The following is a 57,671-nucleotide window of genomic DNA, read 5'->3' on the forward strand; positions in this document are numbered from 1 at the left end:
GGAAAGCTACCCTACCCATGGGGGATTTAACCCGGTAGGTCATAAAGGTTTCCACGCCGTTGGCACCATCTCGCACAAAGACCACTGCGGCGGCAGGTTTAGCCGGGGCTTGGTCACAGGCACCCTGGTCAAGCCAGGCGCGGGCGCAGTCCTGCTGACTGGGAGGAATCGGGTGGGTTTTAGCTACCGGCACGCGCGGGACGGCCCCCGTTCCCGCGGAGTAGGGGCGCGAGGCGGAGGCAGGAGCTACCTGCTTAAGGGCACCTGTGTACATGGACTGGTTAGGCATATTCCACGATAATTTCGACTTCAACCGGTGAATCGAGCGGGAGTACTGGCACGCCGACAGCTGAACGGGCGTGCACACCGGCATCACCGAATATGTCGCCTAGCAGCAGAGAAGCGCCATTGATGACAGCAGGCTGAGCGGTGAAAGAGGGGTCAGAAGAGACGAAACCAAGGACCTTCACCACCCGGGTCACGCGGTCAAGGTCACCGATCACAGACTTCACTGCGGCCAAAGCGTTGAGTGCAGAGAGGCTAGCAAGTTTCTGGGCGGTCTCAGGGTCAACGAACCCTTCCTGACCCTTATCGGCTACCTTGCCAGTAGCCGGAAGCTGGCCTTGCACGAAGGGAAGTTGGCCCGATGTGTAAACATAGTTGCCACTGGTTACAGCGGGAACGTAAGCGGCCACGGGAGCTGCCAGTTCGGGGAGCTCAAAACCAAGCTCTTTAATGCGGTCTTCAATCTTTGACACGGTAAGCCCTTTCTCACAGGGTGTCCGGGGGCATAAAACCGGGCTACAGGCCTTATGGCCCGAACCCGGTTCTGGTGCGATGTTTAGTTAGTTGCCTTCTTGCGCTTAAAGTAGGCGATCGGATTGCCCTGAGTGGGGGCAACCATGTTCCCTGCCGGGGTTGCACCGCTGGGTGCGGCACCGGGCAGAACTGCCACAAGCTCCCAGCCGTCTTCACCCCAGTTATCGAGGATCTGCTTGGTTGCGTGAATCATCAGGGGCACTGTTGCGTATTCCCATTTTTCCATAGCACCAAGCCTAGACCACCCGGGCCTAAAAGACGAAGAGGCCGGGCCTCAAGAGTAGGTTTTGAAACAGCCAAAGCCTTCGGTGTGCCTACTGTGCACTACAAAGTGGAGCCGGGACAGCGTCTTGTGGGGTGCTAAAAGGGAGCTCCGCACGGAGGCAAGCCGGTAGATTTTGAGGGACTTTTCCGGGCTAGTCCCCCGGCCCTGTGGTGCGCTTTGGCCGGGGAGCCGATAAACTGGTTAAATGGCTTCCTCTAAGAACGTTCGTACACGGCGCCGCACTCCGGGCGATTTCATTCAGTTTATTGCACTGAGCATTATCTCCGGCTTCGTAGTTGCTCTGATTCTGATACCACCAACTACCGCGATGAGCGCAACTATCAACGCATCCATGAACTGGTTTAAAGCTCTGCCTGTCAGCATGAGCAACGGGCCGCTCTCGAAGCCCTCTGTTATTTACGCAAGCGATGGCAAGACCGAACTTGCTTCTTACTATGCTCAGAACCGCACAGAGGTTTCTCTGGATAAAATTTCACAGCATATGAAAGATGCCATTCTTTCCTCAGAGGACCGTAAGTTCTACGAGCACGGGGCTGTCTCACCCCTGGGTATTGCACGCGCTGTAGTTAACAACGTGATTAACCCCGGTAACCGCCAGGGTGCATCTACCCTGACCCAGCAGTACGTCAATAACCTGCTGATTGATGCTGCCGAGCAGTCTGGGGAAGAAGCGGGCACTCTGGGTGCCAACAAGGACTACCTAGACAAAATCAAGGAAATGAAGCTGGCCATTTCCATGGAACAGAACCTGAGCAAGGACCAGATCCTTGAAGGGTACCTGAACATCATTAACCTGGGTGGCTCTAACTACGGCGTGGAAGCCGCCGCCTACTACTACTGGGGTATTTCGGCCTCTGAGCTGGATATCTCCCAGTCAGCCATTCTTGCCGGTATGGTGGTCTCTCCCAACATGTACCGCCCCGATAAGAATCCCGAACTTGCCAAAAAGCGTCGGGACATCGTACTGGGCACCATGCTCCGTGACGGCAAAATCACTGAGGATGAATACTCTGAGGCGCTCAACGAGGACGTCAACCTCGATATTCACACCACCCCCTCAGGCTGTTCTACGGCTGGAGATTTCGCCCATTTCTGTATTTACGCTGTTACGGATTTCTTGAATGATGAAACCTACGGCGCAACCGAAGATGACCGTAAGAATGCCCTCTACCGGGGCGGTTACAAGATCATTACCACCGTTGATGTTAAGGCCCAGAAGGAAGCCAAGGCCCAGGTAGAAGCTACCCAACCTTCCACCAACAACCCCGATAAGGTATCAGCGGCTCTGGTTTCTGTAGAGCCCGGTAGTGGAAAGATTCTTGCCATGGCGCAGAACTCCGGCTACGGTGACTCCGTCGAAACCAATTTCGAGGACAACTACTACAACTTCAACGTTGATATTGCCCACGGCGGTACTGCAGGTTTCCAGCCCGGTTCAACCTTCAAACCCGTGTTTCTTGCCCAGTGGATCAAGGACGGTAAGGGCGTTAACGCCACCATTGACGGCACCTCCCTGAACTACCCCAAGTCCTTCCGCTGGCCGGCCTCCTGCCAGCCCAACGGGTACATTCTTTCCGAGGATGCCGAGGGGTTCTCCTTCAGCAACGCAGAAGGGGGCCTACGAACCTGGAACACAGTGGCCTACGGCATTAAGAACTCTATTAACTCCTTCACTGCCAAGATGGTATCGACCACCGATGCCTGCGCCATTAACGACCTGCGAGCCAAGCTCCGCATCACCGACGGGGCCGGCAACCCCCCCTACGAGATCACCCGCCCTTCCTACATGCTAGGTGGCTGGGAAAAGGGTACTACGCCCCTCACCATGGCTTCGGCCTACGCTACCTTTGCCAGCGGTGGCACCTACTGTGAGCCCCGCTCCCTCACCAAGGTCTCCAAGAACGGCAAAGAGGTCAAAGGCTATAAATCTACCTGTGAGCGTGTGCTCGATGAAGACGTTGCCAATGGCGTTAACTACGTCCTTGAACAGGTGCTAGTCAGTGGCTCCGGCTACCAGCGCGGCATCGGGCTAGCCGGTGCCTCTGCAGCTAAGACCGGTACCACCAACGACTCCACCCAGACCTGGATGATTGGTTACACCCGTGGCATTGCCACCGCCTCCTGGGTAGGTAACGTCGATCAGGGCTCACGCCCCCTCAACGGCCTATCCATCAACGGGCAGCGACTTAGCTACGTGGACGGTGCCACCTACGCCGGTGCTCAGTGGCAACGCTATATGCGCGCTGTAGCTAAGAACTACAAGACTGACGCTTTCACTACACCTTCGGCTAAGGTGCTTGGCACCAACCAGTAAGGAATGATGTGAATTCTCTGAATTCTGCTCATGTGGCGGCTTCGGCTGGCACTCTGGCACGATCCGCAGCAGCGGTTCTTGGCGCAGGTGCTCTAGCTGGGGCCGCCACGGCCGCTTATGCCCACTTTATTGAGCTCAATAACTTCACGATTCGCACCGAGACTCTACCGGTACTTCCCGCCGGTAGCCCCGACTTTAAGGTTCTGCATATTTCGGATATGCACATGATTCCCGGCCAGCGGCCTAAGCGGGATTTCATGCATTCGCTGGCCGAGCTGAAACCGGACCTGGTTATTAATACCGGGGATAACCTCTCCCATATCAGTGGGCTACCCGCCCTGCTCGATGCGCTGGACCCACTCCTGGACTTCCCCGGAGTCTACGTTCCCGGCTCCAACTGCTATTTCGCGCCGGTCGCCAAAAACCCGGCCCGCTACCTGTGGAAAAAGAACACCGGGGACGAAGCCAGCCAAGAAACCCGGGCACCCCTACCGACCCAGGACATGCACGATGCTTTCGATGCTCGCGGCTGGTTGGGGCTCATTAACCGCTATGACACGCTCACTCTCAAGGGTCTGCGCTTGGAGTTCTCCGGGGTCGATGACCCTCACCTGGACTATGACCGGCACCCCGGGTTCTCCCCCACCGCCTTTGAGCGGCAACCGGCACCAAGCCTGCGCCTTGGTATCTGTCACGCCCCCTATCTGCGTACCCTCAATCGTTTTGTAGCGGACGGCGCCCAAGCAATTTTTGCCGGACACACCCACGGCGGGCAGGTCTGCCTACCCGGTGGCCGGGCACTGGTTTCTAACTGCGACCTGCCCCCGGAACGCGCCAAGGGAGTCTCCCTGCAAGGTAATATTCCGGTACAGATTTCTGCCGGACTGGGTACCTCCCGGTTTGCCCAGGTGCGGCTCTTCTGCCCGCCAGAGGCCGTACTGGTCACTTTGACCACTCCCTAAGTACGCACACTAACGGTTCTCTTCCTCACCCACAGACCGGAAGAAAAGGTAAACATGTCATTGCGCCTCTTGCGGGTTAAGCCTCTACCCACACCTGAGCCAGCGCCTTTTGTTGACACAAACGAACACGACCTTACACTCTGGCGTTACTCAGGCCCTATCCGGGGGCGCTGGTTTGCCGGTCTGCTGGTGGCTATCACCAGTGCTATTGTGGCAATCTCGATACCGCAGGTCTTGGGGTGGATTGTTGATTCGCTCCTCACCGATCAGCCCACCGTACAGGCTATCTGGGTCGGTGGTGGCATAGTCTTAGCCTTAGGTCTGCTCCAGTCGGGGCTTTTCCTCTTACGCCGCCAGCTGGTCGTTGAGCCGGCTTCGGAGGTGGAGAATACCATGCGGGTCAGAATCTTTGACCGGCTCTTGCGTTCACCCGTTACTTTCCACGACCGCTGGCCATCGGGCCAGCTACTGACCCGTACCATGTCCGATTTGGGCACGGTGCGTCGCTGGACGGCCTTCGGCCTGATTCAGCTCATCACCACCGCTATCCAGGTACTGGTGGGAACGCTCTATATGTTTGCCGGTTCCTGGCAGCTAGCCCTCATTTTCCTAGCCAGTCTTCCAGTTACTGTTTTCTTTATCTGGCGGTTTGTACGTACTTTCCGCCAGCTCACCCGTGCTTCCCAGGAGAAGGCAGGTGACCTAGCAACCTCTGTTGAAGAATCTGTGCAGGGTATTCGTGTGCTCAAAGCCTTAGGAAGGGGCGATCATGCCTTAGCTGGCTTTGCGGCCAGCTCTGCAGAACTCAAAGACCTTGAAATCCGGCGCGGTCGGGCTACGGGAGCCATGCGTATGCAAACAGCTATGACCAGCGGCCTATCACTGGCGCTTGCTTTGATTGTTGGTCTTCAGCTTGTCGCGGCAGGCTCATTGAGTGTTGGTAGGCTAACAGGGTATTTTGCTACGGTAGCCATGCTGACGGGGCAGGTGGAGCGCAGCGGTATGTTGCTTTCCATGTACCTGGCTGCCAAGGTTTCCATGGACCGCCACCGCGCTGTCATGGTCGGTGCACCCGGTGAAGAGGTGGAACTTGTGGCTGGCTCACCCCTTAGCCCCTCAACAGCTCAGGCCGCAGCCCTTCGGTTTGACCGGGTGGACTTTAGCTACGGCCCGGCTGAGCGCCCGGTCCTAAGGGGCTTCAGCCTGGATATTGGCCCCGGCGAGATTATTGCCCTGGTCGGTTCCACCGGCTCCGGTAAATCGACCGTCTTACACTTGCTCCAGCGGTTGTACCAACCCAATTCCGGGGCCCTTTACCTGGACGGTCACGATATTGCTTCCCTCCCCCTGCCGGAGCTTCGTTCCTCCGTAGCTATCGCTTTTGAGGAACCCGTTCTCTTTTCCACCAGCGTCCGTGAGAACGTCCTCCTGGGGGTTCAAGACCAGGGCCTCACCGAGGCAGAACTGACCCGACGGCTAGAGAATGCCCTTAAGGTTGCTGCCGCAGATTTTGTTGCCCACCTGCCGGAGGGGGCAGAAACGGTGATCGGTGAAGAGGGGATGAGTCTTTCAGGCGGTCAACGTCAGCGGCTCTCCCTTGCCCGCGCTATTGCGACCAATCCAGCGGTGCTCCTGCTCGATGATCCGCTCTCGGCACTCGATGTCACCACCGAAGAACGCGTCATTGACCAGCTCAAACAAGAGCTCACCAAAACCACCACCCTGCTCACCGCGCACCGGCCCTCAACGGTGGCGCTGGCCGACCGGGTAGTGCTACTCCAGGACGGGCAGGTTGCCGCAGTAGGAAGTCACACCGAGCTACTGGCCCGAGCTGACTACCGGGAGCTCATGGCACCCGAAGCCCCAGCACAGGAGGGCCTGGCATGAACCCTGTACCGCCCCGCGAAGACCGGGTAGAACTCAGCGCAGAAGAAGCAGGCCTGGTACGCCGCCGTTCCCTGAACCTGCTGGTAGAAATCCTAAGACCCGTGCGCGGCCACCTGCTGTTAACCCTGATACTGGTGGTCATCGCCATGGGGCTCAATACGGCCATGCCCTGGCTCATCTCACAGGCAATTAACACCACCATAGAACCGCTCAGGGGTGGGGATCCGGGGCCAGCTACCCGGGTCGTCCTGCTCTACGCGGGAGCCGGTCTTATCTCGGGTATCTGCCTTTACACCAACATTCTGCTGACCTATAAAATCTCGCAGAACGCGCTCTTTGAACTGCGGCAACGCATGTTTGCGCACTCGCAGAAACTCTCGGTGAGCTTTCACGAAACCTACACCTCCGGGCGAGTTATCTCCCGCCTGACCAGTGACCTCGACACGCTCCGGCAGTTCTTGGATTCTGGGCTCTCGGAACTTGCCTCCATGCTCCTCAGTATTGTGTTCACGGTACTAGCGCTCTGCCTGATGGACTGGCGGGCCGGTGTGGCCCTGGCCTGTATCGGCCTTCCGGTTGCCCTACTTACCCTCTGGTTCCGCCGCAATTCGACTCTGGCCTACCGGGCCCAGCGTGTGGCATCAGCGCGAATCATTAGCCGTTTTTCGGAGACCTTTACCGGCATCCGCGCAGTCAAAGCCTTCCGGGCAGAGGCGACCGCCCGCGAACAGTATGGGCAGGCCGCCGAAGAGTACCGGATGCGGGTTATGCAGTCCGTTAAGCTCCACGGCATCTACATGCCCACCCTGCAGGCTCTGGGCAATACCTTTGTTGCCACGGTCCTGGTGATTGGTGGCTACTCCATTTTGGGCGGCTCCATGCAGGCCGGCACACTCCTGGCTCTAGTGATCTATGCCAACCGGGTCTTTGAACCGATCTTTATGCTCTCTGATTTCTACAACCTCTTCCAGTCGGCAGTTTCTGCCCTTGAAAAGGTGTCCGGCTTTCTGGCGGAAGAACCTGATGTTGCCGAACCCGAGCACCCGGCTCAAAGAAGCAGGCCGGCCCAGGGGTATTTGGTCTTTGATGAGGCCGAATTTGAGTACCTACCCGGCAGACCTGCTCTCCACCGACTTAACCTAGAGGTAGCTGCGGGCCAGCACCTTGCGCTGGTAGGAGCGACCGGCGCCGGTAAATCTACCCTGGCAAAGCTGGTAGCTCGCTTTTACGACGTCACCCAGGGCTCTATCCGCTTGGACGGCCTAGACCTGCGAGAGCTCAGCGACCATCAGCTCCGCCGCGAGGTTGTGATGGTCACCCAGGAGGCCTACCTGTTTGAGGGCACCGTTGCCGATAACATTCGGCTGGGCAACCCGCAGGCCACCGACGAGCAGGTTCATGAGGCCGCCCGTAGGGTGGGGGCCTACGATTTCATCACCGCCCTACCCCAGGGTTTTAACACCCACCTGGCCAAGCGCGGTGGTCGTGTCTCCGCCGGGCAAGGCCAGCTCATTTCCTTTGCCCGCGCCTTCCTGGCTGATCCCGCCGTGCTCATTCTTGATGAGGCAACAGCCTCCCTTGATATCCCCACCGAGCGGCTGGTTCAGCACGGCCTTGGTACCCTGCTGGCGGGGCGCACCTCCCTAGTCATAGCCCACCGGCTCTCCACGGTGCTCACCGCCGACCGGATCCTGGTGATGGATGACGGGCGGGTGGTTGAGGACGGCTCCCCCAGCACCCTGGTAGCTCGCGGCGGGCGGTTTGCTCGGATGGTTGAAGCCTGGGAACAGAACCAAGGAATTGACCAAGAAACCTAAGTAGAGCGCAACCCAGTAGGCGATTTTGAGGCTGTGTTAAGCAAGAGAAACCTTCCCTTATCCGCCCCAAGGCACTGTTGGCGCAGTTCTTACCCCCGCTCTATTTCAAGCAGACAAGACCCATCGTTTGCGGGCTACACCACAGGCCGATAGATTGAGGATGTGCACGGCTGGTCATCGGCGCCCAGCACTGCTCTTCAAATGTCTGCGCCGCCCCAGCCAAGGAAAATCACCGATGAGTGTCGCTTCTGCAAGCCAAGCCCTCTCCCGATCTGCCACAGATTCAATCGCCGCTTTCGCAGCTGAGCTAAGGGATATCACCCACTCCGACTTCTTCTCCAATTCGTCGCTCGACCGGCTGGCTATGGCTCACGATGCCTCCCACTACCTGCTGGTGCCCGGTGCGGTAGTCCGCCCGCAGTCAGCCACCGATATGGGTAAGATTTTCGCGGCCGCTGACCGGCACAACCTACCACTGACCTTCCGTTCTGGCGGAACCTCCCTCTCGGGTCAGGCCGGTACCGAGGGCCTGCTCATAGATACCCGCCGCCATTTCCGCGGCATCGAGGTACTCGACGGCGGTCAGCGCGTTCGGGTTCAGCCGGGCGCCACCGTGCAGGCAGTCAATACCGCCCTCGCGCCCTACGGCCGCAAGCTGGGCCCCGACCCGGCCTCCATCAGCGCCTGCACCATCGGTGGTGTGGTTGCCAACAACTCATCTGGTATGTCATCGGGCACGGAATTCAACACCTACAAGACCCTGGACTCTATGGTCTTTATCTTGCCCTCGGGCACTGTCATTGATACCGCAGAGCCCGATGCCGATGCCCAACTAGCCGCCCAGGAGCCCGCCCTGCACGAGGGTCTAACCCGCCTGCGCCGCCAGATTCTGGATAACCCAGCTTCGGTGGCAAAAATTCAGCAGCAGTTCTCCATGAAGAACACCATGGGCTACGGGCTCAACTCTTTTGTGGACTACGAACTACCCGTCAAGATTCTGGAACACCTGATGATCGGTTCTGAGGGTACCCTGGGTTTCGTCGCCTCAGCCACCTACCGCACCCTGCCGGTACTTTCCCACGTCACAACCGGCCTACTCACCTTCAGCAATCTTATTGATGCCACCAAGGCTATCCCCCAGCTCGTTGAAGCTGGCACAGCAACCGCCGAGCTGCTGGATGCGACCTCTATTCGGGTAGCCCAACGCACCGGGCAGGTCCCCGAATCTCTAGCCGCTATTGAGGTCATTGATCATGCGACTCTCCTGGTTGAGTTCTCGGGCAATAGCGCCGAGGAAATCACCCACCAGCAAGATCAGGCGGCCCCCATGCTGGCCGGTTTACCGACTGTCCTGCCGGTGCGTATGACCTCCGATGCCGCCGAGCGCAACAAGCTCTGGGCAGCCCGCCGTGGCCTCTACACCACGGTGGCAGGCGCCCGACCCAGCGGCACAAACGCCCTGCTCGAAGACGTCGTGGTGCCCGTTGAAAAACTGGGAACTACCTGCCAGAGCCTCTCAGAACTCTTCGATGCCCACGGCTACCAAGACTCCGTCATATTCGGACACGCCAAGGACGGCAATATCCACTTCATGCTCAACGAGCAGTTCCGCGATGCCAAGCTGCTCAAACGCTATGAGGCCTTCACCGAGGACATGGTGCAGCTCATTCTCGATGCGGACGGCTCCCTGAAAGCTGAGCATGGCACCGGCCGTATTATGGCCCCCTACGTGCGCCGCCAGTTTGGTGATGAGCTTTACCGCATCATGTGCGAGCTCAAAGCCCTGATTGACCCCAAGAATGTCTTTAACCCCGGGGTGGTGCTCTCGGATGACCCGGCCAGCTACATCCAAAACCTTAAGGTCGCTGAACCGGTGGAAGAAGAAGTGGACCGCTGTGTCGAATGCGGCTACTGCGAGCCGGTCTGCCCCTCTAAGGACCTGACGCTGACCCCACGCCAGCGCATTGTTATTCGCCGGGAAATTCAGGCAGCCCAGGCTGAGGGCAATACCGCTTTGGCTGACCAGCTTGCCACCGAGTACACCTACCACGGTGTGCAAACCTGCGCGGTAGATGGTATGTGCCTAACCCGCTGCCCGGTGCAGATCAATACCGGCGACCTGGTGCGCAGACTCCGTTCCGAACAGCAGAACAAGGCTGCCGCTAAGGGGTGGGACCTGGCGGCCAAGAACTGGGCGGCGGTTGATTCAACAGCCGGGCTCGCGCTGACTACCGCTAAGGCTCTGCCTTTCCCCCTGCCCAAAACTGCCACCGATATCGGGCGCAAACTCCTGGGCACAGATCTGGTCCCCTCCTACAAGAAAGACCTGCCCGCAGGCGGCAAGCCTCGCGCACCCCAGCCCAATCCCCGCGCCGAGATTGTCTTCTTCCCCGCCTGCGTGGGTGCCATGTTTGGCGGTGTAGATTCCACCGGCGCACCGGCTCCCAGCGCTACCGAAGCTTTCACAACTCTCTGCCAGCGGGCCGGTGTAGAGTTCACCGTGCCCGAGGGCATCAAGTCCCTGTGCTGTGGAACCCCGTGGAAGTCAAAGGGGTACACCGACGGCTACCAGCACATGGCCGACCGTGTTCTCGACATTCTTTGGGCGGCCAGCCAGGGTGGGCGCCTCCCTATTGTCTGTGATGCTTCCTCCTGTACCGAGGGCCTCCAGGTCATGAAAGAAAAAGCTGCCGCGTCAGGCCCCGGAGCATCTGGGCGCGATTACTCCCAGCTGACCTTCATTGACTCGGTGGAGTTTGCCGCTGACCGCCTGCTCACCGCGCTCACCGTCACTGGCCCCATTGCCTCGCTTGCTCTGCACCCCACCTGTTCCGTGACCCATCTGGGCATTGCCAGTAAGTTTGTGCAAGTGGCGCAGGCTATTTCACCCGATGCTGTAGTGCCCCAGGCCTGGGGTTGCTGCGCCTACGCTGGGGACCGGGGTATGCTCCACCCCGAGCTGACCGCCAGCGCCACCGCCGCAGAAGCCGCTGAGGTCAATTCCCGCAGCTTTGAGGCCTACGCCTCCACCAACCGCACCTGCGAGCAGGGCATGACCGAGGCCACCGGCCATACCTACCAGAACATTCTTCAACTGCTCGAAAAGGCCACCCGCTAGGCCGCCATACCGCCTTAGCCCCGGAACACCGGTTTGCGGTGGGCCGGGGCAGGAGCTATGATTGAACAGTTGTTCTAACAACATCGGGATGTGGCGCAGCTTGGTAGCGCGCGTCGTTCGGGACGACGAGGCCGCAGGTTCAAATCCTGTCATCCCGACAGCTAGCCCCAGTTTCTTAACAAGGAAGCAGGGGCTTTTCTTGTGCCTAAAGTTTGTTCCCTGATAGGGCAGGTCAGCAGGTGGTCATTGACCATACCTGTTGCCTGCATAAAGGCATAGACAGTTGTGGGCCCCACAAACTTAAAACCCCTAGCCTTGAGGTCCTTACTCATAGACTCGGATAGGTCGGTTCGAGCCGGTACCTGTTCTGAGCTCTTCCAGAAGTTAATGATGGGCTGATAGTTCACAAAACTCCAGAGGTAATTATCAAAAGATCCAAACTCATGGCAGACCTCAACATAAGCATGTGCATTAGCCAGAACTGACCTTATTTTGAGTTGATTCCTGATAATCCCCTCTGTCTGCATGAGCCTAGCGACCTGCTGGTCCCCATAGGTCACTAAAACTTCGGGGTCAAAGTCCGCATAGGCCCGGTAGAGTGACTCTATTTTGGAAAGCACGGTATACCAGCTGAGGCCTGCCTGTTGCCCTTCCAGGTTAAGCATGGCCAAGAGGGCCCTGTCATTGTGTTGGGGTCTGCCCCATACCCTGTCGTGATAATCACGCTCAATTTGGCTCTGGAGAGCCCAGGGGCATCTCTGCCTGTCCAGCATAAAAACTCCCTTTCGAACTTTTCCCTGATGCGCTGCCGGGTAGACTTGACCGAAGAGTAGTCCCGCAGCAAGACGTATAGGGGCAGCAGCAACAAGGCCACCAAGATTTACTTGACAGATACAATACGTTAGCTAGTGTAAATGCTTTGGGCTTCGTGTGAAAGGGTAGCACCATGTCAGCAAAAATTCTTATCATCTCCGGCTCAGACCGGACAGGTTCCTTCAACACCCAGCTCGCCGAGCAGTTCGCTCAAACCGCCCAGGCTAGGGGCCTTGAGGCAGAAGTCTACAACTACTCCCATATACCCTTACTCAGTCAGAATGATGAGTTCCCCACCCGAGCTATTATTGCCCAGCTCCGCGCCGATATTAAGCAGGCAGACGGGCTACTTATTGTCTCTCCCGAATACAACGGCGCTTACCCCGCTCGCCTCAAAAACTTGATCGACTGGGCCTCACGGCCCGATCCTGCTGAAGCCCCAGGAACTCCCACTGTCCTAGCCGGTAAGAAGGTGGGTATTGCCTCGGTTGCCAACTCCAGCTACGGCAAATTTGCTCTCAAAAGCCTGGAGCATCTTATTAACTTTGTAGGTGCTGACCTGATGGACAGCCAGGGTCTCGGTATCCGCATACCGCGAGAGGCCCGTGCAGAAGGCAAACTGATTCTTGATTGGGAGCAACAGCAGAAAGCAGATACCTTCATAGCTAACTACCTGGCCTTTATCCACCAAGGATAAATTTTTACCAGCTTCTAGGAGCTAAGGACCGCAAAGACAGCGGGCAAAAAAATTACAAGAGCACTCCGGTCACCGGAGTGCTCTTGTAATTACGATTATCGCCTTGGGTTTACCGTCCTAGCCTGAGAGTTTAGAGGGCCACCAGATTTTCTTACCGAAGTCCTCTACCAGGGCCGGTATCAGCAGAGCCCGCACAACGGTAGCGTCCAAAAGCACACCAAAGGCAACGATAAAGGCCAGCTGAGCCAGGAAGATGAGCGGGATAACGCCCAGGGCAGCAAAGGTCGCAGCCAGTACGATACCCGCTGAGGTAATCACCCCGCCGGTTGCAACCAGGGCGGTGCGCAAGCCTTGCCTGGTATCCGTGAGCAGGGTTTCTTCGCGTACCCGTGTCATCAGGAAGATGGTGTAATCAATGCCCAGAGCCACCAGGAATACGAACCCGAAGAGAGGCACGGTGGGGTCTGCGCCGGGGAACTTGAAAATATGGTTAAAGACCAGGGCTGAGACGCCCAGCGCAGTCAGGTAGGACAGTACCGTGGCGGCCACCAGAATGAGCGGAGCTAGAATCGAGCGCAGGAGCAGCATTAGAATCAGCGAAATAACTGCCAGCACCACCGGGATAATCAGTGCCCGGTCATGCTGGGCACTGGTGATAGTATCCAAATCCGATGCGCTAGCCCCGCCCACTAGGGCCTCAGGAGCCTGGCTCTCAAAGGCTTGACGAATCTCCAGAATGGTTGCTTCTGCCTGCGTGGAATCAGCCGGATCAGCAAGGGTTGCTTGGAGCATCACGCGGCCGTTTACCTCGGTGGGGCTGGCAGCAGCAAAGATGGGGGGCAGACTCTCAGCAGAAGCCCCTACCGGCACGGTTCCTGCCGGGGAATCAGCAGAAATAGCGGAAACCGAGCTGACGCCCTCAAGGTGATCAAGGGCAGCAATAGCCGCATCTTTCTGCTCTAGGGGCACGATAATGTTGGCCGGGGAGCCAGTGCCACCTGGGAAGTGTTCAGCCAGCACATTTTGGCCGTCCCGAGCCTGGGAGGCACCCAGTACCAGGTCGGACTGGCGTACGCCCTCTGCCTGGAAAGTGGTGGAGAAGCCCGCAAAGACCGCCAGCAGAAGTGCGGTAGCCAACCAAACCTTACGGGGTTTAGCCGCCACGAAGGAGGCGATGCGCGACCACAGCCCGGCAGAGGCCTCGCGCACCTGGCCTGCGTACTTGGGGCGGGCAGGCCAGAAGGCAACACGGCCAAAGAGAGCCAGTACGGCGGGCAGGAAGGTCAGCGACGCCAGCATAGCGAGCGCAATACCGGTTGCGGCTACCGGGCCCAGTGCCTTGTTCGATGCAAGTTCTGAAAGTAAGAGACAGAGTAGACCGGCGATCACGGTTCCACCGGAAGCCAGGATTGGTTCTAGGGAGCCTTTCCAGGCTACGGTAGTGGCCTGGAAGCGGGAGCTGTACTGGGTTAGGGCTTCACGGTAGCGGGCCACATAGAGCAAGGAATAGTCAGTGGCCGCACCCACCACAAGAATGAGCAAGATGCCCTGAACCTGGCCGTTAATCATGACCCAACCAGCATTAGCCATATGCCAAATCACGAAGATAGCTCCCGAGAGCGCAACCATCGATGATGTCAGCACCAAAATGGGTAGTAGTGGTGAGCGGTAAACCACCAACAAAATAATAAAGACAACAACCAAAGCCACTATCAGAAGCAGGCCGTCAATGCCGCCAAAGGCTTCCGTCAGATCCGCGGTAAAGCCAGCCGGTCCGGTCACATAGCCGGTCAGTCCATCGGGGACCTGGCTGATATCTTCCCGGATTGCTTCTACAGTGTCACCGGTTTTACCCTCGGTGCTGATAGGCAGAATGATTTCGGCAGCCCGTCCATCCTCTGAGTAGATAACGGGTGAAGCCTCACCGGTGAAAGTGTCGTTCTGGGCCAGCCGGTCGGTAAGACCTTCCAGGTAGGTGCGCTGAGCGTCGGTCAGCTGGCCTTGGGCCTCAAATACCAGAATTGCGGGAATGGCATCGGTTCCCAAGAAGTCGCCCTGTTCTTGAACGACCCGGGTTGATTCAGCCGAGGCAGGCAGGAAGTCAGTTTGTGAGTTAGTGGAGACCTCAGAAATTTTACCGAAGTAGGGGCCACCCACTCCGGCAACCCCCAACCAGACCAGGGCGAGGGTCAGGGCGATCAGAACCCTAAGCCAGGTATGTCGGGGTTTCTGCTCTTTTGTGGGATCCTGTTTCCAGGGAGCCGTGCGAGTTAGCTGTGGCATAGGGGTGATGATTCCTTACTTCATAGTGCCTTGGCCCCTACTCTACTACTCATCGACTCAGTAGCACTCAAGGCCAACCCCGTAGGGCCCAAACCGTAGCTTCTGGTTCATGGGCCGCTAGCCGCGACCCGATACCCAGGCCAGAGCTGTTTCGAGGGGGCCACGTCTCAAGAAGGTGTGCCCCAAGAACCGTTGCCAAGCCCAGGCGAAGAGTAGAGCCAGAACAATCAGGCCGAACATCATGGGCCAGGAGTCATCACGGGCAGGTAGCCCGTAGCCCACGGCATAGACCGAATAGGCAGCTAGAACCGCGATCTGAAGAACATAGAGAGAAAGGGTCATACGACCGGCCGCCACCAGGGGAGCCAGAAACCCTTCACCTTGGCTCAATACTCGGGCCAGCAGACAAGACCAGCCCACCACCGCGAGGCAGGCACTGAGGCTAAACCCAATTTCTAGGCGGCTGGAGGTGTAGGGCAGGAATTCTGGAACGGCAGTTCGGGAGTACCAGAACAGCAGGCCTGTCAGACCGGTTCCGGCAACCGCAACTGCGGCATCTCCCACAGCTCCCCAGCTTTCCAGGCCAGCGGCCAAGATAGCGCCCAGGCAGGCATAGGTCAGCAGGGTGAGCACCTGGTAGCTGTGGCCGGTAAAGGCCCAGTCGTAGAGGTAGGCGGTGTAGCTACCGTTGAGGGTAGCCTGAGCGGCATCTGCGGCAAAGTAGGTGCGAGCCGGGGCCGCCCACCACCAGCAGGCCACCGCCAGGGCACCCAAAGCCCAAGCCGGCAAAAAGACCAGGGGTGCCATGATGAGGCTGAGCAAGCCCAGGTACTGGAGCACAATATCCACCTGAGCCCCCCAGCTACTGATATAGAGCCCCAGAGCAATCAGGGCAATTGCACGGACAACAGAGCTAGCAAAGAGACTTGGGAAACCCATGCGCTGGGATGAGTAAAAAGCTGAGGCCCCCAGAAGCAGAGCGAATAGGGGCGCAGTCAGGAACTCACTGAGGTTAAGTAGCCCAGCGGGGCCACCCGTCGGGGCAGTGTGGGCAACAAACATGCTAATCAGGGCGATACAGCGCGCCAGATCGATACCAATAATTCTGCCCGCTCCGGAATGGTCTGGCATAGTCCTCCCTCACATTTACTCAGAGATAGCCTAACACCGACTCATAAGGCGGTAGGGTAGTCGCTGGTCACTAGTCTTTTACAAACGACATATGAGAGGACGTTCTATGCCCTTTGGAGCGAGCGAAACGACAACTCTTCTTGCCGCTGGTTCCTCAACAACCAGCGAATATATCTCCATTTTTTGGATCTCGCTGGTAGCACTCCTGGCTCCTCTAGCCAGCAACCTGGTCCGCAAAAAGATTCCAGACGTTGTTTTCCTCATCATATTTGGCACCCTGATCGGCCCTCATGTCTTAGGGCTTGCCAGCGGTGACGAAGGGGTTTCCCTCCTCAAGGACCTAGGGCTGGGTTTACTCTTCCTGCTAGCCGGTTATGAGGTCAACACAGCCTCACTACGCGGTCGACAGGGTGGATTTGCCGCGGGCGCATGGGCTGTGAGCTTCACTCTGGGCTCGCTTCTTGCCATGGTTTTGACCGGTTTCAAAGGGGATCTGTCGGTCTATGCGGTCATTGGTATCGCCATGAGCTCCACAGCCTTGGGCACCCTCCTTCCCTTACTGAAAAGCCACGGCAAAACGGGAACTACGGTAGGTGAAAGCGTCATGGTTCACGGGGCTATCGGTGAGGTTCTGCCCATCTTTGCTATGTCCTTGCTCCTTTCATCGCATTCTCCTTGGTTGGCTGCTCTGATTTTGGTGGCCTTCATGCTTGTTGCCCTGTTCTCAGCAATTCTGCCTCATCGCCTTTTTGAAAAAATTCCTGGCTTAAGCAGAACCATGGCCGCCGAGGCTAACACCACTAGCCAAACCATGCTCCGCCTAGCCATGTTGTTGCTGGCTACCTTGATGATGGTAGCTGCTGTCTTTAATCTCGATGTGGTGCTAGGAGCCTTCGCCGCAGGTGTTATCTTACGCTCGCTGACCCCAGATGGAGCCTTCGAACCATTCTCCAAACGCCTAGAGGCCCTGGGCTTTTCCTTCCTGATTCCCCTTTTCTTCGTGTGCTCCGGCATGGGAATCACGGTCTCAGTTATCTGGGAACAGCCCCTGACCCTAGCAGCCTTAATCCTGGGTATTCTCTTAGTACGCGGGCTACCGGTAGTTCTAGCTGAACGGTTCTTAGACACCGGCTCAGGCTTGCAGACTCCTCAGGAGCGGCTCCAACTGGGTCTCTACGCCTCAGCTGGCCTGCCCATGATTGTGGCGGTCACAGAGGTAGCGCTAGCTCATAACCTCCTCACTGAGCACAATGCTTCTCTGCTCGTAACCGGCGGTGCCCTAACAGTTCTTCTCTTCCCCTTATGGGCATCCGCTATCGGAGCAGTTGCTAAGGGTAGCCCCGCCCCCACTCCGGAAGTCTCCAAGGACTCAAGAGAACTCCGGAGCGCCAAGAAGCAAGAGCGTTCGGCTGCTGTGCAGGCAGCAACCGGCGTTATGCCCCTCGTTAAAGAGAAAGGGGAGTAGCTACCAGATCATCAGTGGTAGCTACTCCCCCAGGGCCTAACCAAAAGGCCTATTTGAGGATAATGACATCCAGGGTGCGAGGGCCGTGTACGCCCTCCACGCGAATCAGCTCAATATCGCTGGTTGCTGACGGCCCCGAAATCCAGGTCACAGGCCGGGAGAAATCCAGGCGGGAGACAGTCTCGGGAATCAGCTCCACAACAGTATCCAGGGGAACCACACAGATGTGGTGGTCGGGCACCAGCGAGATCGCGCGGCGGCCTTCCTGATCGGTACTGTTGAGCGCAATAGTGCCGGTCTCCGCGCAGGAGACGGTGGATGAAGTCACCACAGCGTCAACGGCGTCGAGTTCACGCACAGACAGAGCACCGGGCTTGTTAGCGTTGCCCGAATCCACCATGCGGGAACGGGCGGCGGTGTCTTCAGGCAGCCACTGACTCTTCAGGCCAGAGGGGACCACGTAGCGAGCTGACTTACCCAGCAGCTCAGCGATACGCTCGGCAATGGTTTCCTCGGTTTCCTGGTAGACATTGGCCTTGTAATCAACCAGGCGGTCAATCAGAATCTCGGTGATCTCCTCAATACCTTTGTCGCTCTCGCGGCGGTAGTTGCGGATAGGTTCAGCGGGCTGAGGGCTGTCCCATAGGGAGGCGCGGATGCGACCCAGGATTTCTGCTTTTGCATCAGACATTAGTTAGCCTCCTTGGGGGCAATGGGGTTAGCGGCCGCGGCGTTAGCGTGGGCCTCAGCGATCTTTGCCTGGTTAGCGGCTATAAGTGCCTGAACATCAACACGCTCGCCAGCTACACGCTGGGGAGCCTGCCCGCGTTCCTTCTTCCACTGGTTACGGAAGGAGGTCTTGGGGGGTTCAGGAATGTCACGGTAGTCGGTCCAGCCGCCCACAATACCGGGGAGCTTGGTGATCTTGTGATTCTTGCCGGTAATCAGCTTGGAGGCAGGCAGACCCTTGGTTGCCAGTGCCATCATCTTGCCCGAGGAGAAGAGCTTCTTAGCGCCAAACATCATGGCATCCATCTGCAGGTGGCGGTCTTTCTTGCCACCGGCAAATTCGCCCTGAGCCTTTTCGGCGTCCACAGCCTTACCGCGCAGGTGAACCAGCACTTCGGGGATGTTGATTTTGACGGGGCAAGCGTCATAGCAGGCACCGCACAGCGATGAGGCGAAAGGCAGGGTCGCGTTATGTTCGTTCTCAATGCCGCCCAGCTGGGGTGAAAGGATAGCACCAATGGGACCGGGGTAGGTTGACCCGTAGGCGTGGCCACCTGCCCGTTCGTAGACGGGGCAGACGTTCATACAGGCTGAACAGCGGATGCAGTGCAGAGCCTGGCGGCCTACCTGGTCAGCCAGCGCTGCGGTACGGCCGTTGTCCATGAGGATAACGTGCAGGTTCTGGGGGCCGTCACCCGGTGTGACACCGGTCCACATGGAGGTATAGGGGTTCATGCGCTCACCGGTAGAAGAGCGGGGCAGGAGCTGGAGGAAGACCTCGTAGTCCTGAACGGTGGGCAGAATCTTCTCGATACCCATGAAAGTAATCAGGGTTTCGGGCAGGGTCAGGCACATACGGCCGTTACCTTCGGACTCCACGATGGTCATGGTGCCGGTATCGGCGATACCAAAGTTTACACCGGAGATAGCGACCTTATTGGTCAGGAACTTTTCGCGCAGACGGAAACGTGAGGCCTCGGCCAGTTCAGCAGGGTCGTTGCTCAGGTTGGGGTTGACGCCCTCAATCTTCTTGAGGAAGATGTCACGGATTTCGGTACGGTTGCGGTGAATGGCGGGTACCAGAATGTGTGAGGGGCGGTCGTTATCGCCCAGCTGGACGATTTCTTCTGCCAGGTCGGTCTCGATGGCTGAGATACCGTGCTCTTCGAGGAACTCGTTGAGGCCGGTTTCTGCGGTCGCCATGGACTTGATCTTGTTGACCTCGGTGACGCCTTCAGCCTGGATCAGTTTGAGGGCAATCTCGTTGGCCTCATGGGCATCGCGTGCCCAGTGGACATGACCGCCCTTGGCGGTAAAGTTACGCTCAAATTCTTCCAGGTAGGTGTCTAGGTTGGCCATGACCTTCTGCTTGATCATGGAACCGGCGGTGCGTAGGTCCTGCCAGTCTGATAGCTCCGAGATAACAGCGGCGCGCTTGTTGCGAATCTTATGGGTGGCAAAACCCAGGTTGGAGCGCAGCTGCTCGTTCTGAAGCTCACGTTCTGCGTATTCGGGGAAGGGCTCAAATTCGAAGATATTGCCCACGCCGTGACGGACTTTGGGCATACCGAGTGCGGTGCTTGACATGGTTTATTTACCTCCTGCGGTGACAGCAACGGGGCCATCGACCTTGAGCGGGTTGTCCTTGGTGGATGCTAGGATCTCGGCGTAGTGTACGGTGCGCACAGCTGAGTCCTTGCGGGAGAGGGCGCCGCCAATGTTCATCAAGCAGGAGGCGTCGCCACCGGTGCAAACTGAAGCACCGGTCTTTTCAATGTTTTCGACCTTGTCGGCAACCATTGCGCCGGAGGTGTCAGCATTCTTAAAGGAGAAAGTGCCACCGAAGCCACAGCACTGATCCAGGCCTTCAATCTGGGTGTACTCCAAGCCTTCGACGGTGCGGATAAGGTCTTCTTGGCGGGTGCCCAGACCCAGCAGACGCATGCCGTGGCAGGATGAGTGGTAGGTGACTTTCTCGGGGAAGTAGGAGCCCAGCTGCTCGGCAGCATTGGTAATACCGCAGACATCAATCAGGAATTGGGAGAGCTCAAAGGAACGAGCGGCCAATGAAGTAGCGGCCTGAGCGGTGGCGGTATCGCCTGCACGCTCAGCAATCATGGGTTGCTGGTGCCCCAGAGAGGCAACGCAGGAGCCAGAGGGCGCTACAATCGCATCAAAATCCCATTCTTCAAAGGACTTTACGTGGTTCTTGACGATGGGATAAGCATCGTCAAAGTAGCCCGAGTTGACATGCATCTGGGAACAGCAGGTCTGACCCTGCGGAAAAACAACCTCGTGACCGAGACCTTCCAGAATGTCTACAGTAGCCTGAGCCACCCTGGGGTACATTGCGTCGACGATGCACGTTGAAAACAGTGCGACACGCATCTTAATTTCTCTCTTCTTCAGTGTGGCAGTGAGCCTGCCTGAGGCCTAACACGGGCAGGTGAAAAACACGGACTTCGTGATGGGAAAGGCTAGACAGGCAGATGCCCGTTCGATTGGCTTCTTTATCCTTCATTTAACACGATAAATAAGAGATTTTAATACTTTAAATAGGTCATATTTTCTTGTGCAAAATAAGATAACCTTGCCCTGCCCTCTCCTGGCAGAAGTCAGGGGCGGAGGCAAGGAGGCTACCCACCCCCCATAGAACACACAATCTCACCTGAAACAACAAAGCAAGAAGCCTGGAGGCGGCCAAGGGAGTAGAAAGCCATAGGAACGGAAGGTGACAAAAATTTATTCCCTCAAAAGTTGGTGAGCGTGAGAAGTCTCATGTATCGTAGAGCCCGAAAACAATGGTCTGACCACATGCGGTTAGACCACAAATTTTTTGGCTTCTCCCCGCAGCTTAGGGCAGGAGCACTCACCACACATCACATAAGGAGGACGCAGTGGAAAATACCTATACCGCTGTAACCGACGCAGTCGGTGGTAGCCTCGCGCTGAGCGCCCTGGTCTCAGCCCTGCCGCTACTTGCATTCTTTATCATGCTCCTAGGCGTCAAGGCTCGTGCCCACGTCTCAGGCTTGGTCTCACTTCTCGTTGCTATCCTCGTTGCCGTCTTCGGCTTCGGTATGCCCTGGGATTTGGCCGGCATGTCCGCTTTCCGTGGCGGTATCTACGGCATCTTCCCAATCGTCTGGGTTATTCTCATGGCTATCTGGTTCTACCAGATCACCGTGCTCTCAGGCCGCTTTGAAGACCTGCGCCGTACCTTCGACCTGATCGGCGGCGGCGACCTACGTATCCAGGCCATCCTGATTGCTTTCTGCTTCGGCGGCCTACTCGAAGCTCTGGCTGGCTTCGGTGCCCCCGTTGCAATTACCGCAACCATGATTCTGGCCCTGGGTGTCAAGCCCCTCAAGGCAGCTACCACCGTTCTGATTGCTAACACCGCACCCGTTGCCTTCGGTGCTGTCGCTATCCCGATTACCACCGCAGGTGATGTTGGCGGTAAGTCAGCAGCCGATATCGCAGCAATCGTTGGCCACCAGGCTCCCTTCATCGCTTTCTTCGTCCCCTTCATCCTGCTCTGGATCCTGGACGGCGTTCAGGGTCTCAAGGATGCCTGGATGCACGCAGCGGTTATCGGCGCTTCCTTCGCTATCGCTCAGTGGTGGGCCGCAACCTACTTCGTCTACCAGCTAACCGATGTTATCGCCTGCATCGTCTCCATCGCTACGGCTGTTGTCTTCCTACGCTTCGTCAAGCCCCGCGGTGTTGAGGGCGTCCGGGAGCGCTACGGTATCACCGGTCCCATCGAAGCTGAGCACCTGCCCGGTCGTCGTATCTGGATGGCGCTTATGCCCTACCTGGTTGTTGTGATCATCTTTGGTCTGGCCAACCTGATCGATGATGTTGCCAAGTGGCTCAAGAGCACCGCGATCACTTTCGATATGCCCCTGCTCAAAGACCGTCTGCTCACCGCCTCAGGCGAGCCCGTCAAGACCGTTTACGCCTGGCCCTGGTTGAGCAACCCCGGTACCTACCTGCTGATCTCGGGCATCATCGTTGCGGTTCTCTACTCCATTTTCAACGAAAACGGCAAGTACAAGATCTCCCTGGGTGATGCTTTCAAGGAAATCGGTGCTGTTGCCTACAAGATGCGCTGGTCAGCAGTAACCATCGCCTTGGTTCTGGCCCTGGCCTATGTCATGAACTACTCCGGCCAGACCGTCGCTATCGGTCAGTACGTTGCCTCACTGGGTGTTGCCTACGCCTTCCTGGCTCCCATGCTGGGCTGGGTCGGCACCGCTGTAACCGGTTCAGATACCTCAGCTAACGCCCTCTTCTCCAAGCTCCAGGTCACCGCGGCTGAACATCTGCAGGCTAACGGTATGACCGGTGCTCACCCCGAGCTCATGCTGGCTGCTAACACCACCGGCGGTGTTGTCGGTAAGATGATTTCGCCCCAGTCCCTTGCTATCGCCGCTACCTCGGTTGATATGGAAGGCCGGGAGTCCGAAATCTTCAAGGCAGTTCTTGGCTGGTCTCTTATCTTGCTCCTGGCGGTTTGCCTTCTGGTCTTCCTGCAGGCAACCGTTCTCAGCGGGGTTCTTGTTGAGCCTTACATCACCGGTGGCCACTAAGTTTTAGTAGCCCACCGCTGAGGTAGTACTCAGTAACCCCATAAGGGCGGAGCAGTACCGGCATCAAGAGCCTGTACTGCCCGCCCTTTCCCTTACCCCAGGCCCTTCCCAAACCGAAAGTCAGCGCGTGAAAGACAAAGAACCCACTTACACTGCTCTGCTTGAATCCATTGAAAACCGGCTACGCCACGGCCAGCTCCGCCTAGGTGACCGGCTCCCCGGTGAACGGAGCTTGGCCGAAGAGTACGGCATCTCCCGCGCCTCAGTCCGTGAAGCCCTGCGTATTCTCAGCGCTGTGGGTCTAATCCGTTCCGGTGTTGGCTCAGGCCCTAAATCCGGTGCTGTCGTCGTTTCTCAGCCTTCCGACGCGCTGGGCTGGGCTCTACGCATGCATATCGCCACCCGCACCCTACCGGTGGCAGATATTGTCAGCACCCGTGTTCTGCTCGAAGGTGAGGCGGCGGCTAAAGCCGCCACCCAGGCCCACCTGCCCGAGCACGCCGAGTCTTTAGCAACAGCCCGCCGCTACCTCGAAGAGATGGATAGAGACGACATCTCCGATGAGCGTTTCCACTTCTGCGATACGCGTTTCCACTACGAGATTTCCTCGCTGGGGAGCAACATCGTTATGGATACCGTTATCGACTCACTTCATCTGGCCACCGTCAGCTACGTGCAGGAGGCCGTGCCCTACCTGGAGGACTGGGCTAGCACCAAATCCAGGCTCCAAGAACAGCACCGGGCCATCTACAAGGCCGTAGCAGCAGGCAATGCCCAAGCTGCACAAATGCACGTGACAGAACATATCCGCTGGTTCTATGCGCTCTCCGAGATTGGCGCTACCCACGCCGACTATCATCGCAAGGTCCGTGACCTGGCCTAAGCCCGCAACACCTATGTCATAGCAAAGGGGAGGGAGCCTAGAGCACTCCCTCCCCCTGTAAGCCGAGCCGCTAGGCTACAAACTCCTGCCCGGTCAGCCGTTCGAAGGCTTCAATGTAGCGGGCACGGGTCTTTTCCACAACATCGGCGGGTAGCTCCGGCACGGGGCCAAGGCCATCCCAGCCGGATTCTTCGCTCTTGAGCCAGTCGCGCACATACTGTTTGTCGAAAGATGCCTGTGGGCGGCCGGGCTCGTAGTCTGTGGCATCCCAAAACCTCGATGAGTCGGGGGTCAGGACCTCATCACCCAGGGTAATTTCGCCCCGGTAGGAGTCTGTGCCAAATTCAATCTTGGTATCGGCCAGAATGATGCCCCGTTGACGGGCAATTTTCTCGGCGGTTTCGTAGACGTAGAGGGTCAGCTCCTGCAGGCGGTCAGCGATAGCCTCCCCCACCTCTTCATCGAGTTCCTGGCGGGTGATAGGTTCATCGTGCTCCCCTACTTCGGCTTTGCCGGTGGGGGTAAACAGGGCCGGTTCGAGACGGGAGCCATCGACCAGTCCGCTAGGTAGCTCATACTCATTGACCTTGCCGGTCTTCTGGTAGGAGGCCAGCCCGGAGCCGGTCAGGTATCCACGCACGATGCACTCTACCGGGAACATGTTCAGTGACTTACAGATCATAGCGCGACCAGCAACAACCTCGGGGACATCGGTGGAAAGCACGTGGTTGGGTACCCCCTTAAGCTGGTCAAACCACCAGAGGGATATCTGGGTGAGAATCTTCCCCTTGTCAGGGATCTCGGTAGGCAGTACCTGGTCAAAAGCGCTGATGCGGTCGGAGGCAACCACCATCACGGCACCGGCACGTAATTCAGCATCGTCTTTAAGGTTGATACCTGTGACATCCTGGGTATCTTCGGCGGGGATATATAGGTCGCGTACCTTGCCAGAGTAAACGTGCTTCCAGCCTGGAATATCAAGAGGGGTATGGTTCATCGCGTTCTCCTGTGGGTGAGCATGTGGGGTAAATGAAGCTATAAAGGAGTGACTGCCCGCCGGTGGGTACGGTGGGCAGTCACTCGCAGCAGTTTAGGGGGTGGGAATGGTGATCCGGTTTTTGACAGCGGCCAGGGCAATATCGGTACGGTATTGAGCGCCTTCCCACGAAATCTCTTGGACCCCAGCGTAGGCGGCCTGGCGTGCTTGATCAAGGGTTTGGCCCAGGGCAACCACGGCTAAGACGCGGCCACCGGCAGTCACGGTCTCGCCGTTCACGCTGGCTGTGCCCGCGTGGTCTATGTGCACGTTCTCCAGGGCGGCGGCCCTTGCAAGGCCGCTAATGGGGTCACCCTTGCGCGGGGTATCGGGGTAGTTCTGGGAGGCAATAACAACGTCCACGGCGCTCCGGGGGTCCCAGTCAAGCGCGAGGTCAGCGGGTAGCTCACCCTTAGCGGCGGCAAGAAGTAGAGCACCGAGCGGGGTGCGCAGACGGGCTAGAACGACCTGGGTTTCGGGGTCGCCAAAGCGGGCGTTAAACTCAATGACCCTGATACCGCGGCTGGTAGCGGCTAGACCGCAGTAGAGTAGGCCCACAAAGGGGGTTCCGCGACGGGCCATCTCATCGACGGTGGGCTGGGCGACCCGTTCAATAACATCTTCAACAAAGCCTTCGGGGAGCCAGGGCAGTGGGGTGTAGGCCCCCATGCCACCGGTGTTGGGGCCACGGTCGCCGTCAAAGATTCGCTTGAAATCTTGGGCTGGGGACAGGGGCAGGCAGGTAGTACCGTCTGAAATGACAAACAGGGAGACCTCGGGGCCGTCCAGGAACTCTTCAATGACTACGCCACCTCCGGCGGCAAAGCAGGATTCGGCATGAGCCAGCGCAGTATCGTAGTCATCGGTGACCACAACGCCCTTACCTGCGGCCAGGCCGTCATCTTTCACAACGTAGGGGGCACCAAAAGAGGTCAGCGCTGATTCGGCTTCTGCCCGGTTAGTTGCAATGTGAGCCATAGCGGTCGGCACACCGGCACTTGCCATGACTTCTTTAGCGAAAGCTTTAGAGCCTTCAAGCAGAGCAGCAGCTTTGGAGGGGCCAAAAACGGGGAAGCCCTGCTCGCGCAGAGCATCGGAGACACCGGCGACCAGGGGCGCTTCGGGACCAATAACCACTAAATCAACGGCCAGATCGGTCGCAAGTGCGACAGCTGCCCGGGGGTCATTAGCATCAATTGCGTGAACGGGGACATCGGCTGCAATCCCGGCGTTACCGGGGGCTGAGTGAATCTCAGTGACAGCAGAATCTCGTAGGAGAGCTCGGATAATTGCGTGTTCGCGACCGCCAGGGCCCAAGACCAAAACCTTCATTCTTTTAGGCTACCGGTTAGGTCACGTTTTTATATACCTTTCAGGGCTTTCCTACCACATATTGAGCGGGTTTTTTCATATCCTGACCTCACCGCTCGCTAGGACTGCCCGCTACACTTGAACCATGCACACTTTTCAGGCCGGTAGCGCAGCAGAACTCGCAGTCATTACCCGAGGCAACTTTATAGAGTCCAGGCATGTGGGCTCCCTGGTGGTGCTCTCCCCCAGCGGTAATACAGCCCTGGCCTTGGGGGCACCGGAGGAGCTCATCTACGCGCGGTCTGCCCTCAAACCCTTTCAGGCTATTGCCTCAATGAACGCCGGCGCTGAGCTTCAGGGCGCACAGATTGCCCTAGCTTCAGGCTCCCACACCGGCTCCTTTGAGCACATGACGGTCGCCCAGGGCATCTTGGCCGAGGCCGGCCTGAGCGCCGATGACCTGCTCTGCCCGCAGGCCTGGCCCGCCGACGAGCCCAGCCACCAGGCCCTCTTGAAAGCAGGCCACGGCAAACAGCGCCTGGCCTTCAACTGTTCCGGTAAACACGCCGCCTTCCTGTGGGGCTGTGTCAAGTCGGGCTGGCCTACCGAAGACTATCTCTCCCCCGATCACCCCCTCCAAGAGCTGGTAATGCGCACCATTGAGCAGTTCACCGGCGAGGAACCCCAGCACATTACCGTGGACGGGTGCGGTGCCCCGCTCGGTGCAACTTCTCTAACCGGCCTAGCACGCGCCTACAGCGCTCTGGGTTCAGCGGTGGAGAACATTAAGGCCGATGCCCGCGCCGCCACCGTTGCCACCGCAATGGTGGACTACCCCGAGTACGTCCACGGCCATAACAGCTCCGATACCCTTTTGAGTCAGGCGCTCGATGCCGTGGTCAAGCGCGGTGCCGAAGGCGTACTGGCTATTGGCCTGCGGTCCGGGGCCTCTGTTGCCGTGAAAATCTTGGACGGTTCCAACCGTGCCGCTCCCCTGGCCGCTGTCCGGGCCCTCCAAGCGGCAGGCTATATCGACCGGGAACTTGCGGACCGGGCTGTGGCCGCAACAACTTTCCCCATTACCGGTGGTGGCGCTGCCGTGGGAGCCATCGAACCGGGCAGGGCTTTTGAGGGACTGCTCTAGTGGCTATCCGCCGCAAAATATCGGAGCAAAACGGTGCCGCCGCCCTGGCCCAGGTACGGTTAGCGCTCACCACAGGCACAAGCGACGGTGAAAGAACCCAGGCCTTTGCCGCCCTACCCCGGTCGGTGCGGGCCACCGCTGTCCGCTATTCCCTAGAGGAACTGGCCACCCTGGCACCGGGAAATTCGGTTGAGGTACGCGTTCCCCCCTACGGGGTTACCCAGTGCATTGCCGGGCCACGGCACACCCGCGGCACTCCGCCCAACGTGGTCGAAACAGATGCCCACACCTGGTGTTGCCTTGCTCTGGGGCTGGTCCGCTGGGAGCAGGTTCTTTCTAAAATTTCTGCTTCGGGTTTACGATCAGACCTCAGCGAGCGCCTGCCCCTCTTCTAGCCGCGCTCCCGGAAAGATAAACCTTGGTATCGTTGGTGTCTATGAGTCTTCTATCTAAATTCCGTCAGCCCACCGAGCCGCAGGCTCCCCTTACTGAGCAGGATAAGCAGGCCGCCCCCGGCCAGCACTTCTCACCGGCCACAGCACCTGAGCGCGCCCAGCTTACTGTGCGTAGAGCTCCCTCCTTGCCTGCGTTCGCTATCACCGGTCTGCTCATTGGCCTGGTTGTTGCTTTTGTGGTCACCGCGCTGGGCCCGGAGAACCCTAGCTACACCTTTGCAGCGGTCTTCGGGGTCATGGCCGTTATCTTTGGCACCCTCTGTACCGCAGCAGCCATCGGCCTGGCTCTCTTGCTGGAGCGTCGTTCAATCCGGCATACCACCACCTACAAAGCTATCAGTACCAAAGACTAAGGGTTTCTTGGCGACACTCTCTTCATAGATGTGGATACCTGTTATCACCTAGGTCGCAGACAGGTACACTAGGAATGTTCGCTCGCTCACGTTTATCCCAGACGTGAAGGCGAGATAACCACCACAGAAGAGATGGAAAATCCACCTTGGCTCGTCCTGACGGAAAGCTCTCCTTCGACCTGGACCCTGTAGACCACGGCCCCAAAGATGAATGTGGTGTCTTTGGTGTATGGGCTCCCGGCGAAGATGTCGCAAAACTTACCTACTATGGCCTATATGCCCTCCAACACCGAGGCCAGGAATCTGCCGGTATCGCAACCAGCGACGGCAAGCACCTCAGCGTGTATAAAGATATTGGTCTGGTATCCCAGGTATTCGATGAGACCACCCTCAATGCTATGCAGGGGCATCTATCCATCGGGCACTGCCGTTACTCCACTACCGGTGGCAATATCTGGCAGAACGCCCAGCCCACTCTAGGGGATACCCCGCACGGGACCCTGGCCCTGGCCCACAACGGTAATCTGGTAAATTCGGCTGATCTCTACGACCGACTCCTGGCAAAAAATGGGGGTAAACGCCCCGAACGTGGTGAACTGGCCCAGGGTAACACCACCGATACTGCGCTTGTTACGGCGCTCCTGAAAGAACACAGCTTCGAGAGCTTAGAAGAAGCGGCACTGGACTTACTGCCCACCCTGTCGGGGGCCTTCTGCCTGGTTTTCATGGACGAACAGGCCCTATATGCCGCGCGTGACCCGCAGGGGGTCCGTCCTCTGGTCTTGGGTAGGTTGGATCGAGGCTGGGTCATTGCCTCTGAAACTGCCGCCCTCGATATTGTGGGCGCCTCCCTGGTGCGAGAAGTCGAACCCGGTGAGTTCATCACCATTGACGAGGACGGTTTACGTTCCCAGCGGTTTGCTTCAGCTCAAGCCGCCGGTTGCGTCTTTGAGTATGTCTATCTGGCCCGCCCCGATACTACGATTGCCGGTCGAAGCGTCTACGAATCCCGGGTGGAAATGGGCCGCCAACTTGCCCGTGAACACAAGGTTGAAGCTGACCTGGTCATGCCCACACCAGAGTCCGGTACCCCTGCGGCTATTGGCTATGCCCAGGAGTCTGGTATTCCTTTCGGTAACGGCCTGGTCAAAAATGCCTACGTTGGCCGTACCTTTATTCAGCCCTCTCAAACTATCCGGCAGCTGGGTATCCGCCTTAAGCTGAACCCTCTGCGTTCGGTGGTTGAGGGTAAGCGCCTGGTTGTTATTGATGACTCGATTGTGCGTGGCAATACCCAGCGCGCCCTGGTACGGATGCTCCGTGAGGCAGGAGCCAAGGAGGTTCACATTCGAATTTCTTCGCCTCCGGTCAAGTGGCCCTGCTTCTACGGTATTGATTTCGCTTCTCGCTCTGAACTCATTGCTAACGGGCTGACCATTGATGAGATTCGTCAGTCGCTGAGTGCTGATTCCCTGGGTTATATCTCCGAAGATGGCATGATTGCAGCCACCGAGCAGCCCCGCGAGCGCCTGTGCACTGCCTGCTTTACCGGTAAGTATCCTATTGAGCTTCCGCATGAGGACCGACGCGGTAAATCTATTCTGGACAAGGTCGCCGGTGGCCCCCTAGCAGGAACTGCTGCTGAGGTGACGGTAGAACGCCCAGTAGCCCATAAGCCTGACCACGCCCAGGCTATTTCTCTTGAGACTCGGGCCGGGTCCCGTTCACTGGAAAAAAAATTTGAGGAACCGGCCCAGCAGTCGCAACCTGCACGGCCAGGCTGCGAGCCCGGCCCCGACGCTGAGCTTGAAGATTTGGTACTCCCCCAAGACACACGCCCTGCCGCTGAGTGCGGCACCGACCGAGAGGCAGGCTGATGAGCCAAAACCAGAACGCAGTTACCTACGCTTCGGCGGGGGTTGATGTTGAAGCGGGTGACCGCGCCGTTGAACTCATGAAAGACGCTGTTAAAGCAACCCACGGTGCCGGTGTAGTAGGCGGCGTGGGTGGCTTTGCTGGCCTGTTCGATCTCTCGGTGCTCAAGGGCTATAAGAAGCCCTATCTGGCAACCTCCACCGACGGTGTGGGTACCAAGGTTGCTATTGCGCAGAAGCTCGATATCCACCACACCATTGGGCATGACCTGGTGGGCATGGTGGTTGATGACATCGTGGTAACCGGTGCCAGGCCGCTCTTTATGACCGACTACATCGCAACCGGCAAGGTTGTGCCCGAGCGTATTGCCGATATTGTGCGCGGTGTGGCTGAGGGCTGTTCTTTGGCGGGTACCGCCCTGGTAGGTGGTGAAACCGCTGAGCACCCCGGCTTGCTGGCTGAGGACGAATACGATCTTGCCGGTGCTGCGACCGGCATCCTTGAAGCCGATGAGCTCTTGGGCCCCGACCGGGTGCGCGAGGGCGACGTCCTGATTGCTATGGCGTCTTCCGGTATTCACTCCAACGGCTATTCACTGGTGCGTAAGGTGCTCTCTCTTGCGGGCTGGGAGTACCAGCGGCAGGTCCCCGAGCTGGGCCGTACCCTGGGTGAGGAACTTCTGGAGCCTACCCGCATTTACACTGCTGACTGCCTGGACCTGATTGAGGCTTTCCCCGTCAACGGTGAGGACGGCCAGACCGGTTCCGGTATCCGTGGTTTCTCGCATGTGACCGGTGGCGGCTTAGCCGCTAACCTGGCACGCGTTCTGCCGGTAGGTACCGTGGGTATGGTAGACCGCTCCACCTGGGAGATTCCGGCTATCTTCCGCCTGATCGGGGAACTAGGATCTGTGCCCCGGGCCGACCTTGAGCGCACCCTCAACCTGGGTGTGGGCATGATTGCCGTGGTTGACCCCTCGGTGGCTGATGCCGCTCTTGCCCGACTCAACCAGCGGGGTCTGCCTAGCTGGGTGCTGGGCACCGTTGAGGCCGACACCGGCCAGCACAGGGATAACCCCGACTATGTGCAGGGCGCTAAGGGCGTAGACGGCGGTGCCGCCGTGCTCCTTGGTTCCTACCGCTAAACAGAGAATGAAATGGCCCGGAGCTTGTGTTCAACCTCCGGGCCATTGTGAGCATTTTTAGGAGTCAGTCAGCCGATTATAGATTCCTTGGACGGTACGGGCGTTCTGTGCCCAGGTGCGGGTTCGAGCAAAAATACGCCCCTGCTGGGACATGCCCCGGCGCAGGTCCTCATCAGTTGCCAGAGCGCACAGTTGCCGGGCAAAAGAGCCGGGGTCCCCTGCACTGGCGATTAGGCCGGTGGGTCCGGTCACCCGGTTCTCAACAAGTTCGGTCAGCGGGGCTAGGTCGCTCACAAGCAGAGGCCGGTTCAGCGCCATAGCTTCAATGGGTTTGAGCGGGGTGACACTCTGGCAGACCCTATCGCGGGTTCGGGGCACAGTAAAAACGTCGAGAGCCTGGTGGGCTGTGTAGGCGGTGTGTGGGTCTACTTTACCCAAAAAGACGGTGTATTCTTCTAGGCCCAGGGAGCGGGTCAGAGCTTCAAGACGCACCCGGTCACTACCGTCACCGGCCAGCATCAGCCGCGCGTCAATACCCTGCTGGCGCACCACCGCTAGCGCCCGGATGAGGGTATCGAAGCCCTCATAAGGCACCAGTGAGCTAACCGAGCCGTACCAGAAGCCCTCAGCGCTCAGCCCCAGTTTCTGGCGGGCCTGAGCCGGGGTCAGGTCAAGGTCAAAGAGGCTCTCATCAACGCTGTTGGGAACCACCGTGATTTTTTGAGGCTCCAGGCCCCGTTCCACCAGGGTACGCTTCATGGTCTCGGAGAGAGTAATGAGGTGGTCAGCGGCCTGCATGATCTGGGTTTCCCGGGCACGGGTGAGAGCGAACCGTTCGCTGGCGGCGGCGCTCTCGCGGCGCGCCTCAGGCTGGTGGGAAAGCCAGGTTTCTTCCAAGATACCGCGTACCTCGTAGACCCAGGGGATATTCCAGTACCGGGCCAGGGATCGAGCCACCAGCCCGTTATGGAAATGGGTGGTGGTATGGATGAGGGCTGGCGGGTTATCCGCGTAGCTGTAAGCTAGGTGCCTGACCCACTGCTCGATTTTCTGGGGCTGATACGACGCCAGTTTCCAGGGTAGGTGACGCCGGTAGGTAATACCTTCGACCCTTGCGGTGGGGAGGGCATCGAGCTTACCGACGGTCACGGGGTAGCCGGTGCGGGTCTCTGCCCGCAGGTTTACCCCGCGCTGCGCCAGAGCGGTCAGTAGGCGGTGGGTTCGTAGGGTGTAGCCAGACTGGGTTGCAGGTAGAGAGTTAGTAATCAGGTGCAGGGCAAAGGGTCTACGACCGGGCCGAGCGGCGCCGGTAGCCGGTGAGTTTTCGTTCAGCTGGGGAAACCATGTTTCTTGCAGGAGGGTGGCCTCAGCTGCGAGTTTTTTAGCCAGTCTTTTCTTTCCGCTGGTGTTTGCTATCGTGCATGCTTCGGTCAGGCGACCAGCCGACCACAGCGCCCGCGCCAGGGTAACCGGGGGCAGGTTCTTGTCGTGTTCCAGGTCAACCAGGTTGGCAGCAGCCAGTACCTCCCAACCCAGCCGGGTGCTGATACTATCTGCGCGTCTTTGCCCTGCCCGAAGGCGCTGTTCTGAAAGCGCCAGTGCTTCCTTATCCCCGGTCATCAGTGCGCCCATGGCTTGGGTTCCCACCCAGGGTGTACGGCTCAGACCGGTACCCAGAAGCTGACGGGGGCCAGCGGGGAGCCGCCGCGAGGCTTGAACCGCAAAAACGGCGGGGTCTGTGCCCAGGGCACCCACACTAATACGGACGGCAAGAGTCGCATTCTTTGTCAGGTAGGCTAGCTGTGATGCTCCTTGTGGCAGGCTCATGAGTGTGTCCTGCCTGTCTCTACCGCCTTTTCGAGCACCGTGAGGTAGCGCTGGGCTAGCTGGTCGTAGTTATAGTTCTTGAAGATAAAGTCACGACCTGCATGACCCACCTGGAGCAGTGAACGATCGGTTGCCAGGCGGCACCACAGGTCGGCCAGTTCCTGAGGGTTCTCAGGCTCTACCAGGGCACCTACCCCCGCCGCTTGCATAATGTCAGCAGCTTCGCCGGTAACCAGGGCTATGGGAAAACGGGGCACGGTCAGCAGTTCATACAGTTTGGAGGGTACGGTGCGTTCAAAAGCCGGGGTATTTTTGAGCGAAACAATCGTGGCATCGCACCATTTATAGTTTTTACGGACCTGCGAGCGGGGCTGTAAAGGCTGGAACTTGACGGGTAGGTTCCTTGCCCTGGCGTAGTCCTGGAGCATCTGCCGTTCGGCTCCCTCCCCCACAATACGGAGTTTAAAGCGGGTCTCGGGTTGGGCTTTTTGGGCCAGTTCTAGAGCCTGCAAGAGGGTGATAAGCCCCTGGGAACGACCAACCGTCCCAGAATAGAGCAGACGGAGTTGCCCTGGGCGTTGGGGGGCCGGATCTATCCTGCTGTGAAACATAGTTGGGGTGACCCCGTTAGTGATAGTTACGACCTCCTGCATGTTGCGCCCACGCAGTTTTCGGGCGAAGCGGTGAGTAACGGTAACCAGTACGTCGGCCTGCCGCTGCGCTCGGGTAAAGGACCGTGAGAAGCGGCGCTTTACCCGCTCACGCAGGGCGATACCACTGATTTCTTGGCTGGGTCTGGCCACAATATCGGGCCAGGCATCGCGCAGTTCAAGAACCAGGGGCACATGCAGAAGCTTTTTAATAGCGATACCGGCGTAGGCCGAAGGCAGCCCCGGGACGGTTGCAACAACAACATCGAAGCGATCCCCGCCGAGAGCCAGGATCAAGGCTTTACCCACCGAGCTGGTAGCGGTAATAATCTGATCAGCCAACCGGGTTACTCCGGAAGGACCGTGGAGAAGATAGGGAAGACGTAAGACACGCTCCCCATACTTACCCCGGTGAATACGCGGAGTATCCCGGTGCTTTTCACGCAGGAATCGGCTGGCCTCCGCATCCGGGTAGTGGGGCGGCGGACAGAAAACGGTCACCTGGTGTCCTGATTTCTGCCAGCGTTTTACCAGAGCCGACCAACGGCGCTGAGGCGCACCAATTTCGGGCGGATAGTAGTGCGTAACGACAAGTATTTTCATTGAGATGATGTGTGCTGGGTGTGGTTGGCCAAGGGCGATTATTGAGTCTGTAACTACCTCAACTGTACCCCTTTTAAGCCCTCCTATGCCTGTCAAAAACCCTCGTCTTGCCTCTTCTCCTTGGGACAGTATTCCTGGGGGCATAAAATAAAAGGGCCTGCTAGCATTTGCTGCCAGCAGGCCCTTTAGGGCTGGGTGAGGTAAGAACCCGCATCATAAGGAGGCGGTCTTACTTCTCCAGGTATTCATCGGCGTACTTATCCACATAATCCGAGTAGTCGTCCTCATCATCGTAGTGATGAGCAGACGCCTTAGGCTTGGATTTGCCACTTGTTCTCAGTTCACGTTCGAGTGCCGTGTAATCAGTATCGGGGCTGAAATATTTCATCTCCCGAGCCTGCCGAGTTGCTTTAGCCTTTTGACGGCCGCGCCCCATGGCGAGACCCCCTCTTTATCGCTCGTATCTGGCTACCCATCCGTGCTCAAGGGAGAACCAGAAAATCTTTCAGTCTTTTCCGTATATAAGGGTACCTTGTTTTAAGCATATTTGCTTGTCTGTTCGCCCAGTGAGATGTAAGAAGCATAAAAAATAGGGAAGAGCCCTCATATTACGAGCTACTTCCACCCAGGAAGCTCACCCTTTTACGCTCTAGATTCAGAGATTTAGTCTCCAGAGTTAAGTGAGTCTTGCGGAATTGCCCCTGAGCAGATAAAGCGCTTCTGCAAGGTCTTCGCGCCAAAGATAGGTTGCGCGGCGATCAGCGCGGCCCGGTCCGCGGTTAATGATGGCCAGGGGCTTTCCTGAGCGGACGGCATCGAGGGCTATCTTGTAGCTACTCATGACGGCCAGGGACGATCCGAGTACGAGCAGGGAGCGGGATTGCTCTAGGAGGTCTTGGACACGGGTTTTTCTGGTGGCGGGGACGGGTTCGCCAAAGTAGACCACGGCAGGTTTGAGGCGGGTGGAGCCGCAGGCAAGGCAGCCGACCATCTGAAAGTCGCGGATAAAGGTAGCGTCTAGGTCTACATCACCGTCGGGGTTGACCTGTAGGGAAGGGCCGGTGACCCGCGCAAGGTAGCCTGGGTTAGCGTCGTTAATGCGAGCATCAAGGCTGGTGCGGGCTTCTTGGGCGCCGCATTCGAGGCATTGGATGGTGGAGAGGTCTCCGTGGAGCGGGAGCACGGTGCGGCTCCCGGCAGCGGTGTGCAGGCCGTCTACGTTTTGGGTGATGATGCCGGTGAGGTGCCCGTTGTTTTCGAGCTCGGCCAGTAGGTAGTGGGCGGTGTTGGGGTGGGCGCGGCTCATCTGCCGCCAGCCGACGAAGGAGCGGGCCCAGTAGCGGTGGCGGGCTTGGGGGTCGTAGAGAAATTCTTGGTAGGTCATGGGCCGGTGGTTGCGCAGTGATCCGGCGGGGCCCCGGTAGTCGGGTATTCCTGAGCCGGTAGATATGCCTGCCCCGGTCAGGGCCAGCACTGCCCCGTCGGTAAGGAGTTCCTGGATGCCCCGGCAGGCAACTTCGGGGTCGGTGGGCGGGGTAGTTTCGTGGACGACCCGTTCGATAGAGCGCAGGGCGGCGGCGTGGGTGGCAGCGATGTGGGCCTGCTCGGTCAGGTGGGTGGGCTCGCCCGCGTAGCGGGTATCGAGTCTTTCTCCCCGGTGATGCGGTTGGTTCTCTCTCACTCTTCCAGTGTAGGTGAGTATCTCCGCAGCATCAGCCCTGGCAGGTGCAAGGGGGAGGCAAGCTGGCTGGGGCTGACATGAATTGTTCAGCGAGCGCCAGCGAGCCGGGCAGGAAGGAAGCTTGCCGACCGACCTGCACCTGCGGTGAAGGAGGGTTAGCTGGCTGTAAGGACCAGGCCTTCCACGGCTACATCGGGGTTAATATCCACCCGGACGGTGTCGCCGTCCTTGATAGTCCCTGCAAGGATTCCTCGTGCCAGGCGGTCACCGATTTCTCGCTGAACCAGGCGGCGCAGGGGACGGGCGCCGTAGGCGGGGTCGTAGCCTGCTAGTCCCAGCCACTCGGTGGCGGCGGGGGTGACATCCAGGGTCAGTCGGCGGTCCTCTAAGCGGCGGGCCATGGACTTGATTTGCAAGGCCACGATGGAGGACAGGTCCTCTGCGCTCAGTGGCTCAAAGATGATGAGCTCGTCCAGGCGGTTGAGGAACTCCGGTTTGAAGGCGGCGTTGACCGTGTTCATAACTGCGCTCTTGCGGCTCTCATCGTCCAGGTTCTGGTCGATCAGGAACTGAGAGCCCAGGTTGGAGGTCAGGATGAGGATGACGTTACGGAAGTCGACGGTGCGGCCCTGGCCGTCAGTGAGGCGGCCGTCGTCAAGAACCTGGAGCAGGATATCGAAGACTTCGGGGTGGGCTTTTTCGACCTCGTCAAGTAGAAGGACGGAGTAGGGGCGGCGGCGGACTGCTTCGGTGAGCTGACCGCCTTCTTCGTAGCCGACGTATCCGGGAGGGGCCCCGACTAGGCGGGCGACGGCGTGCTTTTCGGCGTATTCGCTCATGTCAATACGGACGAGGGCACGCTCATCGTCGAACTGGAACTCAGCCAGAGCCTTGGCCAGCTCGGTTTTACCGACACCGGTGGGGCCCAGGAAGAGGAAGGAACCGATGGGCCGGTCGGGGTCGGAGATACCGGCGCGGGAGCGGCGCACGGCATCGGCTACGGCGGCGACAGCTTTCTTCTGGCCGATCAGCCGTTTGCCGAGTTCTTCTTCCATGTGCAGGAGCTTTTCGGATTCGCCTTGGAGCATACGACCTGCGGGGATACCGGTCCAGGCGGAGATAACTTCGGCGATTTCGTCAGCTGTGACTTCTTCGGAGACCATGGATTCTTGCTGGGCGCTGCTCTCTGCCCGCTGAGCTTCGGCCAGTTGCGCTTCAAGGGCGGGGATTTCGCCGTAAAGGATCCGGGAGGCTTCTGCCAGGTTGCCTTCGCGTTGGGCTACTTCTGCTTTGGAACGCAGCTCGTCGATTTGGGTTTTGAGGTCGCCCACTCGGTTGAGTCCGGCTTTCTCAGCTTCCCAGCGGGCGTTGAGGGCGTCGAGTTCTTCCTTCTTGTCGGCCATATCTGCACGTAGGGCATCTAGGCGTTCGAGGGAAGCTGGGTCAGTTTCGTTGGCGAGCGCCAGTTCTTCCATGGTGAGGCGGTCTACGGCACGGCGGAGGACGTCGATTTCTTCGGGTGCCGAGTCGATTTCCATGCGCAGGCGCGAGGCGGCCTCGTCGATCAGGTCGATGGCCTTGTCGGGGAGCTGACGGGAGGGAATGTAACGGTTAGAAAGGTTGGCGGCGGCGACCAGGGCGGAGTCTGCGATGGCTACCTTGTGGTGGGCTTCGTAGCGTTCTTTGAGGCCGCGTAGAATGCCGATGGTGTCTTCCACAGAAGGCTCACCGACAAAGACTTGCTGGAAGCGGCGTTCCAGGGCGGCGTCTTTTTCGATGTTTTCGCGGTATTCGTCCAGGGTGGTGGCACCGATCAAGCGTAGTTCGCCGCGGGCTAGCATGGGCTTGAGCATATTGCCCGCATCCATGGAGCCCTCGCTGGCACCGGCACCGACGACGGTGTGGATTTCGTCAATGAAGGTGACGTTTTGGCCTTCGGATTTTTTGATGTCTTCGAGTACGGCTTTAAGGCGTTCTTCGAATTCACCACGGTATTTGGCACCGGCGACCATGGCACCCAGGTCCAGGGAAATAAGGGTTTTGCCGCGCAGGGTTTCAGGTACGTCGCCGGAGACCATGCGTTGGGCTAGGCCTTCGACGACGGCGGTCTTACCGACACCGGGTTGCCCGATCAGTACGGGGTTGTTCTTGGTGCGGCGGGAAAGTACCTGTATGACGCGGCGGATCTCGCTGTCTCGGCCGATGACGGGATCGAGTTTGCCTTCGCGGGCGATGGCAGTGAGGTCGGTGCCGTACTGTTCGAGGGCACCGAAAGTGCCTTCAGGGTCGGGGGTGCTCACGGTGCGGTCTCCTCGGACTGGGGGGATGGTTTCTTCTAGGGTTTTTTCGCTGGCACCTGCGGCGGTGAGGGCACGGGCGGTTGCGTCGTTACCTGCAGCTAGGGCGAGCAGGAGGATTTCGGTGGAGATGTAGGTGTCCCCGAATGTTCCGGCTTTAGCCTGGGCTGTTTGAATGGCGCTCAGCAGGGCCCGTGAGGGCTGTGCTTGGGCGGTGGATTCTCCTGATGCTTTGGGGAGCTTGGAGATTTCCGTGGATGCCGCAACTGAGAGTGCATCAACATCGATCCCTGCGGCTTTGAGGACCGCAACCGCTACGCCCTGGCGCTGGTCAAGCAAGGCTTTGAGCAGGTGGGGTGTATCGAGGGTGGGGTTGCCTGCGGTTTGGGCGTTAAGGTTGGCGGCCGATAAGGCCTCTTGGCTTTTACTGGTGAATTGAGCTGACATTTTTCTCCTGAGCTAGTAGGTCTTTTCCCTAAGGTTGAGTGTACTTCACTCAACTCATAATTGAGTCTACTACACTCAACTTATATACACCAGGTAGCTGAGGCCTTCCCCACCCTTGACCCACTGAGCAAGAAGGCCAATCCACCGAGTCCGGCTAGCTCAATCCAAGAAATCATATATGGATTCTGCCCGCTCCAATTCTTCCTTGACAGAATCATCGACACCGCGGGAGACCGATTCAGCTCGCCGCCAGTTACTCAGGGAAAGGAGCAGGGAGGCAGTTGCAAAGGCGTAAGTGAGGATACCGGCTGGGTTGCCGAAACCGGCTGAGAGCCCAATAAAGTCACCCCCCAGTAGTGACGATGCCGCCGAGACAACAGTTCCATCCAGGCGGTCGGGGACCAAAAAACCGAAGATGAGGGCCATCAGCCAGGTGGCACCCCAGACAAGCGCGGTCGTCGGCGGTAGACCTGCCCGTTTACCAGCTTTTTGTAATTTCATTTCTTTGCCCGAGAAGTAGGCTGCCGCTAGCATCAGACCCGCCAGGATCGGCCCTAGTGAGATGGCGAAAATTGGCAGCAGGCTACCGCCGGCACCAAACAGGGAGCGCCCAGCAACCACCCACAGGGCCGAGAGAAGTGCCCAGGGAACAGCCAGGTAGAAAATAGCCCTGGTCAGGAGCCCGCCCTGTCTCATCAAGTAGGGGTGTGACCGGGCCTCACCAGGAGCACCCGGCTGAGGGCCCTGCGGAGGTAGGTGATTGGCTGAGGTTTTTTTCATTTGGCTCACTCCCCCATTTTAGGCCCACCCTTCTTAGTCCTCACAAGAAGCAGGTACCACAAAGCCGGGGTGGCCCACCTCTTGACGGTGAGCCACCCCGGCTTTTGAGTTGCGAGGGTTACCTGCTAGCTGAGGTTACCCTGCCCATCTTCGAGGTGACTGCGCAGGAACCACTGGAAGAGCTCTAGTTCGGCAGTCTGACCGATCAGCAAATCTTCGGTAATAGGGTCAATATCGCCCACCTTAGCAATAGCAGCACGGTGGTCTTCGATAACAGCGCTATAGACGTCATTAAGAGCACGAATATGGGTCATAGCGTCAGCACGGTCAACATCATATCCGGCCCAGGTGCGCTTTTCTACCAGGTCGCCTGAGAGACCGTTGGGGGAAACACCCATGGTAGCCATGCGCTCTGCGATGGCATCAACAAAGCCGCGCACCTGGTCTACCTGGGGGTCCAGCATTTCGTGGACTGCGATGAAGTTGGGGCCAACGACATTCCAGTGAGCATGCTTGAGGACCAGGTGCAGGTCATTGAGGGCGTGCAGGCGGAGCTGGAGGACGTCAGCTACGTGGTGGCCAGACTCTTCGGTGAGGCCCGGTACGGTAAATGATGCGTATTTGCTCATGATTCTTAAACTTCCTGTTAGGTAATCAGGTCGATCCCAAGCTGTGGGTTTCGGCCTGCTGTGTAGTTCCAACCTTACGCTGTCCCTGCCGCCATTTCAAGGCTTATTCTGAGTAAATCATAATAAGGAAACCCTGATTTGACAAGGTATTCTGCCTAAAACAGAAGGTAAGCAAGGCTAACCTCAGCGCAACTGACTGGGTACAACACTCTCCCCAAAGGGATCTTAGCCAGCCCCTGCTCTACCCACCAAAGACCATAAACCATTTATGTGATTTACAACATATCCCCCGGGGCTCTAGCTGACCGTTGCCACCGGTCCCAGTCTATGACTAGAGTAAGAGTCAGCCACAGGGGGCTCACCCCAGCGCTACCAGCTCCAGACCTAAGAGTAAAAGATCGTGACAGCACCCACCCCATATACTGCCCCCTGCACAACACCCAGCAAGGCCCAAATTCGCCGCTGGCGGCGTTATTTAGCAGAAGAAATCTCCGAAGCTCGCATTTACGCTGCGCTGGCTGAACGCACCCACGGTAAAGAGGCAGAAATCTTAGGCCAAGTAGCCCAGGCCGAATACCGCCACCAGAATCACTGGCGCCAGCTTCTTGGAGAACACGCTTTTCCTGAGCCCAAACCTTCGGTCTCGGCCCGTATTCTTGAACTTCTAGCCAAAAATTTTGGCTCAGTCTTCGTTCTTGCCCTAGCCCAAAGAGCCGAGGGACGCTCCCCCTACGCGGAGGATCCCGATGCAACTGAGGCTATGGCAGCCGATGAGGCTATCCATGAGGAAATCATTCGAGCCCTTTCTACCGCTGGCCGAGAAAAGCTTTCTGGCAACTTCCGCGCCGCTGTCTTTGGCGCAAATGACGGCCTTGTCTCTAATGCTGCGCTCATCATGGGTGTTGGCGCTAGCGGGGTCAGCAACTCTATGATTCTTCTTTCTGGTGTCGCAGGCCTGTTGGCAGGCGCGCTTTCTATGGCTGCCGGTGAGTTTGTATCGGTCCGTTCCCAGCGCGAGCTACTCGACGCCTCCCGCCCCACCCAGGTCACCCTCGATGTAGCCCACCAGCTCGATATTAACCAAAATGAGTTAGAGCTGATTTACAAGGCCCGCGGTATGAGCGAGGAGGCAGCCCGCCACCGTGCCATGGAACGCTTTGGGCACTTCACCTGCGACTGCGACCCATCACTCTCTTTCCGCGACCTTGAGGAGGATCAGGAAGCGGGGGTAGAACACGGTGCGCTGGGTAGCGATGTGGGAGCTGCCGCCTCAAGCTTCTGCTTCTTTGCCTCCGGCGCTCTCATTCCGATCCTGCCCTACATCTTTGGGGTACAGGGTCCATTCGCTATGTTGCTAGCCATGTTGCTGGTAGGCCTTGCCCTCATGCTAACCGGTGGCGTGGTGGGCCTACTCTCCGGTGCTTCACCTTTCAAACGTGGCTTACGTCAGCTAGCTATTGGCTACGGAGCTGCCCTGGCTACCTACTTGCTGGGGCTGGCCTTTAATGTGGCTCTGGCCTAGCCAGCAATCTCTCTGAGCAAGCGCTCAGGATCACTGTCTCAAGCTACCGCCCCCTGGCCTCAATACCCTTTAGGCTAGCTAGCGCCTTGCCCCTATCCGCTAGTTCTTGCCCGCCCATCAGCCCTGACCTACTTGCTCTTGTTGACCGACAAAAGGCAGGGGCTGGAGCCTATAGCTCCAACCCCTGCTCAGATACTTATCTGTCCTTCTCTATCTTCTAATAATTAGAGAAAGGCTACTTTCTAAGAGGCAAAAATCTCACGCATGAGCTGAGCAGCCTCAGAAGGAGTCTTACCCACCTTCACACCAGCAGCTTCCAAGGCCTCCTTCTTAGCCTGAGCGGTACCCGAAGAACCGGAGACAATCGCACCAGCATGGCCCATAGTCTTACCCTCAGGAGCGGTAAAACCAGCCACATAGCCAACAACAGGCTTGGTCACATGAGCCTTGATAAACTCAGCGGCACGCTCCTCAGCATCACCACCAATCTCACCAATCATCACAATCGCTTCGGTCTCAGGGTCAGCTTCAAAAGCCTCCAGAGCGTCAATGTGGGTGGTGCCAATAATGGGGTCACCGCCAATACCGATAGCGGTGGTAAAGCCAATATCGCGCAGCTCAAACATCATCTGGTAGGTCAGGGTGCCTGACTTAGATACCAGACCGATTTTGCCCTTGCCGGTGATGTTGGCGGGGGTAATACCCACCAGGGATTCACCGGGGGTAATGATACCGGGGCAGTTGGGGCCAATGATGCGGGTGACCTGCTTGCCCTCAGCATTGACCTTGCTCTTGGCGTAGGCCCAGAATTCGGCAGTATCACCTACGGGCACGCCCTCGGTGATGACAACCACCAGGGGAACCTCAGCGTCAATCGCTTCAATAACAGCGTCCTTGGTAAAGGCCGGGGGTACAAAGACGATTGAAACGTCTGCGCCGGTCTCCTGGATAGCTTCAGCCACAGAGCCAAAAACCTTCAGCTCGATGTCCTGGCCCGAAGCGTCCTTGTGAGTAACGGTGGTGCCAGCCTTGCGGGCGTTAACGCCGCCCACAATCTGGGTACCAGCGGCCAGCATACGGGCGGTGTGCTTAGTACCTTCACCGCCGGTGATGCCCTGAACGATGACCTTAGAGTCCTTGTTCAAAAAGATAGACATAATAAAAACCTTCTAAATCTGTGTTTTCGCGGTGAATTAAGCGTTGTAAGCCAGCTCGGCGGCCTTATCGGCACCGGAGTCCATAGTCTCGGCCAGGTGTACAAGCGGGTGGTTGGCCTCAGAAAGAATGCGGCGGCCTTCTTCCACGTTGTTACCGTCAAGGCGAACGACCAGGGGCTTGGTTGCCTTATCGCCCAGGATCTCAAGAGCCTGAACGATACCGTTAGCAACAGCGTCACAGGAGGTAATACCACCAAAGACATTGACGAACACAGACTTGACCTGCTCATCGTTGAGGATGATATCCAGACCAGCGGCCATAACCTCAGCGGAAGCGCCGCCACCGATATCCAGGAAGTTAGCGGGCTTGACCTTGCCGTGGTTCTCGCCAGCGTAGGCTACAACGTCCAGGGTGGACATAACCAGGCCCGCACCGTTACCGATGATGCCGACCTGACCATCGAGCTTGACGTAGTTCAGTTCGTTTTCCTTGGCCTTGGCTTCGAGGGGGTTCTCTGCGCTCTTATCGACCAGGGTCTCGTGACCGGGCTGGCGGAACTCTGCGTTATCGTCCAGGGAGACCTTGCCATCCAGTGCCAGAATCTTGCCGTCACCGGTCTTGACCAGCGGGTTGACCTCCACCAGGGTGGCATCTTCCTTCTTGTAGACCTCGCCCAGCTTGACCAGTACAGCGGCTACAGCCTGGCGGGTGTCCTCGGCAAAGCCAGCTGTCTCAACGATTTCAGCGGCCTTAGCGGGGCTAATTCCCTCAATGGGGTTGATGTCTACCTTGGCCAGAGCCTCGGGGCGCTCAACGGCCAGAGTTTCAATATCCACGCCGCCTTCCACCGAACACATAGCCAGGTAGGAGCGGTTAGCCCGGTCAAGCAGCATAGAGAAATAGTACTCTTCGGCAATGTCAGCGCCCTGAGCAATCATCACGCGGTGAACGGTGTGGCCTTTAATGTCCATGCCCAGAATCTGCTGAGCATACTCGTAGGCTTCATCGGCGGTCTTAGCAACCTTAACGCCGCCCGCTTTACCGCGGCCGCCTACCTTGACCTGTGCTTTGACAACGGTGACGCCACCAATTTTTTCGGCAGCGGCTTTTGCTTCTTCTGGGGTGGTAGCTACGATGCCCTGGAGCACGGGTACACCGTGCTTCTCAAAGAGATCTCGTGCCTGGTATTCAAACAGGTCCACAGGAGTGTCCTTCTTCGTCGAAGTCGTGCCGGGCCGTGTGGGCCAGGCCTTTACAAATGCGAAGCCTCCACGTGCCCCCAGCGAGAGCCAGAGCACACAGAAGCCTCTCCATGAGCAACTTTAGCGCACTTCACAGCAAGGGAGCTAACTTATCAAGTTATATTGAGCGACCCAGTTAAGTACGATCGAGTTAGCAGAGCTAGGCTCAGCTACTTAAGGAGGGCACAGGCATCCAAGATATTGACCAAGAACGGTGCTGTGTCTGAAGCCCTCGGAACCATGAGGTACTCCATCTCATCAATACGCCATAGCATAATCCTGGCTTCAGAAACCCGGCAGCTCATGGCCTGCCCCGGTTTAAAGACATCGGGTGGGAAGTCAAAAGCTACAACTTGGTCAATCACCTGCGCAGCTGCTTGCCCGCTAAGGTTAAGGACGGTGCGGTTAACTGATACATCAAGAACCAGACCCTCATCATTCCCTAGGGCAGTAGCTAAAGCTCGCCCTAGTTTCACCGGATCAACGCGGGTCACGACCAGGTAGACCCCTGCTTCGACATAAAGGCAGGCTACGACCTGTCGGGTACCGTAGAGCATGTAGCGGGCTAATGCGTCACCGCTGACCTGGCCGGGTAATTCGGGGAGGGAAACTCCCAGTACCTTTTCTAAACGGTGAGCGGCGGAGCTAGCAGGGTCCACTTCAAGCCGGAAGAGCGACAGGTCAGATATTTCCTGAAGCTGGATACGGGTATCGGTGACCTCGTCCATGGCATGAGCGAACTCCTCAGCAACCGAGGGCAAACTACTGTCATTGTTCATCGAGCTACCTCATTGTGGCATGATAGAGAACCGGCAAAGGCATGATACCCCTTAGGGCGCTAGCGGCCACGATTAGCTATCTTTCTTGGTCAATGGCGCATAGCGCAGAAGCAGTCGCTTTTCTTCGCGGGCAAAACGAACTTTAGCCACCGTTTTGTCTCCTGCCCCTTCAAGTGCCAGAACCTTACCCTCACCGAAAGTTGTGTGCTCTACAGTATCGCCGACGGAGAGTAGGGGAATTTCCTTATTCTGCTGTACCCGCGAGACCTTGCCTGCTGCGGCGGCATAGCCGTAGGAGGCAGAACCGTTCACTTCAGCTATCGAGGGGGAAGACCTGCGCTGAGGTTGATCGAAGCGAGCAGAGTAGCTAGAACTTCCGTAAGCCGGTGTGCCAGTTTCTGACCGCCAAGCGCCCCTGCCGCCAGCGTAGGCACCGCCGTAGCTAAGGCCACCCATCGAATAAGTGGAGCCGGTACGTTTCCATTCGATAAGTTCCTCGGGAATCTCTTCAAGGAAAGGAGAGGGTGGGTTGAACTGGCTCTGGCCCCACATAGACCGGTTCTCGGCACGAGTCAGGTAAAGCCGTTCCATCGCGCGAGTCAGGCCAACGTAAGCCAGTCGGCGTTCCTCACTCATCTCCGAGTCATCGGTCAGGGCACGCTGGTGAGGGAAGAGTCCGTGCTCCATACCGGTGAGGAAGACCACCGGAAACTCTAGGCCCTTAGCCGTGTGTAGGGTCATGAGGGTAACTACGCCCTGAGAACGAGCCTCGGCAACTTCTGCCGCAATCTGAGCAGCGCTGGGGCCGCCTTCCTGGTCCTGCTTTGGCTTGTTGGGAATCTGGTCAGCGTCAGCGACCAGGGCAACGTGCTCCAAGAAGTCCTCGAGGCTTGCACCGGGGTTATCAATCTCAAACTCGCGGACAGCATCTACCAGTTCCGATAGGTTTTCCACCCGGGACTCGTCCTGAATATCCTTGGATTCACGCAGGGCAGCCAGGTAGCCGCTCTGTTCCAGGACGGCTTCTAGGCAGGTAGCGGCAGACTCGGTCTGTGCGATCTGGGCCAGGTCGTCGATGAGCTGGGAAAAAACGGCCAGCTTCTTAACCGCGGCAGAGCCCAGCCCCGGAACTTCGGTACCCTGGCGCAGGGCTGCCATGAAAGAGATGCGGTTGGCTCGTGCGTAGTCGGCAACCACACTCTCCGATTTAGTTCCGATACCGCGCTTAGGCTCGTTGAGAATCCGGCGCAGGTTGATATCATCATCGGGGTTGACGAGAACTCGCAGGTAGCTCAGGGCGTCTTTAATTTCTTTGCGTTCGTAGAAGCGAGTGCCGCCCACCACCCGGTAGGGCAGACCAACTCGCATGAGCATTTCTTCCAGGGTACGGGATTGGGCGTTGGTCCGGTAGAAGACCGCAATATCACCCGGCGCGGTTCCGTACTCGTCACGCAGGCGGTCAATCTCCTGGGCGATATACCGTGCTTCGGCCTGCTCAGATTCGGCCACATAGCCGGTAATTTTTGCGCCATCGCCGCTGGCTGTCCAGAGTTTCTTGGGCCTGCGGCCGGGGTTGCGTTCAATCACGGCATTAGCCGCGCTCAGGATGTTCTGGGTTGAGCGGTAGTTCTGTTCCAGCAAAATGGTGCGAGCAGTGGGGTAATCCTGCTCAAAATCGGTGATATTGCGAATATCAGCACCACGGAAGGCATAGATGGACTGGTCAGAGTCGCCCACAACGGTCAGCTCTGCCGGAGGGTAGGCATCGGGGTAGGGCCCTGGCGCACCGGGTTCCGGGCCTTGAGCGGGAGCCCCCACCAGCTGGCGAACGAGCTGGTACTGGGCGTGGTTGGTGTCCTGGTACTCATCCACCAGGATATGGTGGAAGCGGCGGCGGTAGTATTCGGCTACCTGCGGGTGATTCCGAAGCAGGTTGACGGTTTCCAAGATCAGGTCATCAAAGTCAAGTGAGTGGGCCGCTTTGAGACGTTCGGTATAGATGCTGTAAACCTTAGAGATGGCAGCTTCCCAGGGGTCGCTGGGGGAGGTTTCCTGGGCAAACTGCTGGGCGGTCACCAGCTCATTCTTCAGGTTGGAGATTCGGTTGCCCACGGCCTTAGCGGTGAACTTCTTAGTGTCCAGGTTGAGCTGTTTGATAATCAGGGTTAGCAGGCGCTGGGAGTCGGCAGAATCGTAGATTGAGAAAGTTGTTTTAAGGCCCAGGTTCTTAGCTTCACGGCGAAGTAGACGCACGCAGAAGCTGTGGAAGGTGGAAATCCACATATTTTGAGCTTTTGGCCCAACGAGGTCGGTAATACGTTCACGCATCTCTGCGGCCGCTTTGTTGGTAAAGGTAATAGCCAGGATCTGACCCTGGTGAGCACGCCCGGTCGCCAGCAGGTAGGCAATACGGTGGGTGAGGACGCGGGTTTTACCGGATCCTGCACCAGCAACGATGAGCAGAGGCGAGCCAGCGTGTTCAACGGCTGCAGCCTGGTGCTCGTTCAGGCCTTCAAGGAGCCTATGCGGTTGGACCTGCCAAGCGGGCTGACGGGAAGGACCGCCAAACTGAGCACCACCCATCTGGTAGGAGGGTGGCAGGAAGTCGAGCTCAGCCAGATCAGCTGGGGCGGTGGGAACCGGTGCAGGCTCTTGACTAGGGAGCCAGTCGGGTTCATCGTAGTACCCTCCCCCAGGTTGGCCCATAGGCGGGGCCTCTTCTGCGCTTTCGCCCTGAGGCCTGGGTGCCCGAGAGGTGGGCATAAAATCATCGTCATCAAACATGGTGGGCTCTTTTCCTGATTCAACCGTCAAATAACCATTTTAGGCGAACATACTTTCGAGGCCCCAGCTTTTAGCTGACAGATAAGATAGACAGTATGGGTCTTTCAAAAGGTCAGAAGAAGCGCCTCTATGGCGAGAATACACAAGTGCACTCCCCCGCTCCCTCTCCGCCTGCAGCACGGTCCAGACTAAAGGCACAGGCAGAACCGCGGGTTATCACCGACTACAGCGCAGCGGAGTTAGCTGCCCAACCGGAAAAAGGCGGCGGCTCCTATATCTTTGTGGGAGTGGCTTTCGCGGTCACAGCCCTCTTCCTTCTCTACTACTACCTCATCTTATTGCCCGGTATTTCGACAGTTGCAGGTGTGACTGCCCCTGAACTCATGGCTAACTTTGATGCTGAGCACCTAGAGGCTCTGGCATCTGGCCTGGGCGAAGAAGGTATCCGTAGCTACCAGATTGTGCACCGCTCAACGGGCCTGATTTTACCCCTCATTTTTGCTTTTACCTGGTGGAATATGGTTAGGGCTTCCCGCTTTGAGCTGCTTCTGGGCCGGCTGATGCTCGCCCTTCCTCTTGCCTACGCCGGTGTATTTATGGCCGGTGGTTTTGCGCTGGATCAGGCTATTGCCAACCCGCTCAGCTCCGCTACAGCTTTGGCTTCTTTGCTCATAGCACTTCGCTGGGGACTCTTTGTACTCTGCCTGCTTCAGCTAGGGTATCTGGCTGTACGTCTTGTCCGCTCTAAGGTTGATGCTTTCTCACGCGGTGAGCTACCCGGCCAGTCATAAACCTGAGTTCGGGGTCAAGGAGTACCCCGGCAAGGGGCTTTGAATGGCGAGCTCACACACGGCCTGTATTTAGAGTTAGCTCCTCAATGCTGTAAACTGATGGGGTTGCCTGCCCTCGTAGCTCAGGGGATAGAGCACCGCTCTCCTAAAGCGGGTGTCGATGGTTCGAATCCATTCGAGGGCACAGACAGAGAAACCCACCTACTCTGGTAGGTGGGTTTTTCGCGTTTAGACCTCAGCTTATGAGAGAATGAACATTCTTTTTATAGCCCTAGCAGCCCTTTTCCTACGGGAGCTTCTTCTGCTTTTTACGGTAGAGGGCACGCGAGATCAGCAAGCCGATGACGATACCCACACCACCGGTAATCGATACCCACATAGCAGCGTGGCCAACCAAAAGGGCGATGAGCAGACCAATAACAATTCCGGGGACCGCCCCGGCAATCATACCCACAGCCATATAGGTAAACTCTTGATCCGATGCGTTCCTGGGGCTTTCAAATTGAGGTGCCATAGGCTATATCCTAGCTGCGCGTAAGGGAATAGAAAAAGGGGATAAAAAATGCGCCCCAGCTGGTCGTCTGGTGCGCATTAGCAGGCTTAGGCCTGCTGGGGGGATCCATACCGTGTGATGTGTGGTAGGAATTCTTTAATACTCACAGCTTTCTCTTACGACCAGGAAAACTGTGGTTGGACTACCTCAGGGAAGCCGAGGCTATTCGCCTTGGCAGGACCCTAGGGTGAAGTCTTATTAGATACCTGCGGTGTAGTAACCGTCAACAGGCATGAAGCCGCCACCGTCAACAGCGGTCAGCATGGTGCCCTGTGAGGGGTTCAGCGCTGAGATCATCTGGCCGTTGCCAACGTAGATACCAACGTGTGCATAACCGTTAGTGAAAACGATGTCACCGGGCTGGGGGTTAGCGGTAGGGGTGAGCTGGGTTGCCATAGCGTAGGTGTAGGCGGTCAGGTTGATGCCAGCCTGAGCGTAAACGTAGGATACGAAGCCTGAGCAGTCCCAAGCCTTGTAGGACTTGCCACCCCATACGTAGGCACCACCGAGGCCGTCGTAAGCAGCTGCCAGAACGGTTTCACGAGCGGTGGAGAGATCGACGTTGCTGGGAAGTTCAGCGACGGTGTTGGACTGAGTGGTTACAACAGAGGTATTTTCTACAGGGGCAACGGTTTCGTAGTTGTAGCTGTAGGAGTTGTAAGCCTGGTTGTTGTATACAGCCAGCGCAGGAGCGGACTGAACGGGAGCGGTAGCGGTTTCTGCTACTGCAAAAGCGTTTGCGGGAGCAACTGAAGCGGCCAGCATGGCACCTGAAGCTGCAACGATACCTGCATTGCGAATGATAGTTGACTTAGTCATTGTGTTTTCCTCCATTGCCGGACGAGGTGAGCTGTCGGGTTCGAACATGAAGTACGCTCGGCTACCGGTGAAGGTAACTTAACCCCAAGGGCTCCTAGTACAGGATCCCAAAGTTGGGTCCCCCGCTTCTGCCTGATGATGTTTGTGAGTGAACCTGTGAACCGTGGCAGAACTAGGCGTTCAGTCCGCAGGGTGCTAATCCGACCAGTGATGAGCACAAATCAAAACACTACACACACTTTCAGATATTGTCACGTTTTGATTACAAAAGTCGCGGCTTCCAGCCCCAGAAAGTAAGCAGGGTTACCTATTGCCTGCAGGTCACACCTCGGGAACAAAGCTCTGAAAGCTGTCAAAAAACCCGTTCTGACAAGCTGAAATTATGGTGACTGGGGTCATATAAAGAAGAGTTTTTTACCCCAGGAGCCACCGCGCCCTCCCATCAGGGGGCACTAATGAGAAACCCGCCACTTAATTAAAAAACTTCACTGGACGGCACTACTGAGGGCCCCAGGACCCATCACCGCGCCCCCTACCGCCTCCCGGAAGCAGCGAATATAACAGTTTGATAACAAAAAAGAGGCCTAGGCGCTCACCCAAGCCTCTTTTCTGTTACCAAGATGTTACCTTTTGACGACGATAGCTTCTGCTACCTCAGCGTTCAGGATCAAGGACTCATCTTCACCATCGGCGTGCACCAGAACGGAGCCGTCCTTACGCCCCACAATAGAAACAGTTGCGCCGTAGACAATTCCTGCATCACCTAAGCGCTTTAATAGCTCAACATCTGTCTGAATAAACTCTGGCAGACGAGAGACGGTAAACCGGTCATCCTCATCGGAATCTTTAGCCGCAATCGACATGGTGACTGTACGTCCATCGTTCTCTTGGCTCTGTGCACCCAGCTCCTCCAAACCAGGAATAGCATTACCGTAAGGCGAGAACTTAGGTTCGTTGAGGAGTTCCAGGAGACGACGTTCCACTCGCTCGCTCATCACATGCTCCCAGCGGCAGGCTTCTTCGTGGATGTACTCCATTTCTAAACCAATCACATCGGCCAGTAGGCGTTCAGCAAGACGGTGCTTACGCATTACCTCAACAGCCTTGTGGCGGCCTTCATCGGTGAGTTGAAGAGAACGGTCGCTCGCTACAGTCAACAGGCCGTGTCGTTCCATACGGGCAACAGTCTGGGAGACGGTAGGCCCAGAGTGTTCAAGGCGTTCGGCGATTCGAGCTCGCATAGGGGTAATACCCTCTTCTTCAAGTTCGAGCACAGTTCGCAGATACATCTCAGTAGTATCAATCAGGTCAGTCATGCCTTCTCCTCTCGTTCCGAGCCCACCCCGCTAAGGCTAGGCAAACAGTGCAGTCATTATCATTAATTGTATGCCGTGCCCAGGCTTTTGGGTGTGACCCTGCCCGATGAGGTTTGCACAGTTCTGCCCTCTTACTTCTCACTCTGTAAATTTCAGCCCCTCTTTTGCGGTTCTTGCCCCGCCCTAGCCGACAAGCACCCCTATCACCGTCACAATAGAAAGAGTAGGACGGCAGATAGCACCCTCCCCCTTTCCACGCATCCGCTATCTGCGCTTAGCCCCTACTTTTTACGAGGAGACACCGTGACCGACTTCCCCACCATTCCATCCCATATGCTCCCAGCCGATGGCCGTTTTGGTGCCGGCCCTTCAAAGGTTCGCCCCGAACAGCTTGCCGCTGTTCAAGCGGCAGGCCAGCATCTTATGGGAACCTCCCACCGACAGGCCCCTGTCAAGAACCTGGTCAGTGAAATCCGTGAGGGTCTGCGTTCTTTCTACTCTGCGCCCGAGGGCTACGAGGTAATTCTTGGTAACGGCGGAGCTACTGCTTTCTGGGATGCCGCCACCTTTGGGCTAATCGAGAACAAAGCCCAGCACCTCACCTTTGGTGAGTTCGGCTCTAAGTTCGCAGCCGCCACCCAGGCCGCTCCTTTCCTGGCAGACTCTACCGTCTTGACCAGCCCTGCAGGGACTAGGCCGGTTGCCCACGCTGAGGAAGGTGTTGATGTATACGCTTGGCCTCACAACGAAACCTCAACCGGTGTTTTCGCACCCGTCAGCCGCCCCCAAGGCGCCGGTGAAAACGCCCTGGTTCTCATCGATGCAACCAGCGCCGCAGGAGGCCTTGACCTTGATATCTCGCAGGCTGATGTCTATTATTTCTCAGCCCAGAAGAACTTTGCCTCCGACGGCGGTCTCTGGTTGGGGCTCTGGTCACCCGCCGCCCTGGAACGGGCACAGCGGATTCAGGACTCAGGCCGCTGGATTCCTGACTCCCTCAACCTGGTAACCGCTATCGATAACTCACGCAAGAACCAAACCTACAACACCCCCGCACTGGCCACCCTGATCATGCTCAACGAACAGCTCAAGTGGCTCAATGAACAAGGCGGTCTAGCCTTTGCATCGGCCCGTACCGCTGACTCAGCAGGCAGAGTCTACCGCTGGGCAGAAGAGTCAGACTTTGCCAGCCCCTTTGTAGCCAATCCGGCAGAGCGCTCAAACGTGATTACCACCGTGGACTTTGATGACAGCATTGACGCGGCAGCTATCGCTAAGGCGCTACGTGCTAACGGTATCGTCGATACCGAGCCCTACCGCAAGCTGGGCCGCAACCAGCTCCGCATTGCGACCTTTACCGCGATTGACCCCGACGATGTATCAGCTTTGCTGAACTGTATCGACTACCTGGTCGAGCAGACCGCGGGCTAAAAAGCTTCCGGCCCTTAAGACCGGGCCGCCCCGTTTCACCTCCTAGAGGCAGTGCGGGGCGGCTTTTTATGCCACGTGAAAGTCTAGCGTGGCTCCTGGATATCAATTGCAGCTGTCACAGGCGGCGGCTCAGTGCCCTCAGCAGCGGGGCTTTGCTGAGCGCGCAGAACCAGGCGGGTAGGTACTGAGCGGTCATAGCGCAGGTGCAGGTGCCGGTACTTCATAATCCATACCAGCCCCAGAAGAGCGGCCAGGAAACCCGACGCAGAGGCCACACCCAGCCCCCAACGCGCCCCAAAGATATCGTTAACCAGCCCCACCAAGGGAGAACCGATAGGGGTTCCACCAATAAAGACAGCCATATAGATACTCATAACCCGCCCGCGCATTTCAGGCTCGGTGGTCACCTGCACATAGGCGTTGGCAGAAGTAATAATAGTCAGCGCCATCAACCCCAGAGGAATCAGTGCCAGAGCAAAGAGCCAGAGACTGGGAGCCAGCGCCGCGAGCGCTGTAGCCACGCCAAACCCCAGGCAGGATGCGAACATGAACCGCATCCGTGGGGTATCTCGCCGAGCAGCTAAGAGTGTACCGGCTACCGAGCCGATAGCTACCACCGAGTTCAGCACACCGAATTCCCCAGCACCCTGCCCAAATTCGGTGGTTGCCATGGCAGCAATGTTGAGGGCTGTGTTAAGGCCAAAAGTGCCGATGAGGAAGGCCGCTACCATCACCACAACGATGTCGGGGCGGCCCCTAAGGTAGCCAAAGCCGTCACGGATACGGCTCTGGGCCGCCGATGAACGGGGCAGAGGCCTTAGCTCCGAGGTACGCAGAGCGAGAATAGCTGCCATCATGGCAGCAAAAGAGAAGGTATTAATCAAGAAGACCGGCCCCGTACCCACAAGAACCACCAGCAAACCGGCGCAAGCCGGGCCGATCATGCGCGCCACGTTAAAGGACATGGAGTTCAGGGCAACGGCGTTGGGTAGGTCTTTATCCGATACCAATTCAGAAACCAGGGTGGAACGTACCGGCGCGTCAAGGGTAGAAACCAGGCCCAGGGCGAGCGCAAAAAGGTAGACCTGCCAGATAGCAACATGCCCAGAGAGCACCAGTAAGCCCAGGCCGAGGGCAAGAAGCCCCATAAGGCCCTGGGTCCACATCAGAATTTTCCGGCGGTTACCCCGGTCAGCTAGTGCACCGGCGTAGGGGGACAGCAAAAGCGGTGGGGCGAACTGGAGAGCTATCACAATACCCATCTGGGTAGAGTCATGGCTGGACAGGTCGTTAAAAACCAGCCAGTCCTGGGCTGTACGTTGCATCCAGGTACCGATATTAGAAATTAGGGCACCGATAAACCAGATTCGGTAGTTAAAAATCCACAGTGACCGGAAAGTTCTAGGCTTTCCGGTCACAGGTGGAGGCCCTGATTGCAACAGCCCACTCATTCTTGGGCAGCGGCCACCGGGGTTGAAGCTGACTTACTCTCGGCATATTCGCCCTCAAAGTCTGCCGCGTCGCCTTCGGGTATTTCCTGATCGTAATCAAGGTCCTCGCGATCTTCGGGGCGCAGGCGGTCAGCCCAGGGAACCCAGGCAGGGGCAAGAAGAGCATCGTCACCCGGTATCAGCCCAATTTCGCAGACGGTTGCGACCTTAGAACGCGGGGCGCGGGAGAGCGTGGCAAACCAGAACCAGCCCCTGTAGCCAGGGAGGTCACATTCAAAGAGGTGGGTGGTGAGCCGCTCTTCTTCACCGCGCAGGTGGTGGACCGGGCCAATAGAGTTTTCGGGTGCAATGTCAGCCAGCCCCGCAAGAGCTACATCTTTAGCGGCGGCAAGGACGGCATCAACTTTGCTGGTTCGACGCCGGCGGGTAGGTAGGCCCAGGGTCGGCTCGGGAGCCGGTGCCTGGTCCTTTTCAAGCCCTAAACCCTGCTCCGCAGAAGAATCAGGGGCAGGGGGTAGCAAGAACTTATCGCTACCGGTTTCTTGGAGCCCGTCTTTTACCACTTCAGTCATACCCTCTATTAAAGCAGGCTAGCGCGAGTTGTGGGGTTTCCCTCCCACTACCTTCTCAGAACGTGCCCTCCGAGGCGGCCTAATCTTGATACCTTATTGGGTATGGACTCTGACTTTTCTGAAACCCCCGAGCTCCCCTACGGCAAGACCATCCGTTCTTTGGGGGTGAGCTCTCTTGCCCTCATGATTCTGGGTGCTATCTCTGGGCTGGCTATGCTTCTGCTTAAATGGGCGACCGGCTCAGCTCCCCATATCCTGAGTATTATCCCGCTGATGGTGCTCCCGGTCGCTTTCATGGCCTTATTAGCGGCTCTTTTCTTTACTCTGCTTCGCCGCCGAACAAGCTAGACTAGAGCTGTCCCTCTCGGCTCGCGTTTCTGCGCGCATCAGACCCAACCTTTCCCTAATACCCAGCAAAGCGCCCAGCTGTGCACAGGTAGCGCACAGGTAATAAGCGCACAATAGAACTGTGAACATCAAAGAACCTGAAGCAAAATTATTGGTCGTCGATGACGAGCCCAACATTTTAGAGTTGCTGGCAACTTCCCTGCGCTTTGCAGGTTTTGAGGTTGTTACGGCGTCCAACGGGCGTGAAGCCCTTGATAAGGCCGAAACTGAGTCCCCCGACCTGGCCGTCCTTGACGTCATGTTGCCTGATATGGATGGCTTTACTGTCACCCGTAAGCTGCGCAGCTCCGGCCGCCTCTTTCCCGTGCTCTTCCTCACCGCTAAAGACGACACCGAGGACAAGGTCACCGGCCTTACCGTCGGCGGTGACGACTACGTCACTAAGCCCTTTAGCCTTGATGAAGTGGTAGCTCGGATCCGCGCCGTGCTGCGACGCACTCAGCCCCAGCACGAAGAAGATTCACGCCTGCGGGTTGATGACCTAATTCTTGATGACGATGCCCACGAGGTTTTCCGTGGCGACCGCGAAATCGACCTCTCCCCCACCGAATTCAAGCTGCTGCGCTACCTGATGCTCAACCCCAACCGGGTGCTCTCCAAAGCGCAGATTCTTGACCATGTGTGGGAGTACGACTTCAACGGCGACGCCTCTATCGTGGAGTCCTACATCTCTTACCTGCGCCGCAAAATTGACAACGATCCGGAGCTCCCCCCGCTCATTCACACCAAGCGTGGCGTGGGCTACCTGTTACGGACAGCTAACAAAAATTAAGGGGTAAGAGTTTGCGCTCTCGTCTCTCTGTGCACCGGCTGGGTTCGCTTTCATTGCGGACCCAGTTGGTGCTTTTAACGTCTATGCTCCTGGCCCTGGCCATTTCGGTCATGTCTCTGGTCGCTATTTCTGCCATTCGAGCCAAGATGATGGACCAGCTCGATGATGAGATTGAGGCCAGCTACAGCTACCTGGTCACCGCAGTGTATGCAGACCAGCAGCTCTCTCAAACAGAGGGAACTTTTATACCCTACGAGGCCTACCTACTTGATAGCGACGGAAAGATTGTGCGCCCGGTAGCCACTCTGGCCGACGAAACCTCCTCGCCCCTGATTTCTGGGCTGACCGCTGAAAACGTCAAAAAATACAACAAGGCAGCGCTGACGGTCCGCTCGTCAAGCGGGCACACCGAGTGGCGCCTGATTGCTTTCCCTGTGGATGAGACCCATCAGACCCTGGTCATTGCCGCGCCGCTCACCCAGATCAACCAGACCGTAGCCATCGTAGGGGGCCTGACCTTACTCTTTGGCGTGGCTACTTTGCTTGCCTCCATAGCCCTGACCTGGGTCATTGTCACCCGAGCCTTTGAGCCGCTGGCAAGGGTAGAACAGACCGCCGCCCAGATTGCGGCAGGCGATCTTTCTCAGCGTATCGAGAACTACAGCCCCTACAACGAAATCGGCCATCTCACTACCTCACTCAACACCATGCTCTCCCATATTGAGGAGGCCTTTGACGCGCAAAAACGCTCTGAAGTTAAAATGAGGCGCTTTGTAGGCGATGCCTCGCATGAGCTCAGAACCCCGCTGGTGTCCATCCGTGGTTACTCTGAGCTTTACCGTATGGGCGGGCTGCCTAACGACGAGGCTGTTGCTATGGCTATGGACCGGATTGAATCCGAGTCAAAGCGCATGGGCCAGCTGGTAGAAGATCTCCTGACCCTGGCACGGCTAGACGAACGGCGAGTGACAGAGAACGCTCAGGTAGACCTGCTCAGATTAGCCCAGGATGCCGCCAACGACGCCTTTGCTTCTGAACCCGACCGAACCATTGAGGTAGTCGGCCTTGAAGGCGCAGAGGCGCTTACGGCCCTGGTCTGGGGCGATGAGCAACGGCTACGCCAGGTGCTAGCCAACCTCATGACCAATGCCCTGCGTTACACGCCCGCCGGCTCCCCCATTGAAATAGCGGTGGGTTCTGTTCCCGGTATCGACGGCAGCTGGACCTCCATGCTCCAGGTGCGAGATCACGGCCCGGGCATCCACGGTGAGGATGCCGAACGCGTCTTTGAACGGTTCTACCGGGCAGATACCTCCCGGACCAGGGAGACAGGCGGGACTGGCCTGGGCCTGGCGATTGTAGCGGCTATTGTTAGCCAGCACGATGGCTCAATCAGTATTGAAGAAACCGAAGGCGGCGGTGCCACTTTCACTATCAGGCTCCCCCAGTACAGCACCCATACAGGCCCGGTTGCTCTCGCCCGGCAAAAGTAGGCGGTCTTGCCCCGGGAGAACACTTGTGTATAAATGCCGGGCGAGCTTCATATTGCAGACGCATTTACATCATTTTGGGCTTACGATTGACGTTAAACACCCCGGTTTAGGTGGCCCACCCGAACCGGGGTTTTCCACACCACCACACGGGGGTAGTCCGCGCCAGGTGAGGGGACTAGTGTCAAAACACCGGTAGCCAGTTAGACACCGGCACCGGTAGCCAACGACCCAATCTTTATGCAAAAGGAGAGCCTCCCATGGCACAGTTCAACGTCGATGCAGACCTCATCGCCAGCAAGTCAGCCCAAGCCCGCGGCCAGGTAGATACCATCGTTTCAGAGGTCAATGCGCTCACCACCTCCCTCCAGGATCTGCAGGGATCATGGACCGGCTCAGCCTCTGCCAACTTTCAGGGGGTCCTAACTAACTGGCGCAATACCCAGCGACAGGTCGAAGAGTCCATTGCCCAAATCAACGAGGCCCTATCACGGGCCGGCATCAACTACTCCGATACCGAACTGGCTAACGCCTCAATGTTTGTCGGCTAGGC

General features: G+C 57.7%; 49 protein-coding genes, 2 tRNA genes and 1 riboswitch (2 of these 52 cut by a window edge). Of the genes, 23 read left to right on the forward strand and 28 right to left on the reverse strand.

The features are described 5' to 3' along the window. The 3 genes from ACN08V_RS05050 to ACN08V_RS05060 all read right to left on the reverse strand — a co-directional run. Positions 1-289, reverse strand: the beginning of a protein-coding gene (locus ACN08V_RS05050; RefSeq protein WP_419104767.1) for an NUDIX hydrolase. The gene continues 686 nt to the left of window position 1, outside the view; the window shows 289 of its 975 coding nt (coding positions 1-289); its start codon is at positions 287-289; its stop codon lies beyond the left edge, outside the window. Further along, complete coding sequence (locus tag ACN08V_RS05055; protein WP_419104768.1) at positions 282-758, reverse strand: RidA family protein; 477 nt, start codon at positions 756-758, stop codon at positions 282-284. Before ACN08V_RS05055 ends, ACN08V_RS05050 begins: the two co-directional genes overlap by 8 nt. An 83-nt stretch (positions 759-841) precedes the next feature. Beyond that, the gene (locus ACN08V_RS05060; RefSeq protein ID WP_419099159.1) at positions 842-1,045 is read right to left on the reverse strand and encodes a hypothetical protein; all 204 of its coding nucleotides are present in this window, start codon (positions 1,043-1,045) and stop codon (positions 842-844) included. Positions 1,046-1,289: 244 nt separating this feature from the next. Here ACN08V_RS05060 and ACN08V_RS05065 point away from each other — a divergent pair, with 244 nt between their 5' ends. The 6 genes from ACN08V_RS05065 to ACN08V_RS05090 all read left to right on the forward strand — a co-directional run bounded on the left by ACN08V_RS05065 (position 1,290) and on the right by ACN08V_RS05090 (position 11,361). Continuing rightward, complete coding sequence (locus tag ACN08V_RS05065) at positions 1,290-3,419, forward strand: transglycosylase domain-containing protein (protein ID WP_419104769.1); 2,130 nt, start codon at positions 1,290-1,292, stop codon at positions 3,417-3,419. 32 nt (positions 3,420-3,451) lie between these two features. After that, positions 3,452-4,381 carry a metallophosphoesterase gene (locus ACN08V_RS05070; protein ID WP_419104808.1) on the forward strand — a complete coding sequence of 310 codons (930 nt, stop codon included), beginning with the start codon at positions 3,452-3,454 and terminating at the stop codon, positions 4,379-4,381. 54 nt (positions 4,382-4,435) lie between these two features. Continuing rightward, on the forward strand, positions 4,436-6,268 hold the full coding sequence (locus ACN08V_RS05075) for an ABC transporter ATP-binding protein (RefSeq protein WP_419104770.1): 1,833 nt from the start codon (positions 4,436-4,438) through the stop codon (positions 6,266-6,268). Next, positions 6,265-8,085 carry an ABC transporter ATP-binding protein gene (locus ACN08V_RS05080; RefSeq protein WP_419104771.1) on the forward strand — a complete coding sequence of 607 codons (1,821 nt, stop codon included), beginning with the start codon at positions 6,265-6,267 and terminating at the stop codon, positions 8,083-8,085. The genes ACN08V_RS05075 and ACN08V_RS05080 overlap by 4 nt, the downstream gene beginning before the upstream one ends. A 235-nt stretch (positions 8,086-8,320) precedes the next feature. Next, a complete protein-coding gene (locus tag ACN08V_RS05085; protein ID WP_419104772.1) occupies positions 8,321-11,203 on the forward strand; it encodes an FAD-binding and (Fe-S)-binding domain-containing protein in 2,883 nt (960 codons plus the stop codon). 84 nt (positions 11,204-11,287) lie between these two features. Further along, positions 11,288-11,361 (forward strand) — tRNA-Pro (locus tag ACN08V_RS05090). 3 nt (positions 11,362-11,364) lie between these two features. Here ACN08V_RS05090 and ACN08V_RS05095 read toward each other — a convergent pair. Beyond that, entirely contained in the window at positions 11,365-11,976 is a 612-nt protein-coding gene (locus ACN08V_RS05095) for a DNA-3-methyladenine glycosylase I (RefSeq protein WP_419104773.1), read from the reverse strand. Positions 11,977-12,149: 173 nt separating this feature from the next. Between ACN08V_RS05095 and ACN08V_RS05100 the strand changes: the two genes are divergently transcribed. Continuing rightward, complete coding sequence (locus tag ACN08V_RS05100) at positions 12,150-12,713, forward strand: NADPH-dependent FMN reductase (RefSeq protein ID WP_419099153.1); 564 nt, start codon at positions 12,150-12,152, stop codon at positions 12,711-12,713. A 117-nt stretch (positions 12,714-12,830) separates the two neighbouring features. Here the strand turns inward: ACN08V_RS05100 and ACN08V_RS05105 are convergent, their stop codons facing one another. Both ACN08V_RS05105 and ACN08V_RS05110 read right to left on the reverse strand, forming a co-directional pair. Next, a complete protein-coding gene (locus ACN08V_RS05105) occupies positions 12,831-14,996 on the reverse strand; it encodes an MMPL family transporter (RefSeq protein ID WP_419104774.1) in 2,166 nt (721 codons plus the stop codon). A 117-nt stretch (positions 14,997-15,113) separates the two neighbouring features. Continuing rightward, entirely contained in the window at positions 15,114-16,127 is a 1,014-nt protein-coding gene (locus tag ACN08V_RS05110; protein ID WP_419104775.1) for a hypothetical protein, read from the reverse strand. A gap of 106 nt (positions 16,128-16,233) precedes the next feature. Between ACN08V_RS05110 and ACN08V_RS05115 the strand changes: the two genes are divergently transcribed. Further along, positions 16,234-17,592, forward strand: coding sequence for a cation:proton antiporter (locus ACN08V_RS05115; RefSeq protein WP_419104776.1), 1,359 nt, complete (start codon positions 16,234-16,236; stop codon positions 17,590-17,592). Positions 17,593-17,641: 49 nt separating this feature from the next. On the opposite strand, the gene ACN08V_RS05120 is transcribed toward ACN08V_RS05115, so the two are convergent. The 3 genes from ACN08V_RS05120 to ACN08V_RS05130 are packed head-to-tail and all read right to left on the reverse strand — an operon-like array spanning position 17,642 to position 20,709. Continuing rightward, complete coding sequence (locus tag ACN08V_RS05120) at positions 17,642-18,283, reverse strand: LutC/YkgG family protein (protein ID WP_419099149.1); 642 nt, start codon at positions 18,281-18,283, stop codon at positions 17,642-17,644. Beyond that, complete coding sequence (locus ACN08V_RS05125; protein ID WP_419104777.1) at positions 18,283-19,908, reverse strand: LutB/LldF family L-lactate oxidation iron-sulfur protein; 1,626 nt, start codon at positions 19,906-19,908, stop codon at positions 18,283-18,285. Before ACN08V_RS05125 ends, ACN08V_RS05120 begins: the two co-directional genes overlap by 1 nt. A 3-nt stretch (positions 19,909-19,911) precedes the next feature. Continuing rightward, positions 19,912-20,709 (reverse strand): (Fe-S)-binding protein, encoded by a 798-nt coding sequence (locus ACN08V_RS05130; RefSeq protein ID WP_419104778.1) that lies wholly within the window; start codon positions 20,707-20,709, stop codon positions 19,912-19,914. Between the two features lie 509 nt (positions 20,710-21,218). On the opposite strand from ACN08V_RS05130, the gene ACN08V_RS05135 reads away from it, so the two are divergent. Beyond that, the gene (locus ACN08V_RS05135) at positions 21,219-22,916 is read left to right on the forward strand and encodes an L-lactate permease (RefSeq protein WP_419104779.1); all 1,698 of its coding nucleotides are present in this window, start codon (positions 21,219-21,221) and stop codon (positions 22,914-22,916) included. Positions 22,917-23,043: 127 nt separating this feature from the next. Next, positions 23,044-23,799 (forward strand): FadR/GntR family transcriptional regulator, encoded by a 756-nt coding sequence (locus tag ACN08V_RS05140; protein ID WP_419099145.1) that lies wholly within the window; start codon positions 23,044-23,046, stop codon positions 23,797-23,799. A gap of 70 nt (positions 23,800-23,869) precedes the next feature. Here ACN08V_RS05140 and ACN08V_RS05145 read toward each other — a convergent pair whose 3' ends face one another. Then, positions 23,870-24,796, reverse strand: a complete 927-nt coding sequence (locus ACN08V_RS05145; protein WP_419104780.1) for a phosphoribosylaminoimidazolesuccinocarboxamide synthase — start codon at positions 24,794-24,796, stop codon at positions 23,870-23,872. A 93-nt stretch (positions 24,797-24,889) separates the two neighbouring features. Further along, complete coding sequence (purD, locus tag ACN08V_RS05150) at positions 24,890-26,167, reverse strand: phosphoribosylamine--glycine ligase (RefSeq protein ID WP_419104781.1); 1,278 nt, start codon at positions 26,165-26,167, stop codon at positions 24,890-24,892. Positions 26,168-26,291: 124 nt separating this feature from the next. Here purD and ACN08V_RS05155 point away from each other — a divergent pair, with 124 nt between their 5' ends. From ACN08V_RS05155 to purM, 5 genes are all read left to right on the forward strand, one after another. Continuing rightward, positions 26,292-27,290 (forward strand): asparaginase, encoded by a 999-nt coding sequence (locus tag ACN08V_RS05155; RefSeq protein ID WP_419104782.1) that lies wholly within the window; start codon positions 26,292-26,294, stop codon positions 27,288-27,290. Then, complete coding sequence (locus tag ACN08V_RS05160; protein ID WP_419104783.1) at positions 27,290-27,685, forward strand: sterol carrier family protein; 396 nt, start codon at positions 27,290-27,292, stop codon at positions 27,683-27,685. Before ACN08V_RS05155 ends, ACN08V_RS05160 begins: the two co-directional genes overlap by 1 nt. A 41-nt stretch (positions 27,686-27,726) precedes the next feature. Continuing rightward, positions 27,727-28,098 (forward strand): hypothetical protein, encoded by a 372-nt coding sequence (locus tag ACN08V_RS05165; protein ID WP_419099140.1) that lies wholly within the window; start codon positions 27,727-27,729, stop codon positions 28,096-28,098. Positions 28,099-28,244: 146 nt separating this feature from the next. Further along, positions 28,245-29,975, forward strand: coding sequence for an amidophosphoribosyltransferase (gene purF, locus ACN08V_RS05170; protein ID WP_419104784.1), 1,731 nt, complete (start codon positions 28,245-28,247; stop codon positions 29,973-29,975). After that, positions 29,975-31,117 carry a phosphoribosylformylglycinamidine cyclo-ligase gene (gene purM, locus ACN08V_RS05175; protein ID WP_419099138.1) on the forward strand — a complete coding sequence of 381 codons (1,143 nt, stop codon included), beginning with the start codon at positions 29,975-29,977 and terminating at the stop codon, positions 31,115-31,117. The genes purF and purM overlap by 1 nt, the downstream gene beginning before the upstream one ends. 57 nt (positions 31,118-31,174) lie before the next feature. Here the strand turns inward: purM and ACN08V_RS05180 are convergent, their stop codons facing one another. The 7 genes from ACN08V_RS05180 to ACN08V_RS05210 form a co-directional block, all read right to left on the reverse strand. Beyond that, positions 31,175-32,944, reverse strand: coding sequence for a glycosyltransferase family 4 protein (locus ACN08V_RS05180; RefSeq protein ID WP_419104785.1), 1,770 nt, complete (start codon positions 32,942-32,944; stop codon positions 31,175-31,177). Then, positions 32,941-34,341, reverse strand: coding sequence for a glycosyltransferase family 4 protein (locus tag ACN08V_RS05185; protein WP_419104786.1), 1,401 nt, complete (start codon positions 34,339-34,341; stop codon positions 32,941-32,943). Before ACN08V_RS05185 ends, ACN08V_RS05180 begins: the two co-directional genes overlap by 4 nt. An 85-nt stretch (positions 34,342-34,426) precedes the next feature. Then, a complete protein-coding gene (locus ACN08V_RS05190) occupies positions 34,427-34,633 on the reverse strand; it encodes a DUF3073 domain-containing protein (protein WP_419099135.1) in 207 nt (68 codons plus the stop codon). 240 nt (positions 34,634-34,873) lie between these two features. After that, a complete protein-coding gene (locus tag ACN08V_RS05195; protein ID WP_419104809.1) occupies positions 34,874-35,809 on the reverse strand; it encodes a Sir2 family NAD-dependent protein deacetylase in 936 nt (311 codons plus the stop codon). A gap of 224 nt (positions 35,810-36,033) precedes the next feature. After that, positions 36,034-38,622, reverse strand: coding sequence for an ATP-dependent chaperone ClpB (clpB, locus tag ACN08V_RS05200; protein WP_419104787.1), 2,589 nt, complete (start codon positions 38,620-38,622; stop codon positions 36,034-36,036). Between the two features lie 159 nt (positions 38,623-38,781). Further along, positions 38,782-39,402, reverse strand: coding sequence for a hypothetical protein (locus ACN08V_RS05205; protein WP_419104788.1), 621 nt, complete (start codon positions 39,400-39,402; stop codon positions 38,782-38,784). A gap of 125 nt (positions 39,403-39,527) precedes the next feature. Continuing rightward, positions 39,528-40,031, reverse strand: a complete 504-nt coding sequence (locus tag ACN08V_RS05210; protein ID WP_419099132.1) for a Dps family protein — start codon at positions 40,029-40,031, stop codon at positions 39,528-39,530. Positions 40,032-40,431: 400 nt separating this feature from the next. On the opposite strand from ACN08V_RS05210, the gene ACN08V_RS05215 reads away from it, so the two are divergent. Beyond that, on the forward strand, positions 40,432-41,553 hold the full coding sequence (locus tag ACN08V_RS05215) for a VIT1/CCC1 transporter family protein (RefSeq protein ID WP_419104789.1): 1,122 nt from the start codon (positions 40,432-40,434) through the stop codon (positions 41,551-41,553). A gap of 242 nt (positions 41,554-41,795) precedes the next feature. Here ACN08V_RS05215 and sucD read toward each other — a convergent pair whose 3' ends face one another. The 4 genes from sucD to pcrA all read right to left on the reverse strand — a co-directional run bounded on the left by sucD (position 41,796) and on the right by pcrA (position 47,515). Continuing rightward, the gene (gene sucD, locus ACN08V_RS05220; RefSeq protein ID WP_419099130.1) at positions 41,796-42,710 is read right to left on the reverse strand and encodes a succinate--CoA ligase subunit alpha; all 915 of its coding nucleotides are present in this window, start codon (positions 42,708-42,710) and stop codon (positions 41,796-41,798) included. A gap of 36 nt (positions 42,711-42,746) precedes the next feature. Next, positions 42,747-43,913, reverse strand: coding sequence for an ADP-forming succinate--CoA ligase subunit beta (gene sucC / locus ACN08V_RS05225; RefSeq protein WP_419104790.1), 1,167 nt, complete (start codon positions 43,911-43,913; stop codon positions 42,747-42,749). 209 nt (positions 43,914-44,122) lie between these two features. Then, a complete protein-coding gene (locus ACN08V_RS05230; protein ID WP_419099128.1) occupies positions 44,123-44,731 on the reverse strand; it encodes a hypothetical protein in 609 nt (202 codons plus the stop codon). 72 nt (positions 44,732-44,803) lie between these two features. Further along, on the reverse strand, positions 44,804-47,515 hold the full coding sequence (pcrA, locus tag ACN08V_RS05235) for a DNA helicase PcrA (RefSeq protein WP_419104791.1): 2,712 nt from the start codon (positions 47,513-47,515) through the stop codon (positions 44,804-44,806). A gap of 95 nt (positions 47,516-47,610) precedes the next feature. On the opposite strand from pcrA, the gene ACN08V_RS05240 reads away from it, so the two are divergent. Continuing rightward, positions 47,611-48,306 (forward strand): hypothetical protein, encoded by a 696-nt coding sequence (locus tag ACN08V_RS05240; RefSeq protein WP_419104792.1) that lies wholly within the window; start codon positions 47,611-47,613, stop codon positions 48,304-48,306. Between the two features lie 111 nt (positions 48,307-48,417). Beyond that, positions 48,418-48,490, forward strand: a tRNA-Arg gene (locus tag ACN08V_RS05245). A gap of 102 nt (positions 48,491-48,592) precedes the next feature. Here ACN08V_RS05245 and ACN08V_RS05250 read toward each other — a convergent pair. The 3 genes from ACN08V_RS05250 to ACN08V_RS05260 form a co-directional block, all read right to left on the reverse strand. Further along, positions 48,593-48,820, reverse strand: coding sequence for a hypothetical protein (locus ACN08V_RS05250; RefSeq protein WP_419099125.1), 228 nt, complete (start codon positions 48,818-48,820; stop codon positions 48,593-48,595). 237 nt (positions 48,821-49,057) lie between these two features. After that, positions 49,058-49,678, reverse strand: coding sequence for a C40 family peptidase (locus ACN08V_RS05255; RefSeq protein ID WP_419104793.1), 621 nt, complete (start codon positions 49,676-49,678; stop codon positions 49,058-49,060). Between the two features lie 4 nt (positions 49,679-49,682). Continuing rightward, positions 49,683-49,843, reverse strand: a riboswitch (cyclic di-AMP (ydaO/yuaA leader). Between the two features lie 458 nt (positions 49,844-50,301). Further along, positions 50,302-50,994 carry a metal-dependent transcriptional regulator gene (locus tag ACN08V_RS05260; protein WP_419099123.1) on the reverse strand — a complete coding sequence of 231 codons (693 nt, stop codon included), beginning with the start codon at positions 50,992-50,994 and terminating at the stop codon, positions 50,302-50,304. A 333-nt stretch (positions 50,995-51,327) separates the two neighbouring features. On the opposite strand from ACN08V_RS05260, the gene serC reads away from it, so the two are divergent. Beyond that, positions 51,328-52,425, forward strand: a complete 1,098-nt coding sequence (gene serC / locus ACN08V_RS05265; protein WP_419104810.1) for a phosphoserine transaminase — start codon at positions 51,328-51,330, stop codon at positions 52,423-52,425. 83 nt (positions 52,426-52,508) lie between these two features. On the opposite strand, the gene ACN08V_RS05270 is transcribed toward serC, so the two are convergent. Continuing rightward, positions 52,509-53,843 (reverse strand): MFS transporter, encoded by a 1,335-nt coding sequence (locus tag ACN08V_RS05270; RefSeq protein ID WP_419099122.1) that lies wholly within the window; start codon positions 53,841-53,843, stop codon positions 52,509-52,511. A gap of 29 nt (positions 53,844-53,872) precedes the next feature. Further along, a complete protein-coding gene (locus tag ACN08V_RS05275) occupies positions 53,873-54,448 on the reverse strand; it encodes a DUF3027 domain-containing protein (protein ID WP_419104794.1) in 576 nt (191 codons plus the stop codon). A gap of 102 nt (positions 54,449-54,550) precedes the next feature. Here ACN08V_RS05275 and ACN08V_RS05280 point away from each other — a divergent pair, with 102 nt between their 5' ends. The 4 genes from ACN08V_RS05280 (at position 54,551) to ACN08V_RS05295 (ending at position 57,669) form a co-directional block, all read left to right on the forward strand. Then, positions 54,551-54,796 carry a hypothetical protein gene (locus tag ACN08V_RS05280; protein WP_419099120.1) on the forward strand — a complete coding sequence of 82 codons (246 nt, stop codon included), beginning with the start codon at positions 54,551-54,553 and terminating at the stop codon, positions 54,794-54,796. Between the two features lie 121 nt (positions 54,797-54,917). Beyond that, on the forward strand, positions 54,918-55,628 hold the full coding sequence (locus tag ACN08V_RS05285; protein WP_419099119.1) for a response regulator transcription factor: 711 nt from the start codon (positions 54,918-54,920) through the stop codon (positions 55,626-55,628). Between the two features lie 83 nt (positions 55,629-55,711). Further along, positions 55,712-57,121 (forward strand): ATP-binding protein, encoded by a 1,410-nt coding sequence (locus tag ACN08V_RS05290; protein ID WP_419104811.1) that lies wholly within the window; start codon positions 55,712-55,714, stop codon positions 57,119-57,121. Positions 57,122-57,378: 257 nt separating this feature from the next. Next, entirely contained in the window at positions 57,379-57,669 is a 291-nt protein-coding gene (locus tag ACN08V_RS05295; RefSeq protein WP_419099118.1) for a WXG100 family type VII secretion target, read from the forward strand. On the opposite strand, the gene ACN08V_RS05300 is transcribed toward ACN08V_RS05295, so the two are convergent. Further along, positions 57,666-57,671 carry the final stretch of an RNase H family protein gene (locus ACN08V_RS05300; RefSeq protein ID WP_419104795.1) on the reverse strand. It continues 888 nt past the right edge of the window, so the window shows 6 of its 894 coding nt (coding positions 889-894); its start codon lies beyond the right edge, outside the window; its stop codon occupies positions 57,666-57,668. The two genes, ACN08V_RS05295 and ACN08V_RS05300, sit on opposite strands and share 4 nt — an antisense overlap.

Source organism: Rothia sp. P5766 (assembly GCF_048513555.1).
Taxonomy (GTDB): domain Bacteria; phylum Actinomycetota; class Actinomycetes; order Actinomycetales; family Micrococcaceae; genus Rothia.

What these genes read in the sequence shown, in the direction of transcription:
- ACN08V_RS05230 (WP_419099128.1), bottom strand. Translation starts at nt 44,731, where the DNA reads ATGAACAATGACAGTAGTTTGCCCTCGGTTGCTGAGGAGTTCGCTCAT.
- purD (WP_419104781.1), bottom strand. Translation starts at nt 26,167, where the DNA reads ATGAAGGTTTTGGTCTTGGGCCCTGGCGGTCGCGAACACGCAATTATC.
- ACN08V_RS05290 (WP_419104811.1), top strand. Translation starts at nt 55,712, where the DNA reads ATGCTCCTGGCCCTGGCCATTTCGGTCATGTCTCTGGTCGCTATTTCT.
- ACN08V_RS05115 (WP_419104776.1), top strand. Translation starts at nt 16,234, where the DNA reads ATGCCCTTTGGAGCGAGCGAAACGACAACTCTTCTTGCCGCTGGTTCC.
- ACN08V_RS05260 (WP_419099123.1), bottom strand. Translation starts at nt 50,994, where the DNA reads ATGACTGACCTGATTGATACTACTGAGATGTATCTGCGAACTGTGCTC.
- pcrA (WP_419104791.1), bottom strand. Translation starts at nt 47,515, where the DNA reads ATGTTTGATGACGATGATTTTATGCCCACCTCTCGGGCACCCAGGCCT.
- sucD (WP_419099130.1), bottom strand. Translation starts at nt 42,710, where the DNA reads ATGTCTATCTTTTTGAACAAGGACTCTAAGGTCATCGTTCAGGGCATC.
- ACN08V_RS05255 (WP_419104793.1), bottom strand. Translation starts at nt 49,678, where the DNA reads ATGACTAAGTCAACTATCATTCGCAATGCAGGTATCGTTGCAGCTTCA.
- ACN08V_RS05125 (WP_419104777.1), bottom strand. Translation starts at nt 19,908, where the DNA reads ATGTCAAGCACCGCACTCGGTATGCCCAAAGTCCGTCACGGCGTGGGC.
- ACN08V_RS05095 (WP_419104773.1), bottom strand. Translation starts at nt 11,976, where the DNA reads ATGCTGGACAGGCAGAGATGCCCCTGGGCTCTCCAGAGCCAAATTGAG.
- ACN08V_RS05085 (WP_419104772.1), top strand. Translation starts at nt 8,321, where the DNA reads ATGAGTGTCGCTTCTGCAAGCCAAGCCCTCTCCCGATCTGCCACAGAT.
- ACN08V_RS05110 (WP_419104775.1), bottom strand. Translation starts at nt 16,127, where the DNA reads ATGCCAGACCATTCCGGAGCGGGCAGAATTATTGGTATCGATCTGGCG.
- ACN08V_RS05075 (WP_419104770.1), top strand. Translation starts at nt 4,436, where the DNA reads ATGTCATTGCGCCTCTTGCGGGTTAAGCCTCTACCCACACCTGAGCCA.
- ACN08V_RS05100 (WP_419099153.1), top strand. Translation starts at nt 12,150, where the DNA reads ATGTCAGCAAAAATTCTTATCATCTCCGGCTCAGACCGGACAGGTTCC.
- ACN08V_RS05080 (WP_419104771.1), top strand. Translation starts at nt 6,265, where the DNA reads ATGAACCCTGTACCGCCCCGCGAAGACCGGGTAGAACTCAGCGCAGAA.
- serC (WP_419104810.1), top strand. Translation starts at nt 51,328, where the DNA reads ATGCTCCCAGCCGATGGCCGTTTTGGTGCCGGCCCTTCAAAGGTTCGC.
- ACN08V_RS05280 (WP_419099120.1), top strand. Translation starts at nt 54,551, where the DNA reads ATGGACTCTGACTTTTCTGAAACCCCCGAGCTCCCCTACGGCAAGACC.
- ACN08V_RS05155 (WP_419104782.1), top strand. Translation starts at nt 26,292, where the DNA reads ATGCACACTTTTCAGGCCGGTAGCGCAGCAGAACTCGCAGTCATTACC.
- ACN08V_RS05295 (WP_419099118.1), top strand. Translation starts at nt 57,379, where the DNA reads ATGGCACAGTTCAACGTCGATGCAGACCTCATCGCCAGCAAGTCAGCC.
- ACN08V_RS05105 (WP_419104774.1), bottom strand. Translation starts at nt 14,996, where the DNA reads ATGCCACAGCTAACTCGCACGGCTCCCTGGAAACAGGATCCCACAAAA.
- ACN08V_RS05240 (WP_419104792.1), top strand. Translation starts at nt 47,611, where the DNA reads ATGGGTCTTTCAAAAGGTCAGAAGAAGCGCCTCTATGGCGAGAATACA.
- ACN08V_RS05250 (WP_419099125.1), bottom strand. Translation starts at nt 48,820, where the DNA reads ATGGCACCTCAATTTGAAAGCCCCAGGAACGCATCGGATCAAGAGTTT.
- purM (WP_419099138.1), top strand. Translation starts at nt 29,975, where the DNA reads ATGAGCCAAAACCAGAACGCAGTTACCTACGCTTCGGCGGGGGTTGAT.
- ACN08V_RS05145 (WP_419104780.1), bottom strand. Translation starts at nt 24,796, where the DNA reads ATGAACCATACCCCTCTTGATATTCCAGGCTGGAAGCACGTTTACTCT.
- ACN08V_RS05065 (WP_419104769.1), top strand. Translation starts at nt 1,290, where the DNA reads ATGGCTTCCTCTAAGAACGTTCGTACACGGCGCCGCACTCCGGGCGAT.
- ACN08V_RS05185 (WP_419104786.1), bottom strand. Translation starts at nt 34,341, where the DNA reads ATGCCCCCAGGAATACTGTCCCAAGGAGAAGAGGCAAGACGAGGGTTT.
- ACN08V_RS05060 (WP_419099159.1), bottom strand. Translation starts at nt 1,045, where the DNA reads ATGGAAAAATGGGAATACGCAACAGTGCCCCTGATGATTCACGCAACC.
- ACN08V_RS05210 (WP_419099132.1), bottom strand. Translation starts at nt 40,031, where the DNA reads ATGAGCAAATACGCATCATTTACCGTACCGGGCCTCACCGAAGAGTCT.
- ACN08V_RS05165 (WP_419099140.1), top strand. Translation starts at nt 27,727, where the DNA reads ATGAGTCTTCTATCTAAATTCCGTCAGCCCACCGAGCCGCAGGCTCCC.
- ACN08V_RS05130 (WP_419104778.1), bottom strand. Translation starts at nt 20,709, where the DNA reads ATGCGTGTCGCACTGTTTTCAACGTGCATCGTCGACGCAATGTACCCC.
- ACN08V_RS05180 (WP_419104785.1), bottom strand. Translation starts at nt 32,944, where the DNA reads ATGAGCCTGCCACAAGGAGCATCACAGCTAGCCTACCTGACAAAGAAT.
- clpB (WP_419104787.1), bottom strand. Translation starts at nt 38,622, where the DNA reads ATGTCAGCTCAATTCACCAGTAAAAGCCAAGAGGCCTTATCGGCCGCC.
- ACN08V_RS05205 (WP_419104788.1), bottom strand. Translation starts at nt 39,402, where the DNA reads ATGAAAAAAACCTCAGCCAATCACCTACCTCCGCAGGGCCCTCAGCCG.
- ACN08V_RS05190 (WP_419099135.1), bottom strand. Translation starts at nt 34,633, where the DNA reads ATGGGGCGCGGCCGTCAAAAGGCTAAAGCAACTCGGCAGGCTCGGGAG.
- ACN08V_RS05275 (WP_419104794.1), bottom strand. Translation starts at nt 54,448, where the DNA reads ATGACTGAAGTGGTAAAAGACGGGCTCCAAGAAACCGGTAGCGATAAG.
- ACN08V_RS05120 (WP_419099149.1), bottom strand. Translation starts at nt 18,283, where the DNA reads ATGTCTGATGCAAAAGCAGAAATCCTGGGTCGCATCCGCGCCTCCCTA.